Below are 57671 nucleotides of genomic sequence, written 5' to 3'. Positions count from 1 at the left end.
TTTCTTGAACAGCTGGCCCAGGTAAACCGGGTTTAGCTGAAATTGCTCTGCAACCGTTTGCAATTGCAGCTTTTCATTGTAATGCTTATTGACATAGTGAATAAGCTGCGGCATTTTATTGCCTGCGTTCGTCCGGCGCCACTCCTGCACATGCAGCGCGGAATAGCCGCAAAGCTCAAGCACTTGGCGCTCAAGCTGCGGCATGCTTTCCAAACGCTCGCGACTGCCCAGGGACAGCAGCTCCGGACCAAACACATGAATGTCGGCAGTCATATCCGACACCATGTTCATCAGCTCCAGCTTCAGGTTCTCTACGAACAGCTTCACCGTTTCCATGGACGTCCGCCTTTCGCCGAACTTCACAAAAAGCTCGCGAACCCGGCAGCGGATTTCTTCTGTCCGGCCATTATCGATGTCCTGAAGCAGCGGCTTCAAGTCCGAATCGCTGATGTCGACATCGCGCTCCTTGCTTTGCGCTCCTGAAGCCTGTTCATACACATCTTGGATAAACTCGATGCCGTGCCGGCTCTCGCTTGCATAAACGGCAATCGGGCTTCCCGAAAAAAGAGACGATTGGTTGGACAGAAGACCGGCGGCCACCTGCTGCGATCCCGCTTTGCCGCGGACGATCAGCGCAAGCTGCCCGATACCGTCCGCAAATAGGCAGAGCAATTGCCCCGGAAAATGGGCCGCAAGCCAAGCTTGAACGTTATGTTTCAAGGCGCGCAGCTCACTGTCCCCGGCTTTGCTCCCCGTCTGCTTCACCACAATACAAGCAATTTCCTCCCGGTCTCCGACGCCGAGCAAACGTTTGACGCAGCTGAGGGTCCTCGCATCAGGCTTTCCTCCCAGCATGCGCTGAATAGCGCGGTTCAACCAGAGCTCCCGCCCCCGCGAAATCCCCTCCGTCCGTTTCATCTCATCGGCAATTTCCATATGAAGCTTCAAAAGGACCTTATCGATCTCTTCTTCGTCGATCGGTTTCAAAATATAGTTGCTCACGCTGTGGCGCATGGCTATTTGAGCGAAATTAAAATCTTCGTGGCCGCTAAGAATAATAAACTTGCGAGGGGCATTCCGGAGTTGTTTGGATTGTTCGATGAGCTGCAGCCCGCCCAGGCCAGGCATTTGAATATCCGTCACGACGACATGCGGACAGCGCTTGCGGATGAAAGCCAGCGCTTCTTCGCCGTCCGTCGCTTCCCCGCAAACGCGAAATCCGCGCTTTTCCCAATCCACCATCAATTTCAGACCTTCAAGTACAAGCGGCTCATCATCAACCAGCAAAACGTCAAGCAGCGGAACCCGAACCGTCATCTTCACATTTTCCACCTTTTCGTAAAATTCCCATATTTAATCTTGCAACATACATTATAGCACAGTGCATCCGCTGCTTGACATGTGATGGATTTGCTATTTTTCGGGTTATTTGATGATGAATTTGTGATGATTTCCTCCTACCCTTTCACTGCGCCTGCGGTCATCCCGTCGATGAGAAAACGCTGCATAAATATAAACAAAATGACTATCGGGATCACTGACAACACGGACGCCGCCATAATACTGCCCCAGTCTGTCGTGTACAGCCCTTTAAAAAGGGTAATTCCCGGCGTGAGCGTCCTGTGCGCTTCATCGTTAATGAACACAAAGCCGAACAAAAACTCGTTCCAGGCGTTCACGAAGGCGAACAGTGCGGTTGCAATCAGGCTCGGGATCGATACCGGAAGGATGATGCGAAATATGATGTTCATCATAAGCAGATACAGAGGAATGAGCAGCAGCACGCCCGGAACCATCTGCGACAACAGTATGGTCACGCTGACCGCCTTGACCCCGCGATAAGAGCTGAAGCGGCTTAGGGCATACCCGGCAAAAATCAAATCATAAGCGACAAAACCGTTGTTGTTGCAGCCACATACAAACTGTTGCTAAAAAAAGTTACAAATTTGGATTCCAGCAGGACGCGGGAAAAATTGCCGAAGGTCGGGTGATTGATCGCAAACGTCGGTTGGCCGGTCCGCACTTCATTCAGCGGTTTCAATGCCGTATCCGCCATCCACAAAAACGGAAACAAACAGTATGCCGCAAGGATGACCAGTACCGTATAGTCAACGCTTGAAGCCAAAGCTTTTGACTCTTGCTCATCAGCATGCCGAAACTCTCCTCCTATCTATACGGCTCTCTTTTTCTTGACTGAAAGGCTGTAATAAGCAAGGAACGCGACCATCCGTCCCCTTAGTTATACATAGTGATGAGTTACAGACTCGGCTTGCCGCCACGGCTTCGATGCTGTCTGCCACATCGACAAAAAGAGCAAGTCCAGAGAACGACTAGCCGGCGATTGCCGTCGTTCGCCCTCCAAAGCACTATCGTCGAGCAGATGGTTCCTCATAGCTTTGCAAGCCGGCGTCGCGCAAAGTTCTTCCGACATAGCCCAACTCTCGACGTGCAGCGGCATCGTTGACTGTGAACTCACGCCCGATCATGCGTATCATCGAGCGTGAGATCGGCGGATCGCCGTCTTTCCGCGTGACGGCCCAGATAGTGTCGAGCAGCCGGCCAATGGCAGAGGCAAGCCAGTAGGGCATCGAACGCAGCTTATCGATGGACAGGCCCTGCAAGTTCGCGAGCGAGGAGACGAACTCACGGAAAGTCTGCCCTTCCTGGTCTTTGATGAAGAAGGCATGACCGCCTTCTCCGCGTTCAAGAGCGCATTGTATGGCTTCGACCACATTGTCCACGTGGCAGGTTGCAAAAGCGTAGTCGCCGCGGTCGATGAAGGCGAACTGTCCAGATCTGACTGCTTCGGGAAGCGCTCGACTAAACGGATCACCAGGCCCCCAGATAGCCGGTGGGCGGAGCGCGATGGTGCGAAAGCCGGGTTTGTTGGCTGCCAGAACCAATGGCTCGGCCCATGCCTTGCTCGCCAAGTAGGCGGAGAAGTGGTTCGAGAAAGTTGGCGCGCTTTCATCGGCGTCGCGGATGGGCGTACCGCCATTATCCATGAGGATCCCCGCCGCGCTGATGTAGACGAATGTCTTCGCACCGGCGGACTCAGCTGCCTTCAACAAGGCTACGGTGCCATCGACGTTGGTACGGAAGAAGGGTTCGCGAGGCCCTGAGAAGCGGAACAGGGCGGCCGCGTGCACAACCGTATCAATCACCGGCAATATGAGTGGCGTGTTGCTTTCGAGATCGGCATCGACTGGCGTCGCACCCATGGACTTGAGTTTGGCGTGAGATGATGTGGAGCGTGTGAGAGCGAAAATCTCGTGACCGTCCTCCACGAGCTTCGTGATCAGGCGGCCGCCGAGCAGACCGGTGCCTCCCGTGACGAGAATTTTCATTGTGTTCGTCCTTTCTGTTCGGGATTTAGGATGGACCGTATGGCGCCCTCGCGGATTTGCTCCAGGACCTCAGAAGTGGGTGGCACCACCTTGCGTAGCCGAGCTGTGACGTGAAGTAGGGATGCAGCATTCGCAGACGCCCACATGAGATCGGCAGCCACCTCCACCGTCGGCCTGAGCCGGCCCTCAGCGGCGATGGCCGCGATGCGTTGGATCAGGAACGCAAAGGCCTGCTCGGCGGCGGGAATTTCAGCGTCGTCGAGAACGCGGCTCATCATCACCGCGTAGAGCCGTGGACGAGCCGCCGCGAAGCGCACGTAATCGTCCCAGCCCTCGCGTAGCGCCATCACCGGATCGGAGGATTGGGTGGTAGTCCTTTTGCTTTCGAGAAACTGTGCAAATGCTTCCGTAATGGCGGCGCTCAGAAGCCCGTCGGCGCTGCCGAAGTGATGGTACAGCGTCGGTGCGGTCACCTTCGCAATTGCGCAGACGGAGCGTGTCGAGAACTGTGCCTTGCCCTCTTCCTCGAGAACTTGTAAAGCCGCATTGAGCAGAGTGTCGTGTGTATTCATGTGGCCAATATAGCACAGCTATATTGGTTTGTCTATAGCGATGCTATATTGGTGCCGATACCCTCCTGACATCCGATAAAACCCCAGTTCCCGACGCGACTGCATCCGTTTCCCGCACGGACGCTGAAAATTCCTCTAGATTCAGATGGTTATGGCAAACACAGAGTGCTCATTTTTGTCGAGCGCTCCCGCCGTCAAAGTCTGGCACAGTATGGCATGCCGAAGGTGGTTGGCCCGTAGAAGCGGCGTTCTCTATGCGGCATGCTGGTGGCCGACATCTTCCTGCAGCGGTGAAATAATCGTTGCCACGATTTTCCCACCTATACCGGGAATGGATTCGATAATCTGATACTCTTCAATCTCAACAGCGAGTGCAGCTATCTCACTTTCGATGGCGGATAGATGCTCTTTGTATTGAAGAAGCATCTGAATATAGGGCTTTATTGACGTGCCTGTCGAAAAGGATTCCGTATAGCAGCCGCAATGAGTTTCTTCGCTCTGTCTACAGTCTAGTTCCTCGAACGACTCGGACACAGTAATTCAAATCTGTTTGCCAAGTCAGCTTCATACACGTCAAGAACAGCTTGTGCTGTCGGGAATTCAGATAAGAGTTTCAGCGATAGGAACGTCAAATAGGCCCCACCTAGCAGCCAGATGGGAGCCCGTGTATGATGGATGAAGATTATGGCGTGCGGCAAGTGACCGGAAGTGATAAAGACCACGGCATAAACGGTTCCAAGGCCTGCGGTGCTTGGAGATCGGGAAGTTGCGGCAATTGTTCGAACAGATCGCTCTCCAACCGTCCGTCCTTCTGGAATGCCGTCAGCTTGTCCCACTGGTTCAGGCTGTACGCTATCGCCTGACCGATCAGACTTTTGGGCATAATCCGGGACTTCTGTTGACGCAGCCATGTCTGGTACGCTTCTAGCACCGGACGGCTGCTTTCTTCCCGGGCCTTGTATCGTTCCTCTGGCGTCGATTCCTTCAACTCTCGTTCAATTGCAAAGAGCTGGTTGCAATACGCCAGCCCTTGGGCCGCAACGGTTTCCGGATTGCCGTTGGCTTCGGGAGCGGCTTTGAGCGCTTCGTCATACTTGCGCCGGGCATGTGCCCAGCAGCCAACTAGCGTCACACCCTATGGTTTTCGGTTGATTGTGAGGACTTAGACGTACCGGATCGGTAAAGTTCCATTTCCAAGATCAAATTCGGAACTACGTTCAAATCCTTGGTGTTACAGCATTCGATTATACCCAGTTCTATTCCGATGTGCCAGTTCACCACAGTTTAACTGGTCTTTAAGCAGCATTGCTGCAAATAGGACGAGAAGATTGTTATATTCATTAGCATGTGCTTGTTATCCCCATCCAACTTGCTTAACAAAATGCCTCCCTCCAACAAAGAAAATGCAAATGAAGCAAGCGCATCCGAATCCAGATCTTCCTTAAACTCCCCAGCTTTAATCCCGTCACGAATAATAATTTTCATCATATCCAAAACGTTATTCAGCCCTTGCCTTGCTTGATCACAAAGCTCCGAATGAGTATCGTCACTTTCTACAGCCGTATTTTGCATGGGGCATCCGCCAATAAATGGTGGATTGTTGACAACATCTTCATAGACACGAAAAAAAGCAATCAACCGACCTGACGCGGACTGCTCTTGATCGACCGCCTCAGAAAATTTTCTGGTGACCAAACTGGCAGCGTAATTGTATGCTTCAAGCGCAATCTCGTCTTTACTGGCAAAATGTCGATATATGCCCCCCTTCTTGATTCCGGTATCGGCAATAATATCATTTAGCGATGTACCGGCATATCCTCTCTGGTTAAAAATTTCAGCCGATTTCATAATGATATGTTCCCGTGTTCTGTCCCCTTTTTTCATGAGCTCCTCCGTATGAACCTTATTCTAACCATTTATTATAAACAAATTATACACAATTCCGACCTTGCCATTCACTAGAATTATGCTAATATAAAAGATACCGATCGGTACCTTTTATATTAAAACAAGACGGTCCAGAATGAAATAGCGTCGAGCCCATTTTGATTTCATGACAGGCATTCGCCTGTTTGGAATAAATAAAACTTATAGGGGGATTTTTCAATGACAGTAAAAGTAGGCATTAACGGTTTTGGACGGATCGGACGACTCGCTTTTCGCCGAATTCAAGATGTGGAAGGCGTCGAGGTTGTAGCAATTAACGACCTTACGAACGCTAAAATGTTGGCTCATCTGCTCAAATATGATACAACGCAAGGCACTTTTCACGGTGACATTGAAGTCCATGACGGAACCTTCAAAGTAAACGGGAAAGAGGTTAAGGTTCTGGCTACGCGGAATCCTGAAGAACTTCCATGGGGAGAGCTTGGGGTTGACATCGTTCTCGAATGTACAGGCTTCTTCACCACGAAAGAAAAAGCCGAGCTTCACCTGAAAGGGGGAGCGAAGAAAGTCGTCATTTCCGCCCCTGCTACAGGCGATATGAAAACGATCGTATACAACGTTAACCACGACACGCTGGACGGAACGGAAACGGTTATTTCCGGTGCTTCCTGCACAACGAACTGCCTAGCCCCTATGGCTAAAGCTTTGCACGATAAGTTCGGTATCCAATCTGGGCTAATGACGACAGTTCACGCTTATACGAGCAACCAAAACACGCTTGACGCTCCGAATCCAAAAGGCGACTTCCGTGCTGCGCGCGCCTCTGCGGAGAACATCGTTCCCTACTCCACCGGTGCCGCAAAAGCCATTGGTCTGGTTCTTCCGGAACTGAAGGGTAAACTAGATGGTGCATCCCAACGTGTACCTGTACCAACAGGTTCCGTGACTGAGCTCGTTGCCGTTTTAAATACCACGGTAACGGTCGAGGAAATTAACACCGCTATGAAAGAAGCGTCCGATCCGGAAACATACGGATACACGGAAGACGAGATTGTATCTTCCGATGTTAAGGGGATGACATTCGGATCACTTTTTGATGCCACTCAAACAAAAGTTCTGACGGTAGGGGACCAGCAACTGGTGAAAACCGTAGCCTGGTACGATAATGAAATGTCTTACACGGCTCAATTGGTTCGCACTCTGGAGCACTTCGCTAAGATCGCTAAGTAAATAACTTTCCAAAATCAAAAGATGAAAGAAGGAAAATTCCATGAAGGACGCACTCCACAACACGAAGGTCGAGAAAAACGAAGTGCTCCTTCTTTCCCATGAAGGCGTCCTAATTACGTTGCTTTGCATTACCGTTGTGTTGGTCACTATGAATACGTCCATGTTTAATTTGGCGTTAAACGATTTAAACCATTCTTTTAACTTACCATCATCCATCGTTTCGTTGACGGTCACCGGCTATTCTATCATGTTCGCCATCTCCTCGATCACCTACAGCCGGTTGTCTGATTTTGTTCCGTTGAAGAGGTTGTTCGCCATTAGTCTGGTTTTGACAGGAGGCGCGTCGGTTGGGGCGATGCTGAGCAACCATTTCTGGGTGCTGCTTGCGGCCCGCGTTGTGCAAGCTGCCGGTGCCGGTGCGGCGCTCTCCTTGTCCATCGTGCTTCTGACCCGTTATGTACCGTTGGCGCGTCGGGGAAAATCGATGACGTTCATCATGTCCTCAGTATCACTGGGGTTTGGACTTGGTCCTGTGATTGGTGGCTTGGTGGTGCAATATCTGGGTTGGAAATATCTTTTTGCAATTACATCCTTGCTGTTGTGCATTGCCCCACTGCTTGTGCGGTATATTCCAAAAGAGTCGCTTCCCAAACGCCCTTTTGATTTACTGGGGGCATTGACTTTGAGCGCCGGTACGGCGGGTTTGTTGCTATTTTTGACCAACTATCATCCCATTGCCTTGTTGATCGGAATCTCGGGACTGCTCTTCTTTTCTCTGCATATCCGCCGAGCGAAGCACCCGTTTGTGCTTCCGTCGTTATTGGCTAACAGAAGCTATCTTGTGCTTGCCTTAATCGGGGTCTTGTCCTATTTATGCAACTTTGCCACGCTGTTTTTGTTGCCGCAAATGCTATTGAAACATTTTGATTTGAGCGCAAGTCAGGCCGGTTTTGTTATTTTTCCGGGGGCTATTTTGTCCACACTGCTATCAAGAATGATCGGGGCAATGATCGACAAGCGGGGAAACAGCAGTATGTTGCGCACGACTCCTATACTCGTACTATTGGCGGCCGTATTGTTTGCAGGAGTGGGTACCCAATTTGGGGTAGCGAATGTGTTCGTGTACATGCTGATGAGCTTAGGCTTTGCTATCATCAGCAGTAGCGTTTCAAACGAAATTTCGTGCATATTGCCCTCTTCTCAAATTGGCTCAGGCACGGGATTGTTTCAACTGATGCAGTTTATCAGCGGCGCATTCAGCATTGCCATTTTGTCTAGCGCAATGGAATGGCAAGAGCATCTTCCGCCTAGCCATGCGTATGCAAACCTATTCTGGGGACTAGCCGTGGTAGCGGTTTTGGCCAATTTATGTGCTTTTCTGTACGTGAGACGACTAGCCCAAAGTGCCGTGTAGCTTTCTTCATCTCATGCAAGGTGAGCTGAAACGTTATCGGTTTCATCAAGTTGTCAGAAAGAATTGATCCTTTCTTGAACGAATATGGGAGAAGATGTGACCGCGATTGAACTGCTGGAGGACAGAGATATAATCAACTCAAATAACAAATCGCTTTGGAAGGGAGGCAGTAAGGAATGGGAATTGATACGGTACTATGGAGCAAGCTGGTGACAGGAATGACACTAGGGTTCCATATGATATTCGCGACGATTGGTGTCGGTATCCCTCTCATGATCGCGATTGCTGAGCTCATCGGCATCCGCAAGCAAGATTCTCACTACACACTAATGGCTAAGAGGTGGGCGCAGGGGTTTGTTATATCCGTCGCAGTCGGTGTCGTAACAGGCACGGCAATCTCACTGCAACTGGCATTGGTGTGGCCGAATTTTATGAAGTTGGCGGGGAACGTTATTGCGCTTCCGTTATTCATGGAGGTATTTGCATTCTTTTTTGAAGCTATCTTTCTAGGCATTTATCTGTATACGTGGGATCGGTTCAACAACCCATATATTCATTGGCTGCTCACAATCCCCATTGTCGCAGGGGCAGGCATGTCTGCTGTTTTTATCACGACTGTGAATGGTTTTATGAACCAACCTGGGGGATTTACCATGCAAGGTGGACAATTTACAGCCGTTAACCCGGTGCAAGCGATGCTGAATCCGGCGACGTTCTCCAAAGTGTTCCATGGATTAAGCTCGGCCTATCTCACAGGAGCAGCTCTGCTAGCAGGAATAGCAGCCTTTACGATGCTTAGAAAGGGCGTTACGGGATATCACAAAAAAGCACTGAAGCTTATGATGACTGTTGTCCTGTTGTTCGGCGCGCTAAACACGTTTGCTGGAGATGTGTCCGCCAAATTTTTGGCCGAACACCAACCAGAAAAACTGGCTGCTGGGGAATGGCATTTTGAGACCGAGAGCGGTGCGGATTTGATTTTATTAGGATGGCTTAATGCCGAACATAAAATTATAGGCGCACTTCACCTGCCGAAGATTCTCAGCTTCCTGGCTTTTGGAAACTTCAACGCGAAAGTAACAGGTCTGAATGAATTTCCTCCGGATGAACAACCTCCGCTCCTTGTACATTACTTTTTTGACTTGATGGCTGGCATCGGGTTTGCATTGTTGGGCATATCCGTTCTGTATTTCCTATTTACACTCTGGAAAAAACGCAATGAGCACAATAAATGGATGCTCCGCATTATTGCTTTAGGTGCGCCGCTCGCATTTTTGGGAGTCGAGCTGGGCTGGTTTTACGCTGAGTTGGGGCGGCAGCCGTGGATTTTACGAGGATATATGCGTGTAGAAGAAGCGGCGACGACATCGCCAAGCGTGAAAATTCTTTTTTTCCTCTTCCTTCTTCTTTACATCGTATTAGGCGTGGTTAGTGTTCTTGTTCTTCGGCGTTTATTCAACAATAATCCGGCAGAAACTGAGATGGAGAAGTGGGCGCAGCATGCGGGCGACAAGAGGACAGGGAAGGAAGCGCATGCCTGATGAGTTACGATTTGATTGGGATTTCGGTACTTTGGCTGTTTTTGTACGGGTATCTTATTATAGCCTCCATCGACTTTGGAGCCGGTTTCTTTGCCTTTTATGCCCGCCTGACCAAGCAGGACCACCTCATTAATCGTCTGATTTCTCGTTATTTGTCACCCGTATGGGAGATCACAAATGTATTTTTTGTCTTTTTCTACATCGGCATGATCGGATTTTTTCCGGATACAGCCTATTACTATGGCTCGGCGCTGCTTGTTCCGGGGAGTATTGCAATCGTGCTGCTTGCTATTCGCGGTTCGTTCTATGCATTTGAAAACTATGGTTCCAAAAATAATATCGTCTATCTGTTTTTGTACGGCGCATCGGGTTTGCTGATCCCGGCTTCGTTGTCCGTGGCGCTGGCCCTGTCTGAAGGCGGCTTTATCTTGAAGCAGGATCAGACGGTTTCTCTGGATTACTGGGCTTTATTTACCAATCCATTGTCGTGGAGCATCGTTGGATTGGCGATTGTGTCTGTCTTGTTTATTAGCGCCTGTTTTCTGGCGTTTTACGCTTCACGGGCAGAGGATCAAGCTGCGCTAAAGCTTATGCGGACCTACGCGCTGTTCTGGAGCACACCGACGATTATTATCGCCCTGACGGCCTTTATCTATTTGGGGCAACACAATGAGCGACATTATCAAAATATGATGGATTTATGGTGGCTGCTTGCACTTTCTGTTGCCTTTTTCATGATTGCGATGTGGCTGTTATACCGCGGCCGCCGCTATGGGTTAGCATTTGTTTGCATCATGCTGCAATTTTTCTGTGCCTTTTTCGCTTACGGGATCGGGCAGTATCCCTATATTCTTGATCCCTACATTACGATTCAGAGCAGCGTCACCTCATCCTCAATGGGCTTCGCGCTGGTTGTCGTATTTATCGGGGGCATGTGTCTGTTGATTCCTTCCCTTATTTTGGTTTTCAAGCTGTTCCTGTTCGATGCAGATTACGTGAAAGGGAAAAAGTAGGCTGATTACTCGCAGGCTATTACCATAAAGGAGTTGAGTTTGGTGAAAGGGAAAAGAAGCATGATCGCTATACAGATGACCGCCCAACGCAAACGTCTCATTTACCTGACATTCATCTCACTCGCACTAGGCGCCGCTATTGTAAGTCAGGCTGCGTTGCTGGCTGAAGCCGTCCAGCGGATCTTTGTGGAGAAAGCATCTTTTTCATCGGTTGCCCTACTGCTCGGCATCCTACTGGTCGTGATGGCGATACGTACACTGTTGTCATATGGGAACGGGACAGTTGGTTTGCAAATGGCAGCAACCGCAAAAAAAAATATGCGAGCAGCCGTGCTTCAGAATTTTACGCATGCTTCCATGCCTTCCTCTCTTCGAGGGCAAACGGGGGGAAAGGTCAGTATGGTGCTGGATGCTGTGGATGAGGCGGATAGTTATTTCAGTCGATACATGCCGCGTATGGTGGAAACGGTCATTATCCCCGTTCTGATTTTAGTCGTTACGTTTACCCAACATGCCAATTCAGGGATCATCATGCTGGTTACGGCTCCGTTTATCCCGATTTTTATGATTTTGGTGGGGCTGAAAACGAAAAATAAATCAGAAGAAAAGTATGCGCAGTTGGCCGAGTTTGCCGGTACATTTCTAGATTCCCTTCAAGGGCTCGTTACGTTAAAAATATTCGGACGGGCCCGCCGTCAGCAGCAAGAAATCGAACGCAGCAGCTTAAGATACCGTGATGCCACAATGGATATTTTGAAGATTGCGTTTACGAATACCCTCATGCTGGAATCGATTGTGATGCTGAGCATCGGGATTGTTGCTCTCGAACTGGCTATTCAGATGCTTGTCTTCAAATCGATGTCGTTTCACACGGCCTTTTTTGTTTTGTTGCTCGTGCCCGAGTTTTACAGCTTACTAAAGAGTTCGGGCACAGCTTTTCACAATGGACGAACCAGTATGGGGGCGATTAGCAAGGTTGAAACCATGCTCACGGACACGAACGATAGAAACGATCTGAAAGATCAGCCGGTAGGGCTCCTGACATTCCCGAAGAAGCTGTTTCCAATGCCGACCTCCATTGAACTGGACAATGTCCGGTTTCAGTATGCACCTGACTCATTTGAGCTGAATACAGGTTCGATCACAATTGGACCAGGAGATCATATTGCCCTTGTTGGTCATAGTGGATCCGGCAAAACAACCTTGCTCCATCTTATTGCTGGATTACTAAAACCGGCGTCGGGGACCATTTTAGTGAATGGAAACCCGCTTACTCAACAGAATGAGACGATATGGTTCGAACATATTAGCTACATTACGCAGCATCCTTACATTTTTGCAGGTACCTTCGCCGATAATATCGCGATCGGTGCCGGGCGGAAGGTCTCCAGGGCTGAAATTGAGGTGGCGGCTGCGGACGCGGGTCTTTCGAAGGTTGTATCCCAACTGGAGCAGGGATTTGATACCCCCGTCGGTGAAGGCGGTAGAGGACTTTCCGGTGGGGAAAAGCAACGACTTGCCGTAGCGCGGGCTTTTTTGAAGCGACCCTCCATTATTTTGTTCGATGAGCCGACCGTCGGACTCGATCTTCATACCGAGGGCATCCTGCAACGTTCGATTGCAACCTTGGCAAAATCGGCGACGATGATTACGGTGGCTCACCGATTGTATACCATTCGACATGCGGACAACATTTTGTTTATGGACCATGGCGTCCTAGTGGGCTCGGGACATCACGACGAGCTTATGAAACGCCTGCCTGCGTATGCAGAGATGGTCGATGTCCAACGCAAAGGGGTGCCGGGATGAACGAGTTGGCTATTTTGTCTCAAGCTATGATTCGGGAGCGCAAGGATATTATTCTTTCAATTTTAGGCGGATTTGTCGCCGGCATCGCTGGTGTGGTCCTCTTTTCTGCGAGCGGATATCTGATTTCGCAAACGGTGTTTGCACCTCCGCTTTATACGCTGATCGTACTTACTTCGTTGGTCAAGCTGCTTGGCTTACTTCGAGCGGTGAGTCGTTATGGCGAGCGCTTATATTCCCACCGAGCGACATTCTCTATGCTTAGCCGTTTGCGATCATCCTTTTTTGCCAAGCTCATTCCTTTAACGCCAGGCATTTTAAATAAAAACCGAAGCGGGGATCTGCTTGCGCGAATCGTTGGGGATGTAGAGAGTTTGCAGCACTATTTTTTACGCGTCGCGTATCCGCCGATCATTGTTGTCATGGTGTTCTTGACGACAATGCTGGCTACCGCCTCCTTTTCTTTCTGGATGGCTTGCTTGATGCTACTCGGTATGCTGGGAACCGTATTGGTCGTGCCGGGAATCGTATTGCTAGGATATCGGAAAATCAATGGGCATGTTCGCAAGCAGCGGGCGCTGTTGTCCTCGGAAGTAACAGAGGTGTTGTATGGTTTCCGGGATCTTAAAGTTTATGGGCAGCTTACGCAGCGGGAACAGCAACTCCGCCAAGCATCTGCTGCATTGGCAGCCGAGCAGCAGCGAGCGGCCGGACAACTGCTACGTGGACAATCGATGCATGCCTTTGTCACATATCTGATTTCCTGGGGGGTGTTGGCACTTGGTGCTTATCTGATATCGGATGGAACGCTAGCTGGCGTATATCTGGCTATGCTTGTCATGGCCTCATTAACTGTATTTGAAGAAGCAGCGGCTATGGCCACGTTGCCAGCATATAAGCAAGATAGCGAACATGCAGCCAAGCGGCTGACGGAAGCAGTATTAACTCCTACCATGCAGCCGGTGCAGCCAAGTCGCGCGTTGAATACCAACCATGCCGTTTCTATTGAGTTATCCGGCGTTTCCTTTCAATATGAAGGGGAGTGGAGGCCGGCGTTGAAGAACTTTTCGTTGCAAATTCCACCAGGATCCAAAACGGCGATTGTTGGACCTAGCGGTTCAGGAAAGTCCACGCTGATTGAGTTGTTGCTCAAGCTGCGTACGCCGACGGCCGGGGATTTGCGACTGAACGGCATATCGGTACAAGAGCTGGAGGAGTCGAGCATTTGGAAAACGGCTAATGTCGTGCTGCAGCAAAGCCATTTTTTCCGAGGAACGATCCGAGATAACTTGCTCATGGATGCTGAGGACCATTCTGACAGCGACCTGTTGGATATCCTAGCTAATGTGCAATTGCCGACCACTTCATTAACCGACCCCGTGTACGAAAAAGGAGAAAATCTATCAGATGGCGAAAAACAGCGATTGGCCTTGGCGCGGGCCATGCTTCGCAATGGAAAGCTATGGCTGCTGGATGAGCCGACCTCTTCGCTGGACTATGTGACAGAGCAACGTGTTTTGGCACACTTATACGAACAAGCATCCGAAAATACGCTTCTACTGATTTGTCACCGGCTTAACGGTTTGGAAGGAATGGACAGAATCGTCGTTATGGAGCAAGGAAGGGTGATCGAAACGGGTTCGTATTCCGAGTTGATGGAGCAAAACGGCTATTTTTATAAGATGAAACAAATTGAGTTACAATTAATCGGCGAAACGGGGGACTAAGCATTTAATTTCTGATTTTTTATTGAATACGGAACACGTAATAACGCTCGATCCGCTATATTCGCCAATAATGTCAATAATTTATTACGGCGAACCAATTAAATATGTCTTAAAAAGATCTATAATATGTCATTGACACTGAATGGTCATATTTTTCGAGGAAAATAACTACTTCGGGCCATTCGACTAAACACATAAAACGCGATAATAGCAACAGGAATAGGGTTTAAGGTTCCATAAAGGGGTTGAGGAGCGGTGAGCCAAATCAACAGAGTGTTGCTTGCAGAACCATCGCAAGAGCATAGAGAGCGGATCAAGTACCTGCTGGAGCTGGATCCGCTATTTGAGGTCGTAGCGGAAACTGACTGCGGAAGGGATGCGATATCACTCGCCGATTCATTAAAGCCGGAGGTTGCGCTTGTAGCGGTTGAATTACACGATATGAAGGCTACACAGACCATTCAAGAAATGAAAAAGATGAATCCCCAAATGTTAGTCGTATTGCAAGCGGAAAGCGCTGACGTTGAGTATTTTTTTGAAGCTCTGAAAAGCGGGGCGCAAGGTTACTTGCTCAAGTCGCTGCATCCAGCTTCCTTTCACGAGTATCTGAGATCGCTCGTGATCGAGGATGCGACTCTGCCGAGAGTGCTTGGATATCAAATTTTAAAGCAATTTGTTACCGAGAATATCCCACATTGCGTACAGCCCCTTCTTAGTAATGGAGACGGCAGTATTAAGAAATCTGTGTAGAGGATTCAACATCGAAGAAATCGCCGATCGGTTAGTAATACCGGAAAATAGGTACTGCCTGCAGAAGGAGCGTTTGGATCAAATGAACTCAAATGATCAACCAGCCAATAATAAAAATTATACGATTCCTATAATTGTAACGTCCTTGATTGTAAATTTTGTTATACTTCTTTTGTTTTTTTCACCGATAGGATACAAAGGAAGTATCAAATTTGATTTAGTCATCTTCCCGAGAATAAATGGAGTTTTAAATAGCTTTACGTTTATATTTTTGGTATCGAGCTTAATTGCAATTTTGAGAAAAAACATTGAGGTGCACAAAGGTTTCATTCTTGCTTCCTTTACCTCGACATTATTATTTCTGGTTTCTTATTTAACATTTCACTACATGTCATCAGAAACAGCGACATTTGGCGGTCAAGGTATTGTCAGACCCATTTATTTTTTTATTTTAATTTCACACAGCATCCTTGCCGCAATAATCGTACCGCTAGCCCTATTCACACTTGTTTGGGGATGGACGAATCAAATTCAAAAGCATCGGCGCATTGCTCGATGGACAATGCCTATTTGGCTATATGTCAGTTTTACTGGAGTAGTAGTGTTTTTAATGATGGAACCATATTACTGAACAAACTCGCTCATTGATTCTTACAATGCTCAACATTAAAATAATACGTGTTAACCTGATTGGCTCCAACACCTTTCTTGTCGTTACGTGCTCTACGAATCGCCATATAGCCCGCTTTACATACGTACATGCCCGCATCTTTGTTGAACCTAAATTTCGAAAGCGCGTAACAGTGGTGAATCAATAGAAAAGATGAGTGGAATTACCTGCAATAAAATGGATAAATTCCCATCTTAAAAAGCGCTAATTCTAAAATAAGGGTGGTCTTCCCCCTTCCCCACGGCCAGTAGTTTGATGAGCAGATCGATTTCGTTCGCGGTAAAGTCGCCGGTAGCGATCCGGTCGATCGAGAACCCGCGTTTGGCTTATTTGATGTAATTTTCCATGCAACAACCAGTCTGCTCGAGGATAAAGGTCGGCGTCCTATATGGCTGGTAGTAGACCGGCGACTGGGGCGCCTATCTTCCGTGCGAGTCAGCCATTGTGAGCTACGATCGCGCCTTCCTGGAACTGACCAACGAGGGAAATGAGCAACTAAAGCCCGCTTGGTAATTTTTGGTTGCATGCAGATTGGCTTCATGATAAAATGAGTTCATAGAATTTACGCCCTTGTTCGCATTTGTGCGAGTAAAAGACCCTATGGGTTGGATTTTATGTGCAAGTTTTTTTGCGCATGGAGTCTGCCTGTGGGGTCTTTTTTCGCATTCTCTGAGAAAAATTCGGAGGAGGGAGAATGAGCATGACCCAGCTCACCGAAAATCAAAAAAATGTTCAAAGAGTCAGCGATGGAACCATACAAGAATTACGAGGGCTGAACTTGAAGGAGTTTGCTGAGGCTATGGGCGATGAACTTATCCGTTCAGGTCTATGGTATATGACCTAACGAGATTCGAGGGCTCTCCGTCAAGGAAATTGATGCTCGCGGGTATCGTAGCATCTCGGACAAGGGCCCGCTCCCGAGGGCCGTCTCGTTCCGAACTTCCGCAGGCGCACACTGCCGCGTTGTCTCCGGAAATGACGATTCCTCCGCTCCGCTTTCTCGACGGATTGCCCCTTCCTCAGCCGAAAAGACGGTGCAGCCGTATGTTGCTTAGGGGGGCTTGGCAGCGCAAAAGCCTGCGAAAACCCCCATGACGCCGTGGACATCACCCCACACAAGTGCGCCTGAAACGGCCCGTTTGGAGGGATTGCTGCAATTGTGCAGGAACTTCCAATCATATCGGGGCGGAACTGCCGGCCACACGAAGAAAACCTGCAAAAATACATGAATTTGCGTCCTTGATCGCTGGTCGCGAACAATTCCTGCAATTGTGCAGGTTTTTTAGCAGGGACATGGGCCCAGGGTCACTTTCAGCGAAAATTCCTGCACTTTTGCAGGCTTTTTGCCAAAATGGGCCAATTTCAGCTGAAAAACCTGCACTTTCGCAGGCTTTTTCCCTACCACGATGCGCCTAAACACGCGGATGGCGGCCCCAGCCCGCCGGCACGGGACAAAGCGCAGGCCGCCTTCGACTGCGTGCGCTTGCGCCTATAAGAAACCGCTGAAAACCATAAGGGCATTAATCATCATATGCCATATCACTGTGGGAACGATGCTTTTCGACTTGATCGTAATTCCTCCGAAAAATAGCCCGCCAAAAGCAAATGCGAGGCAAGCGCCCCAGGGAAATCCAAGCGAATAATGCTGCAGTCCAAATCCTGCGCTGGTTATCAGAATGGCCCATTTGTCGCCTAATTGCTCCGAAAACCGGCTTAGCAGAGTGCCTCTCCAAATGATCTCCTCAAGCACAGCGTTTGTAATTGAAAAAATAATGGCGAACAACCACTCTTCATGGATGTAAACCCATCCGTTACGGATCATAAACGGCAAAAAAGCCGAAAAATTGATTGTTAACGCGATAAGCAGAAAATATTTTACTTTGGTTCGGCGGAAATCCGACCATGCAAACGGGATGCCGATCAGCTCGTTCCACTGCGGTTTCTTCCAAACATGCATGAAAGGAGTTTTATCAATAAGAGATAAAGCAATCAACGGAATCACAATTAAAATCAACGACAACCGGTTGGCAATAATATGCCATTCCCTGGGATTCAAATCAATCAGCCATCGCGAGTTCACTTTTAAATACAGAAAAAATCCGATTCCAAAACATATCGTTGTCAAAACAAAATTTCTCATAGGCTTGTAAATGGAAAGCCCCCCGGCGCATACTGCCCAAAAAATCGTCAGCAGGTAATGGTTCGTTTCCAGTAAGGCCACAAGTGACGCAAACAAGAACAGGGACGCCATATTCCGGAGCAATGTGTAATTCATCATGTATCACCTGCTTCACTTGGTTACGTTTCGGTTAGTGCCATGCGGCAGAGGGGCCGGGTTCTTTCCTCCATATACTTATGTGCCGATTCGTGCCTGCGGAATGGACAGCAGCGGAATTGCTCCGAACAATGTGCATGTACCCATAATATCGGGGCAACCCATACATATACTGAATTATTGCGAAAGGCAGCGATTGACGGCAAACCTCTAACAACCGGAACTTTCCAGAAGGAGGAGAATCGAAGTGAGCACGAAAAAAATGGGAGTCGCTGACAGGGCGATATTCATTCTTGGAATCACGTTAGCCGGTGTGATTACATTTGTTCTTATAGCGGGCGTAATTATCGCAGTGCTGAAATTTTATATGGACAGCAAAAAGCATTCCGCTCGGATTCATTCCGTTCCGATGCCGGACGATGAGCCGGATGCGGCGTTGACTGAAGCCCCTTTGAACGATGCCCCGCCTGAGCAAAAGCTGGCCGAAGCTGCCGGCGATCAGGCTCCCTAGAGGCGCAATAGGACGTAATGCAAGCGCGCAAACTGTCACGCAGTGACCGGCTGTCGAGAGGAGGTGAAGCAATTGTCATCGGAACATCAGGATTTCTCAAGGATTGCCGGCAGGATCAGGCGGGAATTTCTAAATTTCGCCAACAGTTACGCCAAGGCTGTAAAAGGCGGTGCGAGTGTGGCCGGGAAACAAATAATAGAAGCCGAAGAACAAGCGGGTCAAGCAACCGATATTCCTGCAGGCAAGCTAGTATCGGCTGTTAAAAGCGGCATCCAGCATGCCGGTGAACATATGATAAACTCGGGAGTGGAGTTCGTTAAACAAATGAAAAAGAAAAAATAAATGTATGGCTGACTCTCAGGGTAATATGGATCCCCTAATGGTCGATAACGCAAAAAGGTCATTTATTAAAATGAGCTTGCGTTGTTGACCGAAGGGGATTTTGGATAAAAACCGAACGGCCGCTCCCTGGTTGAATGCAAGGAAGCAGCCGCTGCATGAAGGTCTTTTACTTTACCGTTGACTGTTTGATAGGAGTGCGACCAGGGTTATTGTGCAGCTACATCATTATTTTTCTCCTTTTTGGCTTTGTTTCCCTCCTTCTTTGCCTTTTTTTCTTCCTTTCTTGCTTTCTTTTCTTCCTCTTTTTCTTCCTTCCCTTTCTCCTTTTTCGCCTTTTTTTCTTCCTTCTTGGCTTGTTTTTCTTTCTTCTTAGCTTGTTTTTCTTCCTTTTGCGCTTGTTTCTCCAGGCGCTGCTGCTCTTGTTCTTTTTCTTTTTCCTCTTTCCTTACTTGCTTTTCCGCTTGCTTCCGCTCTTTTTTCGTTGTTTCGTCACTCATGATTTATCCCTCCGATTTTATTATTGAAAACTTGTTTCAAACGATGTCTGACGATGTCAGGATTAAAATATTCAAGCATCTGAATTCCCGGTGCAAGTCCGAAATAAATCGCGTATTTCTTGTACGGGACTTTATTGCGCAGGTCGGGAAACCGAAGCTGAAGCGAATTTTGGAACAAATCGACCGCTTCTTCCTCGCTTTTAAGCCCGGAGTCAACTATCTTTCTGAACGTTTGCAGACCAATAGAGCTGATTGATTTTCCAATCCCCTCCTGCCGGTGCGCTATCTTCTCAAACAAAGTAGGCGGCACATGCTTCGAATCTACAAGAGCAATATTGTGAGATACAATAAAATGGCTCTTATCGCTTATCAGAATAGATTCCCTTATATAATACGGAGCGCCGGAGGACTCGCCCTGAGGATCGGCATGCTCTTCATTCATTTGCTCTTGCCGAATCACAGAGACGAGCATTTTTTCATTCAACAAAGTTTCCAGCATATCCGTCGTCCGTCCGTCCGTTTCCAGTAAAATATCGAATATCAATCCTTGCAAAAAATCCAATGCATACTGCGAGTCCTTGTCGATATTATTAATGTCTGTCATACACTCTCCCCCGTTGATTTCCCATCAATGATACAAGCCCGAATCGCGAAGCCCTTTCCAGAATGTGTTAAACTCGTCAATGTTAATTTGCTGCTTCGCATCTGAGAGCGCGACTTGCGGATTCGGATGCACCTCGACCATAATCCCGTCGGCACCCGCAGCAAGAGAAGCCTTCGCGCAAGAAAGCAGAATATCTTTGCGGCCGCTGGAATGGCTGACATCCACAAGCACCGGAAGATGTGTCTCCTGTTTCAATATCGGAACCGCGGAAATATCGAGCGTATTCCGGGTCCATTTTTCAAAGGTACGTATACCGCGCTCAATCAGCATGACCCGGTCATTACCGTTAAACAGGATATATTCCGCCGCAAAAATAAACTCCTCCAATGTAGCGGAGAGGCCGCGCTTCAGCAGTACGGGCTGTTTGGTTTGGCCGACGGCTTTCAGCAGTTCGAAGTTCTGCATGTTGCGGGCGCCAATCTGAATAATGTCGATATAGCGGGCCGCCGTATCGATTTGCGAAGGACTCATAATTTCGCTGATCGTCACCATTCCGGTTTCATCAGCCACTTCCTTCATAATTTTCAAGCCTTCTTCGCCCAGCCCTTGAAAGTCGTACGGAGATGTTCTCGGTTTGAACGCACCTCCGCGCAACAACGTAACGCCGGCTTTCTTCAATGCGGCCGCAACCGTCAATAGCTGGTCTTTGGATTCGATGGAGCAGGGACCGGCGACAACAACGTGCGAGGAGCCTCCGATTTCGGCACCCTTGACACGGATGATCGTATCCTCGCTCTTATGACGGCGACTAACGAGCAGCTTGCGGCCGGTCTCAGCATCCTTGTTCCCTTTCGGAATTGCCAGGTTATGGCCCGCGAGCTCGTTCAGCAATTGTTGGTCGCCAATCGGTTCCGCGTCCGACATGCCCTGGTTTTTCTTTTCTTGAACGATTTCACTGGACATGTGAGCCCGTTCGCTCAGCAAATGGAGCAATTGTCGGTTAATCCCGTCGTATTGAGATATTAATTGTTGCAATTTTTCGCTCATGACGAACACTCCCTCCTTTTCCTCCAATGACTGTAACCTTTTCCGCCCGCCGGACTCCTAGCCTTGTGCGGATGTACCGCCAACGAGCTTTTGGATGTATACCGGCTTTGTCGACGGAGCGTTATTTACAAGCCCGACACGATCGAGCAGCGTTGAGTCGGCAATAATTTCTGCGGTGACAGGCACCTGCAGCTTGCAAGATAATCGGGAACGGATCTCTTCTTCCGGCCATTGTCCGGAATCATGCGAATCTAGAAGAACATGCAGCCCTTTTTCTTGCTCCAACACCTTCCAAGCATCAGGAGCAGGAGACAGCGAGTACACGGCTTCTTGGATATCCAGGGCGTCCAGAATGGTACCGCCGAAACGGATTCGATCCTTGCTTCTGCCGTAATGCACCAGCTTGCCCGCCGTTCGGCCGCATGCACACAAGGAAGGCTCGACAGAGATAATGTCTTCATTAAAGTATCGCAGCAGAGGAGAACCCTGATGGGAAAGCGTTGTAATCGCCGCAAACCCTCTCTCTCCCTGAGCGGCAGGCCCTGAGCCGTCTTCACGCAGCACTTCCACGAAAAAATCCTGTTCCGCGATATGCATTGTGCCGTGTTCGCACATGACGGCAATATTGCCGGTTTCGGTCGAGCCATACATATTATATACAGGCACGCCCCACAGCTTTTCTATATGCTCCCTGCGCTTGCCGCTCATCAATTCGCCTGCGACGCAAATGGCCCGCAGCGCCGGGAAATCTTGGTTCGAAGCCGAACCGCTCAGACGCGCTGTCTCGGCCAGCAGTTCCATCTCGCGCGGGAGCCCCGCCAACACAGTGACGCGAAGACGCTTCATCAGATTCAGCACTCTGGGGTACGGCGTGACGACGGTACGTCCGCTCGCGGGAACGACGCCCGCTCCGCACTGCCATGCCGCCTGCTGCATTAAGAACGCGGGCAGTGCCAACGCGTACGGAAAACGAATCAGCACGAGATCCTCCGCTGTCAGGCGGACACCGCATTTTTTCAACTGTCTTCCGCCGATTCTCAGATCCTCCCGAGTGAACCAGGAAGCGGAGGGCTCTCCGGTCGTACCGGTTGATTCGTGGTATTGCGCAACCTCTTTCATGTCGACGGCAAGATGACCGAAAGTGCCGGCTTTCCGGAGATCTTCTTTTGTCGTCAACGGCAGTGTATGAATGCGGCTCAATCCAATGTTATTGAGGTTATATCCCGATAATTTTTCCTTGTACAGCGGGGACTTACCAAGGCGCACTAATAAATCCTTGAATTTTCCCTCCCACTCCCTATGGTTGCAGGTCATAACGGCACCTCCTCTCGGCTTGACACGGCGCATCCGGACTGCCGGAGCGAATCCGGAACCGCTTGTTCCCGGCCGTTTGTCCGGTCTAGTTGAATATTCGGGTCGCTTTGCCGAATGTACGAGGGATGTCGTGCCTGATTTCCACTTCGCAATCGATCCCGATCCGATCGGCCATATGCTTTCGGATTTTCGCAGCCAACTGCTCGTCGCTTAATTGGGTCCGAAACGGCTCGGCTTCAATCTTAAACACTCCTTGATTCAGCTTGAAGTGATACCACATGCCCACATCGGGGATTTCCAGCAGGAATTGTTCGAGCAGGAACGGCGAATAGTCATCATCACCCAGATGCAGCATGCTTTCCATTCTGCCTCTCAGGTGCAGGACGTCCATGGTGATGCCGCAAGCGCACTTGGATTTTTGCAAAAAGCCGATATCCCCGGAGCGGTAGCGCACCATCGGCATTCCTTCGCGCAGCAGCGTCGTCACGATGATTTCTCCGGTTTTGCCATAAGGAAGCCGTTCTTCCGTAACCGGATCGATGATCTCCACTTTTACATGTCCTTCCATCACGTGATATCCTTTGTGCTCACTGCATTCAACAGCGACGCCCCCGCATTCGGTCGAGCCGTAGAAGAACGATACTTCGCATCCCCACCATTTTTCCAGCCGTTCGCGGAAGGTGTAGGAGCAGCCTTCGCCGGTAAGCAAAATTTTCTTCAATCGGATGTCTTCGCCTATTTTTATACCGAACCGCTCGCTTTCTTCCGCCAAAAGCGCCGCATAGGAAGGGGTCGTAGCGAGAACCGTAGCTTGGTATTCCTTCATCAATTCCAGCGACTTATCGACGGGAGCCATGTATCCGCCTTTGCCGAGCGACAGTACCGCCGTTCCAAACGCAAATTGAAACAACCGCTGAAATCCAAGACCGGGCAGGGCAAACTCATACGGCAGCGCGATTGCCGCCACATCCACGTCAGACTCTTTATACAGTTCCAAATATTTCGGCAGCAAGTCGTATACATACTGGTCGGCTAACGTGTAGGAGGTATAAATCGGTTTCCCCGAAGTTCCGCTTGTGAGGTGAACCTGACCGATTTCTTTCGGATCAACGCACAGGATCTTCCGCTTATCTCCCCGTATAACGTCTTTCTTCAACAGCGGCACAGAAGTTAATTGCTCCAGATTGTCGATTTTCGGTTCCGTGAAGCCCGCTTCCTCCAGCTTCGAGCGGTAATACTCATTCCGGTTCCAGATATGGGCAAGCGTAGCGTTAATGGCTTTCAGTTGATAATCTTCTATCCGCTGCCGAGGCAGCTTTTCAATGGTTTTTCCTTCATCATCCAATTGCTTGTAAAAATGTTTGAATTGCTCCAAATGGGATGAATGCTCGTCAATGGAAACCGACATCTTATGGGATTGCAATTTCATAAAATTCCTCCTGTCCATTTTCACTGGAGACCTCCGGCATCGCCATTCGGCCTTGCCGGCTGGAAATCAGTACCGCATGCACGACTTGTACTTAATGGTAGACTACCAACAAATTCACAACAATCACCAGAAGCCTAATAACCTTACATAATGAGAAAATCGTTACAGATGGCGGTATGCGCCAGTCGATTGATCATTCCGGGCTCTCTTTGTACAGATAGTTATGGCATTTTAAAAAATCCAGAATCTGAGCAACGGATTCGCTTACCGTTTGCCTATCCGATTCTATGACGATCTCCTGCCGGACCGGAGGTTCATATGGTGCGGAAATGCCGGTAAACTGCAGAATTTCACCTGCTCTCGCTTTTTTGTACAGTCCCTTCGGATCGCGCCTTTCGCATTCGTCAAGCGAGCACTTGACATAAATCTCTATAAAATCTCCTTCGCGAAAAATTGACCGCGCCATGTCGCGATCCGCTCGATAAGGCGAAATGAGCGCTGTAACGGCCACAATTCCCGCATCTGCAAAAAGACGTGCCACTTCCGCGATTCGGCGAATATTCTCTTTGCGGTCTTCCGGGCTGAAACCGAGGTCTTTGTTCAAACCGTGACGAATGTTGTCGCCGTCCAGAACATAAGCAGGACAATTCAGACGATAAAGCGCCTTTTCAATTGCATAGGCTAAAGTTGATTTTCCCGACCCGGATAGTCCGGTCAACCACAACACACAGCTTTTGTGCCCATTCAGCCGGCAGCGGTCATCTTTTGCGATATGGGATGGGTGCCACGAAATGTTTCTTTCCGACAAGTTCTCGCCCTCCCCCACACTCCTTTTTCCCGATCACTCTATTTATGAAATGCAAGAAATACAGATTTGACTCAGACAAGTGTATATTCTTTATAAAATAAGCATTTCATCCAATCGCCGTCCGAAGATCCTACATATCGTAACAAATATGAAACTATCGGAATCATGAGGGAGGGACCATACTTGTGCTGCTATACGGATTGGAGAAAGATCAAGATTTTCAATATCTCGATACGAAGCTCCTGGTAAGCTGCCCGGCCAGCGGTCCGGATGAAGGAGGATTATTTTTACTTGATTTTAAACAGAATTGTTTGAAAAAGCTGTACACCGCCAACTGTATAGGAATGGCATGGGTAAATGACCGGCTCGTCGTTACGACCGGCGACAACCGGATCATTGCTTTTGACCGACAGTTTCAAATCATAGCCAAAACGAAACACCGGAAACTCGACTTTCATGGCGTCGCGAAGCTGAATGATAAGGTCGTACTTGTCGTGGAAACGGCGATCAATGCAATCGGCTGCTATGAGGTCGATACATTCATGCGAATAGGAGAAATTCGATTCAATCCGGCAGACAAAGATATTCATCATATCAACGACATTTGGTTGGAAGGAAATACTTTATACGTTTCGATGTTTTCTCCCTATGACAGATGGTACCTGGACCCGGTAAAAAAAACCGGCGGGATCGTCGCTATCGACTTGACCGGCTTTCACCTCCAAGAACGTACCGACGTAGACCCGGCGAATCATGTCGCCGTCAGCGGTCTGTATATGCCGCATACGGTTATGGTGCACAAAGGCCAACTTGCTTATTGCGACTCCATGTCGTTTTGCGCCGTTGCCGGAAACAAGACGAAGATTCAAGTGTCGGGCTTTACGCGCGGGCTTGCAATAACGGACGATACGGTCTTCATCGGACAGAGCAGAATGAGGCATGTTCTGCGAATACCGCATGAGTTCTCCAATTGCTGCCTGGACGGCGGAATCTATGTATACAGTCCCGAATTTAGAATCTCCCGTTTTGTATCGCTGCCTGCGCAACAGGTATACCAGATTCTCGTAATTCATCAGGACTTTCCATTGGGAGGCTAAGAGAAATGTCAAATGACAGCAAACTTAAGAAGGAATTCAAGGAAGCCAAAAAACTCCATAATAAAGGTGTAGACGGAGACAAAAAAGCGGTGAAACATGCAAACGAGGGGCTTACCAAGCTCCGCAAGGCAGATCCCGACAATGCGTTAATTGAAGCCTATTACGGCAGCTCTATGGCTCTATTGGCACGGGATGCCTCTAAACCTTTGGACAAAGCGGACAAAGCGCAAGAAGGACTGGATGCACTGAATCGGGCCGTTGACTTGGATCCGGACCACAAAGAAATTCGGCTGTTACGCGCGAACGTCTGTATGCGGCTGCCCGAATCTTTTTTTCATTGCTCGGAAACGGCGATCGAGGACTTCTCCTTCCTTCTTGACCGCTACAAAGAAGATTCCGACTATCTTGCCCCAAAGCTTGCTCGGGAAATACTGCAAAATCTGAGCACTGCCTACAAAAATGCCGGAAAACCGGACGAAGCGAATGCGGTCTCGCAGCAGCTCGCCCAAATGAAATTTAGAGAAAAATGACGGATAAAAATCACAACGCGCAGAAAGGAAGGAAACCATTGACAAACCTGGACCCAAAGAACATGGAAGTACCAACCGTGAGTGTGAGTGCTACATTGCCCGGTCAAAGGCCCGTTGATTCCGCCACATTCGCCGATAGGCTCGACCAGATCATCCTGACTTACAAGGAAGGCGTGGATGGCAGTGCAGCCGCCGTTCAGGAAGCCAATCGGCTGCTGGAGCAGCTGCGGCTGGATCATCCGGCCCAGCCTCTTGCCGACGCTTACCACGGCAGCACAATGATTTTAATCGCCCGGGATAAAACGAAGCCGCTGGAGAAGCTGAAATGGTCGAATAAAGGCTTGAAGCTTCTCGACAAAGCGGTAGCCGACGCTCCGCGGGACAGCCTGATCCGGCTGCTTCGCGGCAAGGCCTCGTACAATCTTCCGGAGAAGTTTTTCCACCGGACGAAGACGGCGATTGAAGATTATACTTTCGTTATCGATCAGGAGATAGGCCAAGAGGGCGTGCTTGAGGACGAAGGGGTATCACAACTACTCTATGAGCTCGGCGAAGCGTACTGCAGGATCGGCCGAAACCAGGACGCGGCGAAGTGCTGGAGAAGATTGGAGAATCAAACGCAAGATCCGGAAATGCAGCGGCTTGTTAAGCAAAAGCTGCAGTCTCTGGAAGGCAAACCGGCGGTTGAAAACATCAAAGCCACCGACAACTCCACATCGATAATGATATTCGCCACCCAAGTTGTCGGAACCGCACTCCAAGGCTGGGCGGAAAAGGAGCAGGAAAAAGAAGCTCGCCGGGAACGACACAGGAGGAGAAAGGAGCAGGAAAAGAAGAAAAAAAGTCGGCACTAGGAATCTGTCCGATGAAAGGAGGTGAGATCCATGTCCAGTTCTCGAAAACATCGCCACAGTCAACTTAGGCAGCAGACCAAACATCTATTCAAAACTGCTCTGACAAGCGGTGCTAACAATATCGGCAAAGAACTTCTGGAAGCGGTGAACGATGTAAATCAACCGTCCGATATTGTTTACGAAAAACTCTTCACTGCCCTGAAAACCGGCGCCTTTGCGGCCGGCCTAGAGCTTGTGAGGGAAGGATTTCGATCGCGTTGAAGAGATCAATTCGCCTGACATGGGCATATAGAAAGGCCTTAAGCCTGTTGAAGGCTTAGGGCCTTTTCGCGTCATCCTTATTCTATTCCCCGCTGCTTTCACCTTTTACACGCTGCAGCAATTCCGCCGCTTTTTCATTAAGCGGCTCGCGGGAGAGCGCCTCGTTCAACGCATCCACAGCCATGGCCGGATCATCCGTCTTCATGTAACATTCGGCGAGGGATACCCATACTTCAGCCTCGTCCATCCCTTGACCGATGCAGTAACGGAATTCATCGATCGCATCAAGAGCGCTTCCTCCAAGCATATCCGGCGTATTTAACAATCTGGCGCCGTTCATTCTTCTGGCGAGCGGCAGTGCCGGATCGATTTCGAGGGCCGCCGTAATCTCGTTTTCCAATGCCGAGAGCAGCTTGATTTTGTCCGTCATGCTCCAAACGGCTTCGATCAGACGTCCATATGCCGCAGCCAGCCAAGCGTGCGCTTCCGCGCTGCGGGGACCCAGCGCCACCGCCTCTTCGAACAATTTTCGCGATTCCTCGTACATGCACAGCTTAAACTTGGAGTACCCGCGATTAATCAAGTCGCGCAGCAGAATGGCGCTGATTGCTTCGGGACCGGCGGTTTCGGTTTCGCGCTTGCATATATAGACCGGATTGTTTTCCGATGCGTGGCGAGTGAGTTCATCCCGGTTTAGGAGCGCACCGACAGCGATCTCAACGGTTACCGGTACCTTGAGCATTTCGGACAGTGAAGCCTGAATCCCTTCCGCCGACCTTTCGGCATAATGCCGCGAATCAAAAACCATATGAAATCCGTTCTCCCGCTGAATCGCTTTCCAAGCTTCAGGCACGGGGGTCAACGAGTATATGGCGTCCTGGACGTCCTTTTCGTCCAACACGGCCTCTCCGAATTTAGTTCTATTCTCCAGCCGGCCGTAATGGACGAGCTTGCTTCCGGTTCGGCCGCAAGTGCACAAGCTGCGCTCGACGGAAATAACGTCTTCATTGAGATAGCGTAATAACGGCGAAGCTTGATGAGACAATGTCGTGACCGCAGCGATCCCTCTCACACCCGGCGCAGCGGGACCTGAGCCATCCTCCCTCAGCACTTCAACCGCAAAATCTTGCTCTGCGACGTGCATCACGCCATGCTCGCACATAGCGGCCATATTCGCAATCTCGGCGGAACCGTATATATGGAATACGGGTACCCCCCATTGCCGCTCTAAATGCTCCTTCCGCCGTTCGCCCAATAATTCTCCGGTTACGCAGATTGCCCGAAGAGACGGGAAATCCCCGCTTGGTTCCATGCCAAGCAAGCGCGCCGTCTCGGCCAACAATTCCATTTCCCGCGGGATTCCGGCCAGGACAGTGACGCCCAGGTGCTTTATGAGTTCAAGCACCCTGGAATAAGGCGCATTCGTGCTGCGCTCGCCCGCGGGAACGATTGTCGAACCCGCTTGATAGCAGGCTTGATGCATCAGGAATGCAGGGGCCGACAATCCATACGGAAACCGGATCAGCACAACGTCTTCCGCGTTCAAGCCGACGCCGCACTCTCTCATCCGTCTTCCGCCGGTTTCCAGATCCGCCTTCGTAAACCAAGCGGCTGACGGCTCACCGGTTGCGCCGAACGATTCGTGATATTGCGCCGCTTCTTTCCGGTCAACGGCAAGACAGCCGAAAGCGCCCGCCTTCCGGAGCTCGGCTTTTACAGTAATCGGCAATTCGCCGATCCGGTCCAATCCGACGTCCATCGTGCTCCATTCCGCCAATTTTTGCTTATACAAAGGCGAGTTCATTAAACGAACCAGTAATTCGCCAAATCTCCGCTCCCGCTCCTGCTTGTCGTTGGACATAAAAAACTCTCCCTTCATCCAATCCTGATGCTATGACGTTTTGCCGAACGTACAAAGCAATTCGCCGTGCTTGATTCCACATTTTATTCTGGAAAAAGTAAAAAAGTGTCCGCATATACCACTCTGTAGCCTCTTACTAACTAGCCGCGAACTGCTATGCAGGACATTCACTATGAAATTTAAAGCAAAGGACAAACAAAAGGAGCCTGAACTAGTCAGACCCCTTTGTTAAAACTACTGCTTTATTTGACTAAGCAATCTGTAAAGAACTACCGCCGCTTGCGCTCTTGATGTTTCTGCTTTAGGTACAAAATTACTTTCACTGGCTCCATTCATTAGATTTAGCCCAGATGCTATTTTAACATAAGGCTTGGCCCAGTCGCTGATACTTCCTTCGTCGGTATATGCTTCAAATGCGGCATAGACAGAATCCTTGTACCAGGAACCTGTGGTCTAACTTCTTTGTTTCCTCTAGCCCAGTTTCGCTAATCTCTTAAGCGCGTTCAACTCGGGTAAGCTGTGTACTCATGAATCAATCCCTTGAAAGTGCGAGACAATGTTAATAATACGTCACAACATTGACAGATGCCTATAGTTGTTTTATTATTTTTAATATCAATATTTGATTAGTCAAATATTATTTGTATCAAATAATTAAATGGGAAGGATGTAACCAATGGAACTACCAATCGAAGAAAATCGTGATCGACTCACGTACTGGCTATTTTTTGCTACTCGTTATGTAACGTCAATTTATGCGGAAGTGCTGCGAGCGCATTGTGAGACGCTCGGTAAGACCTATGTTGTTACACCGCCGCAATGGGGGGCATTGTCGCTTTTGCTTGTTCAAGATGGAGTAGCTATTGGGACTATGAGTCAGAATCGTGGTGTTGATGCATCGGCTGTAACAGGAATAGTTACAAGACTTGAACAAATGGGGCTGGTAGAGCGCCGTATGAATAAAGAAGACCGCCGTGTAATCAAAGTACATCTTACTGAGGAGGGGCTTGAGGTCTCAAAAGCTTTAGCAATAGTGGTAGAGCGATTTGAACATAATCTAAGAAATGGTTTTTTGGATGGAGAGATGGAGCGTTTTCTTGCTCACCTCCAGCAACTGATTACAAATGCTACTGAAATTAGTAAAGAATTGATATGACGTTGGATTAAGATTGGACGAATTAGCTCATTTTAAAATCATTATGAAATGAAGGGTGCCAAAGAGATGACACTTATGACCATTTTTGAACTTGTGAATGTATTTTTCGCAGGGATGCTGGCTGGAACTGAATTTATCATACATCACGGGGTACGAGGACCCTCGGAAGCATTGGACGATCATGCACAACTCCAGCTGCGTAAAGCACTTGTGCTAAAACTGCGTGTACTAGCTCCTGCTTTCTTTTTGCCTTCGTTTGCTTTAGGGATTGTCTTGACATGTTTAAACACGAATGAACCTGGTTTTGTGCTCCGCTGCGTCGCGGTTGCTGCTTTGCTTCTTTGGATCATAATAAGGGGGGTTGGAACTGTTCCAATCAATAGCGCTACACTTGATTGGAAACTCAGTGCCCCTCCAAAGGATTGGAAGGTTCAAGTTCAGCGAGCAGAGCGCTTTCATATTGCCGGGGTTTGGGCGTCAGTTTTAGCCTTTGCTTTGTTTCTGGTTACATTGGTACTCCGTCTAAATGGTTAAATCATCATAAGTCACGATTCGAACTGGGTAGTAAATATTGCTTACAGGCAGGGGGGAGGATAATTAATGACAATAGGAGCTATATCTTGTCATGAGATGGTTATGCGAACCTTCGCATCTGTCGAGGTGAAGGATCTGGAAGGATTAATAGAGGGGTTTACAGATGACGCAGTTGTTATTGACCCGCATTTTCCTATTCAAAAGATGATTGGAAAGCAAGCCATTAAGAAAGGATTCCAAGGAGCAATGAACAGTATGCGCTCTTTCGGATATACAGTTGTAAATTATTGCACGTCTGAGGATGGACAATGTGTGGCGGTAGAAACGTCAACGCACCATGTATTGAAACACGGAAAGAAACTAGATTTCTCCCAGGTCTTTATTTTTCAAATGGAAAACGGCTACATCAAGAGATTGCAAGCATATGAGCCTTATGGTCCGCATGGTTTAGTAGGAATGTTCTTATGGTTGGTCCGCCTTATCAAATGGTCTGCTTCCAGGGCCTGAGCTGCATTACGTGAAGGTGAGCTTGTAGAGATTACTTTGCTGAATAAGGACATTGAAGATGGTGTTACGATACACTGGCATGGCTTGGATGTACCAAATGCGGAGGATAGACTTGCAATAAAAGTATAAAATTTTCACAATTTTTTTATCCGCCCACCTTTGGTTCTAGGACAAAACGACTACTCTATGATGCTTCTCTACCTTAGCCCAAGTATTTCTTCCCAGAAAAAAAGAAAAACGTTCACCCAAGGGAGTGAACGTTTCAGCGGCGGCATTGTAAAAGTACTTACTTTTCTTGAATTTTGTTTAGGGTTTCCGAAGTTCTGTACTCCTTACTTGTTAATTTACCGCACCTGCCTCATGCTCTCAATCGTCACACAAATAACAAGCCAGCCTTTCTCCCGGATCAGCTGCGCGCCGCCAAAGATCGTTTCATCATCGGGATGCGCAACGACCATTAATTTATCGTAGCTCACTTTCCGCTCATCTCCCGCAGCTTTTGCTTATATATTCCGCTAATTTTATTAGCTACTATAGAAATCCCCATATTTCGTGCGATAATGTTTCTCAAGTCCTTGCGCCAAGACACTCTTTGACCTTTGGAGTGCAGACCGTTAAGAATCGCCTTGGTGATATGCTTTTCATCCATAGGCAAGTAACCTTACACCTTGATCCTTCAATATTTTCCTCCCCTTCGCCTGAATGGAGCCAAACAGACTAAATTCCTTCATTATTAATAAAGGATGAATGGAAGGGCCGGAAAGAAACGGCCTATGACCATGCTCTTGCAAAATGTACATTGATCCGCGGCCGCTGCTACCGCAGCCTATGTCGAGAGAATGCTTCGATTCCTGCGCAGCCGGCATTCGAAAACAAAACCGCACCCTTGGATTAGGGTACGGTCTTGGGAAAGCTGCCTTGCATAATTATCCGTTTGTTTCATCGCGCTTATTTGTTAATGGCAGCCAGGCCAGCACATCCTGGATCGTTTTATCCCAGAATGCCCAATCATGCTTGCCCGGCTCTTCCGCATATGTAAAATCCAGAGCGGATTGGCCGAACGCTTGTTTCAATTCGACATTATGATCATAAAGAAAATCTTCCGTCCCGCAAACCTGATAAAACTTAGGCCGTGCACCTTCCATTTTCTCGCACTGCCCGATTAAATGATACAGGTCATTTTCCGTTCCTTCCTGCGAACCTTCCCCGAAAATGAGCTTGAAGAGCTGCTCCCGGTGCATCGTTTCCCGAAATTTCGCAGTCGAGAAATTAGCGGTGGACAGCCCGGCGGCGGCGGCGAATTGATCGGGCTTGCTAAGCGCCCATTTGAACGCCCCGTATCCTCCCATGGATAGGCCGGCTACAAAATTATCTTCTCTCGCTTCGGACAAGGGGAAGAAAGAGCGGGCAATCACAGGCAGCTCCTCCATAAGGAAGGTGCTATACTGCCCTCCATAAACCATATTGGAGTAGAAGCTTAAATGAACCTGAGGCATCACGACGGCGAGTCCGAGCTCGGAAACGTACCGCTCGATCGAAGTGCGGCGCAGCCAGATGGTATCGTCGTCGGAGGCGCCGTGAAGCAGCCATAGTGTAGGGTGTTTATCCCTGTTCACGACGCCGTTCATGCCGATTTGCCCCCGGGTTTGCTGAGGCAGAATGACAGTCATCGAAGTGCTTAAACCAAGAACTTCCGAGAAAAAATTACATTGCAATAATGCCATTTGCATTTGCCACCTTTCGCTTAAATGTGGTGAACCTTTGTAAGCCCCTATAGCGAGACCTCTTACAAAATACTTCCGGAAAAACGGTTGGAGATTCATGACCAGTATAAATCCAACTACCGATTGATACAAGCCGGCGGCCGAGGACATGCCGATATCTCCAAGGGTCGATGGAGTCTCCTTGCAAACGGCAGTAAAGTTCGCTAATCTGGTAATAAAACGGATGAAGTCCATGTTCTTACACATGGGAAAAAGAGGAGTAACAATCATGAACCGATTCTATTTGGTTGAATACGCGGCCGGCGCCAAAGGATGCCCTTACTACTTAAGTGGGCGCTTCAATATCGAAGAATACGAGTGGGATATTCACGATCCCGGTTCATATGATGGCGAGATCAAGCAGCAATATATTTTTGACGTTACCGACGGTTTGCTGGACGAGGTATGTTTCGACCTATATGACCCTGGCAACACTCCTCATGTTTCGGAAGCGTTTATCGAGCTGTGCGAAAGCTTCCGAGTGAAATTCCGTACGATCCCGCTCACAATACGGCTCCGGGGTTCGGAATCGGCAAAAAAGAAGTACAGTTTATTCTTGCCGTATCAGCATGAAAGCTTGCTATGTCGAGAACAATCTGAATTTTGTGAAGAAACCGATTTGGAAACAGGCGGCACGATGATCAACTGTTACTTTCCCGAGCATCCCATGTACGCCTGGATCAAGCAATTCTCGGTTAGACCGACAGAGGCCCATCTGTTCAGGTGCATTGAACTGCATCAGCTCGTCGCAAGCGAAGCGTTTCGGGATGAGGCGTTGCGCAGAAATCTTCAGGGCATCCGGTTCACCCCGATCGATGATAAGTTCATTTACGACCCATGGGGAGATCTTGGAGCGTAATTCAATGTAATGGCGTCGACCCGACTGCAAATAAATCGGAACTCATCTTCGAGAAAAGACATCGTGATCACATCACGAAACTTTCCATACACTTTACTGCCTCTTGATACTTTCAAGATCCTGCCAAGTTACGCTTCGGTATTTCCTTTTCTTGAGTACCGACAGCGTTCCGTTCAGCTCCAGTACCGCGAACTCGACCTGCTCGAGTTCGAAAATTCCCTTCCCTCTCAATCCTTGCCTTAATGCTTCCATCGAGTATTTGTACTTCTTCATCTCCTCCTGCAACAGTACGCCGTCCTTAATAATCACGATCGGCTCTCCGGAAATAGCGGCGTCTGCCTTCTTATTGTGCAGCGATATTCTCATCAGCGCATACCCAATTACACTGATGACGAACAAGCACAAGATGAAATTCAACAAACTGATCTTGATATTGAATGCCATATTACCGCCGATCGTCCCGATCAACATCGTAAGCACGAACAAGTGGTACGAGCTCTGCGCAATCAGGCGCATGCCGATCAACTTCGTGTACAACCATAGCCATAAATAAGCAAGGATCGTTCTTATTATAATCTCTAGGGATTCGTTCAAGTTGTGACCAGGGCCCCTTCGTTCTTCGAGTTGAGAGTTGATGATTCGCAAAAATCCACCTTTTACCACTATTATTGCTAGGGAGATGTTGCTTTATCCATAAGCCGGATGACTTTGTCATAATTGTCGGCTCGCCGTGGCCAAACATGCTATGGGATGGTAATCAAGCACCTGATGATGTTTTAACCGGTCAAGTGATTGACTCTTATCAAGCAGAGTTTAGCTTAATTTTGTTTTGAGGCGATAACAATACAATATGTTGCCGTTACTTACGGTACGGTTCTCCGAACTGTCTGAAACGGCAAGTTTTTCTTTAAATAACCACCTACTGATTTTTGACTACCGGTACCCATCATTCATCAATTGTTGGCAAATAAGCAAGATCATATGAATAAGCGGGTACCCACTCCGTGTAGAATCGTTTCCATATGTCCCAAGCTGAAATTGGCTGCGCATCCACTTTCTCATACTTTCTCTCTTTCCCTTATCCCCCTAGGTAGAACAGCGCTGCACCGGTGAAAACTTCAAACTGCTCATTCCGATATAGCCGAATTAATTAAAAAAAGGTGACTATTTACCATGAAATTTCCAAATACGATGATGCTTAAGGCCCTTCTGAGATTCATGTATCACGTCTTCTATCGATAATTAAAGGTAAAATTTGTATTTATGTAGAATTATGTTGAAATAGAGTTCGGACACATCAATGATGCCGCTTACTTATGAACTTGATAACAACTAAATAAGAAATATGGAGTGTGTATAATGTCTGAAACAAGCGTGGAAAACGAAACAAACAAAACGATAATGGAAGCAGGGTCAAAACCGGAGGCAAAAAAATCGAAAATGAAGCTTATCATTATCCTTGGCTCGCTTCTTGTTATTCTGGCAGTGGGCTGCGGAATCGCCTATAACCTCGTGAAAAACTCGAAGCACAAATCGTTGGTCGATGAATAAAATAAAAATTTTGAATCGATCGAGACGGCTAGCTCTGCGTTCAAAAAGCAAGTGGAGACGCCTCCTGCCGACAAAAAAACACTTCAGGAAATTATTGCCTTTTACAAAGACTCTAAATTAACGACCAATTTTGAAGCCCAAGTGAAAGAATTGAACAGCAACCCCAAGTACGCTTTGTTGACAACGGAAAAGAAGGACTACTCTAGTCTTGACGTGGAGAAGGCAATCACAGAGTATAATGATCGGTCGAAGGATATCAACAAACTCCAGAGTGTCATACAGCGGAGTGATAACATGGATTCGGAAATTAAACAATTAGCGAAACCCGATGAGGATTTCTATCTCTTTGATAATAAAATCAATGATCTCATCAATAAAAACAATACCCTGAAGGATGAAGTGCTGAGCGTGGTTTTAGCGGCAAAATTAAAGGATGTCCAATCCAAGTTCGTCGATGCCTTAACCTATCGCGGCAAATACCTGACGGAATTACTAGCCGCCAATGAGGCTGAGGACTCTTTAAAATATTTGGTAAAGGCTTACGAGCGCAATATCTCAGAAATGAACAAAAACAAACAACTGGCACAAGTGAATACGTATTCTTATTCATATATCAATGAAGCCTACAAGGCAGCCGACAACGCAGAATCCAGCAGAAACTTTTTAATAAAAAGGGAAAAAGCGCAAAAAAGTCATGCAACCGAAGCGGCTAACATGCTGGCTAAATATATAGAACTAATGGGTACCCAATCAGCAGATCTGTCCAAAGGAGCAGCAAATCCCAACCCACTTCCAGATAGCCCGCCTCGATCATCCGGCGATGAGTTAAAAGCAAAAATGATCGTCGAGATTTATTTAGCAAAAAGCATGTGGGCACTCAAAACAAACAATTTCTCCGCCGTCAGTTCGTTTTTAAGCGATTCGAAATACAAAGAACAAAGTGAATACATGAACTACCTGAACAACAAAGGGATTAAAGAAACAATGACTCTCGCAGAGGCTAAATCTGCCGAAAAATTGGACGATTCCAGCTTCAAAGTCACTACATCGGAGAAGTATAACATCACCTATGATGATGGAAGCCGTAAAACAAAGAGCTTTACTTCCAAATATAAAGTTCTGAAAACTTACGATAACGTATTCCTAATCGAGGAATTACTCGAAGCTAAAGAAACGGAAAGTATCGACAACTAAGCAACTAAAGGGAACCATCACTGGATGTGGGCGCTTTTACCTTCTGATTGAGCAAAAAAGGCAGAATCCTCTTTACTTAAGGGTTCTGCCGTTCTCAACAATCAGATTAGTTCTCCAGAGGAACAATAAGGGATGCAATGATACCCAAAAGAACCTTCTCTAATGCTTTACAATAGAGCCTCCTCCCGCCGTTCTCGTTTGGATGCCCCTTTTTCCTTTATACCTTTGGAGTTAAAGAAAACAATTTTTATGACAATACAAGCAAGAGCCAACACAATAAAAAGCAAGCCGCTCCATAGGGTCCCTTTCACGCCTGCAAAATCAATAAACATCCCGCCTGCTGCCGAACCGATGAACACGCCAAGATTGATGAAAGAAATATACAGTCCGGTAGCAAATTCAGGCGCTTCGGGAGCCTCGGATGTTAACCATATCTGCGTTATAATGAGCCCGCTGGTATGAACCGCTCCCCACAAAACCATGATCAAAATAATAGGTACTATAGACGACGTTTCTCCTAAGTAAAGCAAAAAGTAAGAGAGCGCTAATACAATCGGTTGGAACACAGTCGTTCTTGCCATATTGATTCCAATCAGTCTCCCCGCGAGCAAGTTGCCGGCCACCCCTCCAACGCCGAATACGACAAGCATCACACTGACGGTCTCTCCGTTCATACCCATCACTTGCTCCAAATATTCGGCAGAATAACTATAGACTGAAAACATGGCCGCGAATATAAAAGTTGCAGCGCCGATATTGATCCAAAGGGGGATTTTACGCAATATACCGAGCTGCTTCCCATAAGTTACTTTCTCCGCTTTCGGCGTTTTCGGAAGCATAATGGCGATCCCGATACCAGCAGCGATGTTGACAAGGGTACAGAATAGAAAAGCGGCCTCGAATGAGAATTGATGCTGGATATAGGTTGTTACCGGAATTCCAAGTACCATGCCCATACTGGTCCCGACAAATGCTTTGGCGGAAGCTTGCGTCGCTTTTTCCTTAGCATACAGTGAAATAGCCGTGACAAAAGCCAAAGAAAAATAGACGGGATGGAACAAAGCCGGAATCATGCGAAGCGCCAGCAAAACATAAAAATTCGGAGCGTAAGCTGACAATAAACTGCTCCCGGCAAAAATGAACAAACATGTCATCAACACATTTTTGCGGTTAAGTTTGGAAAGCAGCAGTACCATAAAGGGACCAAACAACGCGATGACAATCGCAAACGCGCCAACGAGCATCCCGGCCTGAGATGTACTGATGCCGTAGCGTTCAATGATTGCCGGCAGTATCCCGACAACGCCAAATTCAATGGTGTATACGCCAAATAAACCCAGTGCAATGAAAAATATAGGGTTAATGGTCTTTTGAACAGAACTGAATTGAACCAACCTCTCCACTCCCTTGTATAAAAGAGCCTGGTCCGGATCATACCGTACTAGGCTCTTGAACGCATTCTTTATTGCTTGATTCCGTCGTAAACGGCTTTGCAGAGATCGACGGTAAACTGGCCTGACATGCCTTCCAACGCGGTATTGGTAAATGCCACAACGCTGAGCTTCCGCTCAGGATCAACGAACCACGAATGGCCGTAGGTCCCGCCCATCCGCCAGGTGCCCGGCGATTCCGGCGTGCCTGCGGCGGCAGGATCCTTAAGCAGCGTAAATCCAAGACCGAAGCCTCTGCCAGGCCAATAAGCCATCGGCAGATCGCCGATCTGGTTTGTCGTCATTTCACGAACCAACCGCTCAGGCAGCAGCGGCGTTCCTCCCTTGCGCAATGTCTCCAGCAGCCGTAAAAAGTCTCGGGCGCTTCCGACCATGCCGGCTCCGCCGGAAGGAAAAGCCGATTCGTCGAACGCCCGGCTAGGGGCAAGCCTGAAGCCCGCCGTGCCTTCCACGAATGCCACGCTGTCGGGATCATACATAGGCCGCGGCACAGGAACATCATTCGCATAAGCAGTGGTCAGCCGCTCCGGGTCAACGGCAGTAAACCCGGTGTCATTCATGCCAAGCGGTTTCAGCACCAAGGAATGAACGGCTTCTTGAAGCGGCATTTCAGCAACCTTGGCGATAACGGCACCCAGCACATCGGTCGCGATCGAATATTTCCACTGAGTGCCTGGCGTATAAAGGAGCGGAACGGAGGCAATACGGCGCAGGTTCTCTTCCAATGTGATGCCGGCCTGGTCCATCCCATCCGACACCCCTGCACGGTGATAGGGACCCTTCTCCTCCTGAAAGAAACGGTAAGTCAGCCCCGCCGTGTGAGTCATTAAATGCCGAATCGTGAGCTCCGCGATTTCGCCGTTTTGCAAACGCGGCTGAAAGTATGGAAGCCATCGGTCTACGCGGTCGTCTAGCTGGAGCCGGCCTTGCGATACGAGTACCAAGGCAGCCGTTGAAACGATCGGTTTCGATACGGAGGCAAGCCTGAACAAGGCATTTTCTTGCATCGGATTGTTCCTCTCACGGTCGGCAAAACCGGCAGCACCGTTATAAACCGGCACTCCGTCTACCGCCACCTTAACAACAGCGCCAACCAGCCGATTATCGGCAAGAGTACGCTCGATAACTTCATCTATGCTTGTATCCAAATTCTTACTCAACTTGCATCATCCTTTCTCAATAGTTAAAGCCTTGATTACTTTACTATTGTAAGTTTATTATAATTATTAAGTTCAGTGATTTACATAAAGCATTCAAGTTATATCTACCCTAAAACAAAGAAAAACGAGTTAGTTGATGAGAAAATCCTTAAATTTAAAGGAGCGATTTCGATGGACCCTATTGATAAACAAATCCTATATTATCTTCAAAGCCAGGCAAGAATTTCAATGACGGAATTAGGCAAGTGTGTCGGGTTATCGCAACCCGCACAACTATTTATTGAAAGTAATGACTGAGTCCACACGATCACTCGAAGATTTTGGAAATCAATGCGATAAATACGGGACCTACACAATCCTCATCGTAATGTCATCGCCAATCGAAACTAAGTTTCTTATCCCTTCGCTGGAAGAGGCAAGCGTACTTGCCGAGTTAGAATAATGCGGCTCGGCACCATAAACATGCACTGAAGGCCGCCGAAGTAATCGGCGGCTTGGTTATATGCCATTCAACTATCGTTCCGTTAGCTAGTATCTTGTCGTTAAATCTCTCTTCCGACATTCATGACCGTTCTATACATTTTTTCTGCTTCAATTGGACTTTCTTTTGCCGTCATATGGTGCGGAATAACACGGCAAACTTGAACCGGTCCGCCGAACACAGCCGACCTATACTTGTCCACATGCTGCTTCGACAAGGGGCGGTTATAATAGCCGGGTACGTATTTATTGATCATTTCCTGAAGTACATGGGTGGCTTCATCCAAATCTGTGATTGGCTCTGCTTGTCCAAATATTATTACGCTCATATAAGCCGTATCCGTTTTGGCAGGAATCGGATCCGTGATGGTTCCGTATTCCTCACATACTGTAAAACATACCTCTGGATTTTCACTCATGACATGATTACGTCTTCCATCTCCAGCCCCATGAAAATAGAGCTTACCCTCAGTCCATACATAATTAAGCGGTACAACATAGGGGAGGTTTCCATCAACCAACCCAAGATACCCAATTCTCGCTTGGTGAAGGAAACTTTCAATTTTCTCTTGATCCCGGCATTCCCTGTTCTTGTAACGAACCGAATCCATTTCGAAATCTCTCCTTTCACTCATAAGATATTCATCCCACTCCAATTGTCTTAACTCCGATAGTGTTCTAGAGTGTGTCAACGACCAGATTGCAAATACCAGCGTTATTACGGTAGTATATCAATGAATGGATTGTGTTAAAACATCCAAACATCTCAATAATGAACAATCCATAATGATTGGAGCCTATTTGGAGGTGTGTACGATGATGAAAGTAATTCGCAATGATAAGAGACCGATCTGGCAGCAATTGCTTGATCAAGCGATTCATAATATTACTAGCGGAATCTGGGCGCCAGGAGAATTGCTGATTCCTTCCCGCGAACTTGCTCACATGATAGGTGTCTCTCGCTCAACGGTACAAATCGTCTATGAGGAATTGCTAAGCCGAGGCTATACGGTTACATCTCGCCGAGGAGGAACGCGGGTTAGTAAATGGACGCAAATCACAGAGTCAACGAAGAAAATAATAACAGATGGCCCCCTCCCCCCTTCACTTCCCTTGTTGAACTCGGCTGTCGATCATTTACATGACTGGTTCATAGGCAAAGAACAGCGAGAAGTGGATATTGATTTTAGTCCCCATGAACCCTATTTGGATGAAAAATTTCAAAAGAACTGGCGACAATCGCTTTTCCACGCATCCGCTGAAATGGATTTATCAAGTTGGGCTTACGGTAATCCCTATGGTTTCACACCATTGCGTGAGCAAATCCAGCGTTATTTATCACTTGAACGAGGCATCCATATCCAAACAAATCAGATTCTGTTGACCTCCGGAGCTCAGCATAGCATTGACTTAATCGCACAATCGCTTTTATCTGATGGGGACACTGTCTCTGTAGAAGATCCCGGTTTTCCAGCTGCCTGGATGGCGATGAAATATCGGCGTATGAATGTGGTACCCGTTCCCGTTGATGAGTATGGCCTAGTGGTTGAGCAAATTCACCCACAATCCAAACTAATCTTTGCGACCCCTTCGCACCAGTGCGCGGTCGGGGTCGTTATGTCGGAGCCGCGTAGGCAACAATTGCTGCATAAGGCTGCTCAAGAACAATTCTGGATCATTGAAGACGATTATGATAGTGAATTTCGATATCGTGGGGAGCCGCTTCCCACGCTGTTTAGTCAGGAACCTAATAATACCTTGTACCTCATGAGTTTTTCTAAAATGATTGCTCCGGGCATTCGTATTTCGGCTATCGTTGGATCTGTCGAGGCAATTGCTCAACTAGCCAAGGTACAGGAGTTGACTTACCGTCATCTTCCGATTATGGATCAGCTAACACTAACCCACTTCATCAAGAAAGGGCATTTTATGCGCCATATGAGAAGAGTCAGGAATGTGTACCGACGAAGACACGAAGCCATGACAAAGGCTATTATGGCTAGCGGTTTAGGGGAGCGATTCACACTAAGCGGAGTAGAAACGGGATTGCATGTGTTACTTGAAGCTGAAGAATCATATGACGAAGAAACCGTGACTAAGCTTGCTCTACAACAGAGAATACGCGTATACCCTCTTGGACCCTATTGTTTGGAAAGCAAACGAAAGGGATGGGTGTTGGGGTTTGCAAAAGTAGATGAAGCATCTATTGAGCAGGGGATTCATCGTCTTGCGGAGTTGATCTTATAGGGTCATCTTCAACAAGCAAGAGTACTCTTAAGTGTACTTAAAATTCGCCGTAATTGGTTAAAGGAGGCCCATATGTATGAAATCTCATACCTCTGACCGCATTAAAATCCCGCCGGGATTTTGGGCAGGATTACGTCAACTAGGGATTGCCGCTCACGACGTAGTTCGCAAAGCACGACTGCCGCTCACCATTATTACAGAACCAGTTGCTACCACCGTCCAATATTTCGCAATCTGGCAGGCTTATTCCGATCTCATTGGCGACCCTGCCAAAGGAATCATCCAGCTTACCACCGCCTTTGAAACAGCGAAATACCCACCGACCGTCTTAGCGACTTACCATGCTCGTGACTATCGCGACGCTCTTAACCGAATGGCCCGGTACAAACAACTGTGCCCCCCGGAAAGCTTACGAATCACCGAGGAGGGCGAGCACTGTACAATCGAATTGGAATGGCTGCATACCGAGCAGCCCGGTCCGCCAATGCTGGTTGGTATCACATTGGCATCTCTCCTAGAGCTTGGGCGCCGGGGCACAGGTCAACCTTTGACGGCGCGATCCGTCGAATTTTCGCATGCAATGGGCGATGTACAGGCACTTGAAGCTTACTTCGGGTGCCGTATCCGGATTGGCGCAACATGTAACCGGTTGACGCTGCATCGAAGAGATCTGGACCGCCCCTTTGTCTCGTACAACGAAGAGCTGCTGGAGATCCTGACTCCCGCACTGGACCGCTCATTGGATGAACAGCAACGCAGCCGTTCAATCACCGAGACGGTCAAGTGGATCATGAAACGCAGCCTAACAGGAGGGCGACCCGACGTTCAGGCTATCGCGAGCGAGTTGGGAATGAGCGATCGTACCTTGCAGCGCCGGCTTACCGACGAAGGCACGAGCTTCAAGCATCTGTTGACACAAGCTCGGCATGAGCAGGCACGGGAGTACTTGGCAGACCCCTCGCTCGATATTAAAGAAGTGGCTTTCTTGATTGGATATGCGGACCAGAACTCGTTTTACCGCGCCTTCCGCTTTTGGGAAGGTGATACTCCTTCAAATTGGCGTTCTGAACATTTCGGAAGGACGGCTATGAATGCCTAACCAATTCTACAGAGAGCTAATATTTACTGAGTTTCATCATTTGGCGGGTTATACAAGAACTTTGGCGCAGTACGCTAGTTACTGAATCATCCAGACAAGGTAATATAATCTCTATCCGGAGTAATTTAAAAGGAGAAATGTTTTATGGATATGGGATTAAGCAATAAAACAGCTTTAGTTACAGGATCAACGAAGGGGATTGGTAAAGCAATTGCCATTGAACTTGCCAAAGAAGGTGTTCATGTACTAATTAATGGACGAGATTACGAAGAGGTAGAACGAACTGTAAATGAAATGAAGTCGGATTTCCCGGCTACCTCTCCTCAAAATGCCACAGCCGATATTGTGGATATTGGGCAAAGAGAAGCTTTATTTGAAAAATACCCCAACATTGATATCTTGGTTAACAATATGGGTATTTATGAAATTATGCAATACGAGGACGTTGACGACGAAATATGGGAAAAATACTTCCGTACTAATGTTCTCGCCGCAAACGGATTATCTAAATTTTATTTACCTAAAATGTTGAAAAATGATTATGGCCGCATGATCTTTATTGCGAGTGAAGAAGCAATTATGCCTTCAGGACAAATGCCTCAATATTGTATGACAAAATCAATGCTGTTATCATTGTCAAAAAGCTTATCTAAATTAACAATAGGAACAGAAGTAACAGTCAATACGATCATGCCAGGACCAACACTCTCCGAAAATGTGCATCAAATCATTGAGGGTTTGTACCCTAATGAAGATATGACTTTTTCAGAAAAAGAGAAAAAATTTATGACTACAAACCTGCCTCAATCTGAAATACAGCGATTTATCAAGCCTATTGAAATAGGTAGACTAGCTGCATTTGTATGTAGTCCTTATGCATCCGCATTTAAAGGTTCTCCAATCCGTATGGACGGGGGAATGGTACCGACTATTTATTAACATTTTTCTATTTCCAATCTGACTGCTGCGGGAGAGTCAGGGACAGGATTTACATGAAAAAGCCCGGGATCCCGCGAAATATTTTCGCGCAGATCGACCGGGCTTTGCTTTTGCGTGCAGAATCATTTCAAGTTCATTTACTTTACTTGCTCTTGTAGGCCAACATGTTTAGCAGAACCGTTACAGCCTCTGCTCTTGTCGTTTTATCCGCAGGAACAAATTCGTTCGTACCTTTGCCTTTTATAATGCCAAGTTTTTTCATTGCTGCCACTGCGCCTTTCGCCCACGCCGGAATGTCCTTGTCGTCCGCGAAGCCTGTTGCCGTACTCTCTTCGATAGACTGGCCCAAAGCGTTTGCGATCATCGCTGCCATCTCAGGGCGTGTAATTTCAGCGTCCGGACGGAAAGAGCCGTCCTCATAGCCTTTAATAATGCCTGCTTGTACCGCTTGCGTGACCGCTTTCTGCGCCCAAGTACCGATCTTCGCGGTATCGGAGAACGTCAGCGCCGCTCCTTCTCCTTGCCGCTTCAACGCATTCATCAGCATGACCGCAAATTCCGTGCGTGTCACGGTATGATCCGGCTTAAACGTGCCGTCCGGATAACCGCTGACGACTCCGGTGCTTACCGCTTGCTTGATGCCCGCTTCCGCCCAATGTCCGGATATATCGCTGAAGGTAATCGTTGGCGGCGTATCTGCTGCCGCTTGTCCTACAGCGAATACCGCATACTTCGTAAAGTGATCGACCTTTACGGTGATAGTATTGCCGTTCACCTCGCCGCCAACCTCCACCCAGGACTGCTTCGCTTCGTCATAATAGAAGACGGAGGGCTTCTGATGACCCTTCAAGCTTTTCGGATCGAAGGTAAAGGTCAGCGTGACCGGCTTGCTGAAGTTCTCCGAGAAATTTTTCAAAATTTCGAAAACTGGGCTGGCCAGAACGTCTTTATTCGTTAGAAGCTTTTGAATGTCCGACAATTTTTCTATCGTTAATTTCAGTTCTTTGCCCGAAGCATCGGCAGGAATATAGATCGTAACCGCATCGTCCAAACTAACCTCGCCTATTTTACCTGCGGGAAGCGTTAATTTACCATCCTTTGAGGTAACTTTGTCGCTGCTTTGGGTCGTTGAACCGCCGCTGACGCCGCCACCACCGCCACCGCCACCAATGCCGCCTCCTGCCGGTGCGACGCGGTTCACCGCAACCGTATATGGCTTCTTCGATGTGCCGTCCTGCGCTGTCACTACGATGTTGATGAGGTTGATTCCTACGTTCAGATTGATCGCGCCGCTTGCAACCGCTGCACCGTTTATTGTCATCGCAGCGTTGCTATCGGACACGCTGGCCGCTACGGTTATGCTGGATACAGCGTTATCCACACTAGCACTGTAGGAAGTTTTGTCGGGTGCGAACGCAGGAGTCAGCGTACCGCTCGACAGCGTCAGAGCGCTCAAATCCGCATTGCTGCTCAGTGGTGTCGTCGGTGTCGTCGGTGTCGTCGGTGTCTGTGCTATTACATCAAACTGTTTAGTATCCACCTGACCCGCTTGTCCGGCAATAACGGTATAGGTACCTGCCGGCTCATTGCTTCCCAATGTAAAAGAGTCTGAAAATTGTCCGCTCGTTACCTTGGCGATATCATAAAACACCGTGCTGTTGCCGGGACGAAGCACCTGAATAATGACTTCGCTTAAAGTGGTTGTGCCTGATATCGTCACTGAACCGCCCGGTTGCATCGATGAAATGGGATTCACGGAAATCGAAGCGCTGGCTGAAGCAGCGATTGGCACTAACCCCAAGCAAAGACTGAGTATTAAAAGCAAACTAAATGTTCGAAGCTTCATTTTCTCGCCCCTAGTCATTGTCATTGATATAGTCAATCAGTTTTAGATCATATTCGGTTCGCGTCACTTCTGTAGCCAAATTCAAGCCAACATTCGTCGGGTCATTATTAAATTTATTCACCACGAATGCCCGGACGGTATAATTAGGATTCGTTGCAGCGTCTGTTACATTGAAATTGGCTGAATACATTCCTGTATTAACCTGTAAATTAGAAGCTACAATACTAACCGGCGTCGTTCCGTTCATTAATTCGAAAACAACCGATTGCGTTCCTGTGGTAGAATTAGTACCCACATTATTTAATATATTTACCTTGGCCGTAATTCCGTTGTCCGTAGTTACCGCCGGCGCAGTCATATAAAATAGTTCAGACGATTTACTGGCTCGGCCACTAAAATATTTAGTGCTATAGCCATCCGCATTGATCAGAATTTGGTAATTACCTCCTTCTTGAAAAACACCTTTGTTAATCGTAAGCCTGCCTGCAGCCAGAATATATTCTGAACTTTGAAGTGGTCTGGCAGCTCCGCTGTTGGAAATAATTATGTCTCTAACATTGCTTCTCCATTCAGCGTTATCATTGAACAAAAATTCACTTGCTATATCGCTTAAGAAATATCCTGTAATACCAGGCGTGTTATAAGCAATCACTTGGTTAATCGCTGCGTTCCGTGCATTATCGCCCAAATCGCTTAATGCGTTCGCGGCAACTTTTACCCGAACGGTGCCGCTCTTTTTCGCGTCATGAAAGAAAATGCCGATGCCAGTCCCTTGGATAGTCACAACATCCTGCGCGTCCAAAGGAGAGCCGTCAATCGTAATTTGATCTTTTAAGTGCGATACCCCATTAACAATGGTTCGATCCACTAAACCGCCAACCTGCCAGTTCATGCCCATCCTCAACCAACGGCCATCATACGAAATGCTCCCATTTTCGAATATTAACGCTTGACCAGGGTAAAAGTAACCCGCGTTAACATTATTCTTGAGAATGTTCCCGGATGCATCTTTAAAAGAATTCGCATTAAATTGAAACATATATTGATAACCAGTTATCAATGGCGCTGCAAAATGAATGGTTGCCGTTTTACCCGAGAATGTCACAGTTGCATCTGAAGAAATGCTTCTCCACTGCCAGTAGGTAACATTGCCAATATACTGTATTCCTGCTATAAAACTCGCAGCATCGCTTCGGGCATTCAGCACATCTTTATTAAAAACCAGAGTTAAATCCTGATAACTATTGGTTAAATAGCTGCTTAACAATTTAAGCGCCATCGTATCTTCGGTTATTGCGCCTCCTTGAAGCATAGGGGTTACCGCATTGTCATTAAGAACATTTCCGTCAGTGTCCTTAAGAGCGCCGCCAATTATTTTAATTTGGTTAGTCGCTCCTGAGAGGGCCGTTGCAAAAACGATGACCAGCTTTCCGGAAACAATGGACACCTTATCGTCTGTGGTCAATTCTGTCTCAGTATTCGTATTGGCGCCATCTTTCAACAAGCGAATGTAATTCTTTAAGTTAGAGATTCCCCCGGAATTGGTATTATCAATAACATCTTCATGAAAGCCAATCGTCACTTCGTGATAGTCGCTGCTAATTACTGCGGTTTGGATGACCGGAGGGGTGACATGCAGAGTCAACACATCATTAAGGTTTCCTGCCGCATCCTTCAGCGTGCCGCCGGCGATTTTAATCAGCGTTTTCGTACCTAGTATGACTTTCACTTCATTTTGGGCAACCAAGTAAATTTGAGTTTGACCGGCAGGGCCCGTACCCGGAGGTGATACAACAATCAGTTCCGATAGCGGTACAAAGTTTACTCCGTCAATCGCTATACTCATGTTCTTTTTCAAATAAACAGCATCAGTCACAGTGCTATCAGTCAAAGCATCTGTATTATTAATTGAAATAGCTTCATTAAAGTTCAAATATACATTATTTCCGTTATTAGAAGTAGAACCGATATAAGCAGGCGGGGTAAGATCAGGATTCGGCTGGGCAGATGCAGGTGAAGAAAACGAAGCTAATACCATCAATCCCAGCAATAAATGAATGGAAACCTTTTTCAGCAGCACCGTATTGACCCTGGCCGCTCTGTTTAAATGCTTCATGATACTTGTTATACGCATAGTGCTTCTTTCACTCCTCTTAGTCATATAGGCCTTCTTACAGTTGACGATAAATATCTAAATTTCCGCTCCTTTTTGTCAACTTTTGTCGTTCATGTCTAACTTTAAAACTATTTCAACAATAAAAAAATCCCCCATTCGGGGGAGAAAGGCAAAAAATGTGGGACTTCGCTCACACAGGTGCCTTAATTCTTTGGCACGCTGCAGTGCCGTTTAACATCGACAACAGCCGGATATCAAAAGAATTGCCAATGCAGCCCGCTAAACGCAGTACTTGACGGGACTCTTCCGGAAATTCAAATTTTTTTGTTGACTTAAACCATGGTTTAAGTCGTATCATATTCCTGTCGGCAATGAAACATAAATTTTGGAGGCCTCCAAATGAAGTATTGTTCAATTAGCGAAGCTGCGGCCAAATTCAATATTCCAGAATCAACGTTACGCTATTATGAAAAAAAAGGACTGTTACCGCTCATCGAGCGTGATGAAGCCGGCAGGCGGTTATTTTCAGAAGATCAACTTACGCTCCTTAAAATCGTTATTTATTTAAAAAACACGCATATGCCAATAAGTGGTATCAAACAATACGTTGATTGGGTAGTAAAAGGAGATAGCACCATTGAACTCCGACTTGAAATGATGAAAAATCACAAACAAGCTGTGCTAGCTGAAATTTCGACGATGACAGAATCCTTAAAAGGAATTGACGTAAAAATTACACGTTATACAAAACGCATTCAGGAAAGAAAAGAAGAATGATGGAATGGTAAAATAATGGAAAAGAGGAATTGTAATGAAACTTTCAGGAAATACAATACTTATTACAGGCGGAAGTGCCGGAATAGGATTAGCTTTTGCAGAGCGTTTTATAAAAGCTGGAAATAAAGTAATTATTTGCGGACGACGCGAAAATGTACTTCAAAATGCAAAAGAAAAATTCCCTAGCCTTATTACTCGTGTAAGTGATTTGGATATGGAATCCGAGCGTACAGCATTATTTGATTGGGTAACAGCGAACTATCCGGAAGTGAACGTGCTAGTTAACAATGCAGGGATCCAACAACGCTTTAATGTGTTAAAAGCGGATGCGAAGAACAATTGGAGTTATTTCAGCAAAGAAATCACAACCAACATGGAAGCACCTTTCCATCTCGCTATGCTATTCGCTCCATTTTTTGCAACAAAAGAAGAGGCGGCTATCATTAACGTGACATCCGGGTTAGCTTTTACACCGTTTGCGATCGCTCCGATTTATTCAGCAACAAAAGCGGCGCTTCATTCATTTACAATGAGTCTAAGACACCAACTTTCCGATACGCCTGTAGAAGTAATCGAAGTTGCTCCTCCGGCGGTGAATACAGACTTAGGTGGAGCCGGGTTGCATACGCAAGGAGAACCGTTAGATGCCTTCGCAGATGGAATTTTCAAAGAACTGGAAAAGGGTAGTAAAAAGGAAATCGGCTATGGTACTTCTGCGGATCGCTTACGCATGTCACGGGATGAAGTCGACGAATACACAGAAAAGATGTACAAAGCCACGAAAAACACAATTGAGTAACTACGCTTACGAAAAAATCTTGAAGAGCTAGCGGGTACGATAATTGAATGACTAAAAAAAGCAGGCCAAGACTGTATTGTTCCAGTTTTGGCCTGCTTTTTGTGATGCTCGTGAAACGGGTTTATTCAGCGAGGGGAAACCAGCCGGGAACATGCAGGATCATTTGCCACAACGGTGCGGGAACGACCAGCTTTTGTTGATCGCCTTTCGTCATCGTCGTGGCGATTTCGGCTTCCCGTCCTTCCATCGTTTTTTCCGCCCAGTCCGGATCTACGACAAGCTCGCGGCCAATCGCAACAAGCGATACACCTGTTTGCAACGCCTTCGCGGCTTCTTCGGGGGTTCGGATGGCGCCGACACCCATGACAGGGACTTTATCACCAACTCGTTCCTGTATAATTTCCATTCGCGAACGGGTATCCTCCGTCCCGCGTCTCGGAACCGACCAGAAATCGTTCAGGGAAACGTGAAGGTAATCCAGGCCTTTATCCGCCAGCGCATCGATTAATACGAACGTTTCCGCCATCGTAATGCCCGACGTTTCCGGTTCTTCCGGAGAAAAGCGGTATCCGACAAGGAACGGCTCTTTGGCATGCGCCCGTACCGCTTGCAGGACCTCGTCCACAATCGCCATCGGGAAACGCAACCGATTCTCCACGCTCCCTCCCCAGCGGTCTTCGCGGCGGTTCGTATACGGCGAGAAAAATTGTTGGAGCAAATAGCCGTTGGCTCCGTGAATTTCGACCCCGTCGAAGCCGGCCTCGACGGCTCTTCTCGTCGCCTCGCCGAAATCGCGGATAATCCCTTCGATCTCTTCATTCGAAAGCGGCCGCGGCGTTTTCATCGTCCCGAGACCCAAGCCTTCTGCAGGAGGAACCTCGCTTGCGCCCACGACATCCCCGTCCGGCACGAATTCCGCCGGACACATCCGGCCGCCGTGAAAAATTTGCAGTACAGCTTTTGCACCTTTTTCCTTAATTGCCGCCGCAAGGCGTTTCAAGCCTGGAATGAATGTATCGTCATGCACGGAAATCTCACCGGGGAACCCCTTGCCGCTCGAAGAGACATAAGCGCATGCGGTGATGACCATGCCGACTCCCCCAGACCTTCGGGCATAATAACGGATTTCCGCATCCGAGACGCTGTCGTCCGGATTGGCGGACATCGTCGTCATCGGCGCCATCGCCAGACGATTTTTTAGCTTGACACCACTTCTCAGAGTCAAATCCTCGAATAACGGTTGATAATCAGGTCTCATATTTGTTCATTCCCCTTTGTATCGATAATAAACTAACATAGTTAAAGCTGCCAAATCCATGTCGCTATGCACTTTCGCCTTCATTTAAGTGACCGGCACGGCTAATCTTCGTCTTCAAATATTTTTCGTTATACTCAGACATATCCCCCCAATAGGTGAGGGTCTGCCGAAAATCTGTCCTCTCCTCCATTAGTTATTACTAATAAATATATTACTAAAAGTAAGTATTGGCTTAAAAAAATAAACTTGATTAATCTTCCCATTCCCAATACTTACTTTATGTAACATAACTATATAACAGTAATTTAGTTATTTCAAGTAACTTTTGTGTTATACTAATAATAAACTTAATCAGATTAGAGGGATGATCCGTTATGCAAAAACCGAGAACATGCATCGTCACCCAAGCAATGGATATATTAGGCAAAAAATGGGCGATTACCATTTTGCTTCAGTTGCTTTCCGGACCGAAACGTTTCTGCCAACTTGAAGAAGATACAGATGTCAGCGGCCGTCTTCTCTCGGAGCGGTTAAAAGAACTCGAAGCCGCTGGCATGGTCACCCGAACGATTTATCCCGAAGTTCCGCCAAGAGTAGAATACCAATTAACGGAAAAGGGAAAAGATGTGGGGCCGATTATTTCGGATATCTACGGTTGGGCGTCAAAATGGCTGCATTGATGCCTTGTTCGACAACCACATATTGAACCAAGCTTGATCGTCTCGTCTTGCCTCATAACCAAGCGAAGGGCGATCTTCTTTACGTACTGCATGGCTGCTTTCAGATAGTGAAACTAATCCCCTCTTCAGGATTTCGACATGAGCAGCTGCCGCGGCCTGCTGCTCCATTCTTGTGTAACATGCCTCCGGTCTGCTGCGATCATCCTTATGCCGTTTTTATAAATTTTCGGTAAAGTACAATATACTGTCCCCCTACTTTACTTATCGAGAAATCCCTCCTTACCATTTTCGAACTGAATTCACCTAACATCCGTATCCGTTGTGGGTATTTCAGGAGGAAATTTATATCTTTCACAAGTCTGTTTGCATGGAGAGATATCATGGAACCATGGTCACCAAAATTATAACTTTTCATCCTAGCAATGGAATTGGGTCCAACGATCCCGCAATATCCAGACACTCCAGCTGCGACAACCGGTCTGGCGCATGCCATTGCTTCAAGCGCGACACGACCAGTTCCTACGACGATATCTGCTGCATAATAAGCATTTTGAATCGAAGTCAGTGGTCCCTTAACAAATAACTCTTCGTCCAAGACGTTGGTTCACTTTCTGGGCCAACTGTGAAAGCTGTCGTCGAAAAGGACCTGGACCATATAACACTACCGCAAATTTTTTGTTGCTTCGCGCAACCTTTTCAGCAGCCAAGATGACTTTTTGGGCTATCGGATATTTATCCCTTTCGAACCTTGCGGCATAGACTAAAAGCTGAGCATCTTGTGGCAAGCCGAGGGCTTTTCTCCATCTTTTTTTAGGCTGATTGGCCTGAAACTGCTTAGTATTGATTCCGTTCGGAATAAGTTGAATTTTATACGCAGGGATTCCACTCTTCCGTAACCATTGTGACAGCCCCGGAGAAACCGAAACAATTTTTTTGGAGGAAACGACTGAAGCTCTTAGATCGTTCTTCGGTTCATAGGTACTATGCACTGTAACTATAAGGGGAATGCCAGGATGCGCGCGTTGAAAACGATTGGCCAATCTAAGCCTAGTATTAGCATGAATAATGCCGTACTTGTTTCGGTTAACAATCTTGTATAAGCCTTGTATCTGGTTCATCAACTTTTCTTTTTGCATGGGTAGTATATGCACGGATATCCCCATTTTTCGTGCAGCAGAGGTTAGCGGGCCTCCTTTTGTTGCAATCCCGACCCGATTACCTTTAATAAGCAAAAATTTAGATAAGGACAATACATGTGTCTCGGTCCCACCGGTTTTAAGGCGATCAATTAACATCAAGACCTTCACTTCTTCAAACGCCCCCTTCCGCGATTTTCAGTTCTGCTTGCATAGCTTATGCTTTCGGAAACCGATATGACCGGACAAATGATGATTCATATTTATTTTGGTTAAAATGTTACACACAAAGACGATTGACGAATACGATTATCATGAATAGCTTACCACTATTTTGATGAAGGAGACGATTCGTAGCCTATGACGCCTATTACGTTTAAGGATTTGCGGGGTCCCATTTTGATTGTTGCACCACATCCCGATGATGATGTTCTATCCTCCGGAGGAGTCATTCAAAAAGCCATCCGATCCGGCAAACCAGTCCACATTGTTTATTTAACCAATGGCGATGCAAACACAGATTCCATCCGAAATTTCCTTCATGCACCACCTATTCCGGCCTCTTTTTTCTTGTTCTTATGATCATTGCTATTAATAGCAGTATATTAAATATTAGAAATGAGTTGATCCCATAATACAAGTAAGTTAATTTCATTCTCTCGAGCCATTCACTCACCAAATAACCGGAAACGGCATTTTTCTTTACATGTGCTTCTAATTGAGTGTATGAATCAAACTTTGTAGTATTTATTAGTGGAACTTCTATCCCATTTGTTATAGCAAGAGGCGGATAAAATTCAACCCAAACTTTATTAGTCCAACGATCTGTTTTGTATTTCATGTCACCTTCATAGTTGTTGTAATTCCATCGGAAGCTTGCAAACACATTTAGCAAAACAATACAAATAATAAGGATAAACAACGTTAGCTTTCTTTTATCCAAATTATCCCCTCCTAATTGCATGCACAATGACATCGGTATCCAAATTATTATTTCAGCGAAGCAATCGAATCGACTTCGAGCTTAACGTTTGCGTAGTGTTTCAAACTTCCGGAGATGACACATTCGAATGTAAAAGGCGTCCCTTTACCGGGATTAGCAGCATCGGTAATCAGTTCAAGCGGCACCGTCCCCATCAATTGACCCTTCTGATCCGTGAAGGTGATTCGTCCTTTCACTTGATTCGCTCCCTTCGCATCAAGCTCATACTGCCCATTGACGATGCTGAATTCTCCGTCCTGTCTCACACTTACATTTCCAATCCGTAATTTCGGCTGCGCAGGATCGGCGATGTCCATCACCGTAGAAGCATCAAGTTCAGGGTCTTTTTTATCGGACATTCTAGTGATCTGTATCGTTGCGTAAACATACCCTTGATTCAAGCTGCCATCCACCAATATATCCACTGATTTCGAATCAGCGCCGTTTAGCTCAGCACCACCTGTTCTGGAGGTAGCAACTCGCTCTCCCTTTTCATTATAAAAATTGATCTTGAAATCGACGCTCATAGCTTCCTTCACCGTACGCCACTTCGGTCCAAGCTTTATGTCTACAGTCATATGTGTCAGCTTAGGATCTTTTTCATCTATGTGCCTGTAACCAAAGTTGACTTCAAGATTGTGGTGCGCATCCACCGCATCCGCCTCGTACAGCTTAAACCAGACAGGCCCTAGCCAGGAATCGATTCGATGCCACTCGCGCCATACTTCTTTGACCTCTACAGTTTGCGCTGATAGACTGGAGCCTGTTTCCAAACCGTAAGGATATCGCATCAGCGGCGTGAGATTCAACAGTTCCACTTCCTCCTGAACCTCTCTTACCCCTTCTAAAAAAGGATACGTAGGACGAACCCATTTGTCCCCGGACCTTGTTTCGATCAAATAATGTTCATCCCATTTCGCTTTCGTTGTTACAATTTGAGGCGCCAATTGCCCGCCGGTTGGCTCTGACAGCAAAGGATCGTTATAGAGCCGTTCGACCCGGCTGAGATCTAGTTTCGTCGCCAACGGCTGCGGATTCCCCAGCAAAGCCCGGTTGGGAGCAATCCACCGATCGCCAAGCCATGTGGAGATTAAGTAAATGGGTCTTCTGTAGCCTTCGCCATGCCCCCATCGAACCTCCCTCGTCTTAAGAATTTTCACCGTCTGTGGCCCTAGCAGTCCTATCTCTTTCCGTTGATCATCATATAAGGGGCTATCTTCCAGTATAGTAATCGTATCCTCACCTGGATGAGGAAGATCTAAGACGGTGGATTCCGCATAGGCAACGTTCGCCCTCCATTCGCCACTCGTACACAGAAAACAGCTGATTGTTAAAGCTAACGCCAATTTTTTTCGCATCGTTTGCTGCACCTCCGTTACTTGCTATCAGATCATCTGCTTAAAATCTGTGGCATACCCCTAATGATTGCTGGCTACACAATATATACCCCAATAAATGGGAAAAGTTTTATAATACTTATAGTAACTTTCGCACTTCGGACAATATGGCGCATGAGTCATCCAAGCACCTACTTAGCAGCGTAGAGAGAATCACCCGTTATAGGAGCACGATTGCCTGGCTGCGTGGAGAAAGCCTGCAAAAATACATCTTTTTGCTCTGTAAGGCGCTTGCAAAGTAAAATTCCTGCAATTGTGCAGGCTTTTCGGTGTCCAGATGAGCCTAGGCCCGTTTGAGTCGAAAATTCCTGCACATTTGCAGGCTTTTCTCAAAAACGGACCGCTTTTTCCGAAAAAGCCTGCACTTTCGCAGGTTTTTTGTTTAGCCAAGCCGCTTCATGATCGGCTGCACACTTTTGAGCAGTTCGATTCGCTGGGCACGCAACATGTCTCTAAAAATTATTCTGTTTCGTCGACGAGCTTAGCATTGATCAGTTGTAAGCGCTTAAAAAGGTCCGCTTAACTGCTTTAATTTTTTGTCATCTCGAGTTTATCTACAATCCAACCTAAATCATCTATTAAATAGAAATTATATCTTTGGATACCTCTGTCCTCTTCGTTTTTAAAATTACAATCGCATTCAACCAAATAGATGCGATTTCTAAAATTTCTTTCTTTTAAATTAACACTTATAATCTTATATTCATTGGTTTTGGATCTCAAATATTGTTCAATTGAAGCTTCCGGACTAGAATCAATATGACTTGTATCTTTGAATAATTTTATAATGTTCACAGAATAAGCAATGGAAATAATCATGAAAAAACTAAGGAGTGCTAATTTAATCTTTGTTGACTTCATAATTACCACCTTATGATAACCTGATCTGACTTCCAAAGAACCCCACAATATCTTATGCCCACAACAATGTCGTTTGTTACGCTATGCTACCCGTTAGTATTCATCTACTAAGCTCTAAACAATTGTAGCACAGTATCCTGTTTTCTTACCTTTTTCAATTGCCTCGATATAGCCATCAAAATAATATGATATCTCATCTTCTTTACCATTCTTAATTCTGCATCTTACTTTATCGAATGCAAATATTGAGATTGAATATTCCGGCTCGCCAGTAACTAAAACAGGTTGGTCTCTATCTTGTGCCCAAAAGTACTGGCCGCCATAATTCCTTCTTGCCACTTCGAAAATGTAACTTCCAGCCATAGAAGAAACTGAATCCAGTTCATCATTATCTAATTTATACTCACGTAACTCTTCTAGAATATCGTCTATTTTTCGTAGACTTTGCACACTAAAATCAAAATGTCCTTTATCAGAAAAATTATTTGTAAAGCTTTCTGCCGTTGATATTATGTCTTGTTCTAATCGACTTTTCATAAATTCTAAGCTCCTTAATAGGCTGCCTATCTTGCTGGCAACCTGCAGTGATTGTACTATAGTATCCGTTAGTCACAATGGAGATGCTTAATGGAAATTGGGGTCAATCCTCTACGTTTCCTATCGTTATTTGACCAGTTCCCTTCACCATAAAGTCGGAATGCAAGATCTCGGAATATTTCTGCCACCTCATTGAATCCGTCATGTCGGTATGCGTAAAAACTTCCCTAAATCTTGTATTGCGGTGCCCAAAGTGAAGAAATAGCTTCGTTTTCAACAACTGATTATCATCGTTGTATTGACTAACTGTAATTAAATAGTCTCCATGAAAATATGTAATTCTTAAACGACAGGTTTCATTCTTAAAGGGTATTTCTTTATCTAAAAGAGCAGGTAACAAGCTATCATCCCCTGAGTTGAAGTTACTATATTTCCATACTACATGTGAATTGCATTAAACTCCCATTACTTCAATTAAAAAAGGAGCTCCATCACTATCGTATTCGTTAGAGTTTTCAGGATATGAGGTTAATCAAAAAGCCCACCTATGGTCGGGAGGCAAGCATTCATCACATAGTAATTTATTATTGTGAACCGCTCCGCTGTCTAATCCAAAAATTGAATTGTTTTTTTCCATGTCTGTTGTCCAACAACCACAATTCGCGCATCTACCGCAATTCATAATATCTGGATTCAAAACCTTGAATGAAGATTGGTTCCATTTTAGGAACACTTTCTCGCCAGCAGACTCTAATGTTCGATTCTCGCACAATTGATTTTCGATTCCTTTGGAAAGTTCATATACATCTTCATCTATTTCGACATAGTAACTGACATTAACTAAAAGAGTTTGGCTCTTCGCTCTACTGGATGGGTAAAGCCACATAAAATAGGGTCATAGTTACCCCAGCAATTAAGAGTTTCCTAAAAAAATGGTATAAAGGGTGACGGGTTA

At 47.0% G+C, this 57671-nt stretch carries 58 protein-coding genes and 4 pseudogenes (1 of these 62 running past the window's edge); 30 read left to right on the top strand and 32 right to left on the bottom strand.

Going from position 1 to position 57671, the window contains the following annotated elements; genetic code table 11:
• The 8 genes and pseudogenes from AC6RNO_RS22750 to AC6RNO_RS22715 all read right to left on the bottom strand — a co-directional run.
• Positions 1–1317, bottom strand: the 5' portion of a protein-coding gene (locus AC6RNO_RS22750) for a response regulator (protein WP_497106894.1). It extends 240 nt beyond the left edge of the window; the window shows 1317 of its 1557 coding nt (coding positions 1–1317); the start codon lies at positions 1315–1317; its stop codon lies beyond the left edge, outside the window.
• A 140-nt stretch (positions 1318–1457) separates the two neighbouring features.
• The gene (locus AC6RNO_RS22745; protein ID WP_488435708.1) at positions 1458–1817 is read right to left on the bottom strand and encodes an ABC transporter permease subunit; all 360 of its coding nucleotides are present in this window, start codon (positions 1815–1817) and stop codon (positions 1458–1460) included.
• 59 nt (positions 1818–1876) lie between these two features.
• Entirely contained in the window at positions 1877–2125 is a 249-nt protein-coding gene (locus AC6RNO_RS22740; protein ID WP_497106856.1) for a hypothetical protein, read from the bottom strand.
• A gap of 241 nt (positions 2126–2366) precedes the next feature.
• Entirely contained in the window at positions 2367–3347 is a 981-nt protein-coding gene (locus tag AC6RNO_RS22735) for an NAD-dependent epimerase/dehydratase family protein (protein ID WP_474682881.1), read from the bottom strand.
• On the bottom strand, positions 3344–3919 hold the full coding sequence (locus AC6RNO_RS22730) for a TetR/AcrR family transcriptional regulator (RefSeq protein WP_474682880.1): 576 nt from the start codon (positions 3917–3919) through the stop codon (positions 3344–3346). Before AC6RNO_RS22730 ends, AC6RNO_RS22735 begins: the two co-directional genes overlap by 4 nt.
• A 252-nt stretch (positions 3920–4171) precedes the next feature.
• On the bottom strand, positions 4172–4345 hold the full coding sequence (locus tag AC6RNO_RS22725; protein ID WP_488435710.1) for a hypothetical protein: 174 nt from the start codon (positions 4343–4345) through the stop codon (positions 4172–4174).
• A 256-nt stretch (positions 4346–4601) separates the two neighbouring features.
• Positions 4602–5051 (bottom strand): annotated as a pseudogene (locus tag AC6RNO_RS22720) (IS66 family transposase); the annotation flags it as partial.
• Positions 5052–5203: 152 nt separating this feature from the next.
• Positions 5204–5803: a TetR/AcrR family transcriptional regulator gene (locus AC6RNO_RS22715; RefSeq protein WP_474682878.1), complete on the bottom strand. Its 600-nt coding sequence runs from the start codon at positions 5801–5803 to the stop codon at positions 5204–5206.
• A 222-nt stretch (positions 5804–6025) separates the two neighbouring features.
• Here AC6RNO_RS22715 and gap point away from each other — a divergent pair, with 222 nt between their 5' ends.
• The 9 genes from gap to AC6RNO_RS22670 all read left to right on the top strand — a co-directional run bounded on the left by gap (position 6026) and on the right by AC6RNO_RS22670 (position 16801).
• Positions 6026–7036 (top strand): type I glyceraldehyde-3-phosphate dehydrogenase, encoded by a 1011-nt coding sequence (gap, locus tag AC6RNO_RS22710; protein WP_474682877.1) that lies wholly within the window; start codon positions 6026–6028, stop codon positions 7034–7036.
• Between the two features lie 40 nt (positions 7037–7076).
• Positions 7077–8450, top strand: a complete 1374-nt coding sequence (locus tag AC6RNO_RS22705; RefSeq protein ID WP_488435712.1) for an MFS transporter — start codon at positions 7077–7079, stop codon at positions 8448–8450.
• Between the two features lie 176 nt (positions 8451–8626).
• Positions 8627–9991 carry a cytochrome ubiquinol oxidase subunit I gene (locus AC6RNO_RS22700; RefSeq protein WP_488435713.1) on the top strand — a complete coding sequence of 455 codons (1365 nt, stop codon included), beginning with the start codon at positions 8627–8629 and terminating at the stop codon, positions 9989–9991.
• Positions 9991–11004, top strand: a complete 1014-nt coding sequence (locus tag AC6RNO_RS22695; RefSeq protein ID WP_488435714.1) for a cytochrome d ubiquinol oxidase subunit II — start codon at positions 9991–9993, stop codon at positions 11002–11004. The genes AC6RNO_RS22700 and AC6RNO_RS22695 overlap by 1 nt, the downstream gene beginning before the upstream one ends.
• Positions 11005–11064: 60 nt before the next feature.
• The gene (gene cydD / locus AC6RNO_RS22690) at positions 11065–12813 is read left to right on the top strand and encodes a thiol reductant ABC exporter subunit CydD (RefSeq protein WP_497106893.1); all 1749 of its coding nucleotides are present in this window, start codon (positions 11065–11067) and stop codon (positions 12811–12813) included.
• Positions 12810–14537: a thiol reductant ABC exporter subunit CydC gene (cydC, locus tag AC6RNO_RS22685; protein WP_497106855.1), complete on the top strand. Its 1728-nt coding sequence runs from the start codon at positions 12810–12812 to the stop codon at positions 14535–14537. Before cydD ends, cydC begins: the two co-directional genes overlap by 4 nt.
• A 255-nt stretch (positions 14538–14792) precedes the next feature.
• The gene (locus AC6RNO_RS22680; RefSeq protein ID WP_474682872.1) at positions 14793–15287 is read left to right on the top strand and encodes a response regulator; all 495 of its coding nucleotides are present in this window, start codon (positions 14793–14795) and stop codon (positions 15285–15287) included.
• Between the two features lie 82 nt (positions 15288–15369).
• Positions 15370–15918, top strand: a complete 549-nt coding sequence (locus AC6RNO_RS22675; RefSeq protein WP_488435716.1) for a DUF420 domain-containing protein — start codon at positions 15370–15372, stop codon at positions 15916–15918.
• A 733-nt stretch (positions 15919–16651) separates the two neighbouring features.
• Positions 16652–16801, top strand: coding sequence for a hypothetical protein (locus tag AC6RNO_RS22670; protein ID WP_474682870.1), 150 nt, complete (start codon positions 16652–16654; stop codon positions 16799–16801).
• 645 nt (positions 16802–17446) lie between these two features.
• Here AC6RNO_RS22670 and AC6RNO_RS22665 read toward each other — a convergent pair.
• On the bottom strand, positions 17447–18235 hold the full coding sequence (locus tag AC6RNO_RS22665) for a CPBP family glutamic-type intramembrane protease (RefSeq protein ID WP_497106854.1): 789 nt from the start codon (positions 18233–18235) through the stop codon (positions 17447–17449).
• A gap of 244 nt (positions 18236–18479) precedes the next feature.
• On the opposite strand from AC6RNO_RS22665, the gene AC6RNO_RS22660 reads away from it, so the two are divergent.
• On the top strand, positions 18480–18743 hold the full coding sequence (locus AC6RNO_RS22660) for a hypothetical protein (protein ID WP_497106853.1): 264 nt from the start codon (positions 18480–18482) through the stop codon (positions 18741–18743).
• A 72-nt stretch (positions 18744–18815) separates the two neighbouring features.
• Positions 18816–19085, top strand: a complete 270-nt coding sequence (locus tag AC6RNO_RS22655) for a hypothetical protein (protein ID WP_474682867.1) — start codon at positions 18816–18818, stop codon at positions 19083–19085.
• Positions 19086–19291: 206 nt separating this feature from the next.
• Here AC6RNO_RS22655 and AC6RNO_RS22650 read toward each other — a convergent pair whose 3' ends face one another.
• From AC6RNO_RS22650 to cysC, 6 genes are all read right to left on the bottom strand, one after another.
• On the bottom strand, positions 19292–19582 hold the full coding sequence (locus tag AC6RNO_RS22650; RefSeq protein ID WP_474682866.1) for a hypothetical protein: 291 nt from the start codon (positions 19580–19582) through the stop codon (positions 19292–19294).
• Entirely contained in the window at positions 19575–20186 is a 612-nt protein-coding gene (locus AC6RNO_RS22645; RefSeq protein WP_488435720.1) for a chorismate pyruvate-lyase family protein, read from the bottom strand. The genes AC6RNO_RS22650 and AC6RNO_RS22645 overlap by 8 nt, the downstream gene beginning before the upstream one ends.
• 24 nt (positions 20187–20210) lie before the next feature.
• Positions 20211–21233: a bifunctional 3-deoxy-7-phosphoheptulonate synthase/chorismate mutase gene (locus AC6RNO_RS22640; protein ID WP_497106852.1), complete on the bottom strand. Its 1023-nt coding sequence runs from the start codon at positions 21231–21233 to the stop codon at positions 20211–20213.
• Between the two features lie 57 nt (positions 21234–21290).
• Positions 21291–22547 (bottom strand): AMP-binding protein, encoded by a 1257-nt coding sequence (locus AC6RNO_RS22635; RefSeq protein WP_497106851.1) that lies wholly within the window; start codon positions 22545–22547, stop codon positions 21291–21293.
• 85 nt (positions 22548–22632) lie between these two features.
• A complete protein-coding gene (locus AC6RNO_RS22630) occupies positions 22633–23976 on the bottom strand; it encodes a phenylacetate--CoA ligase family protein (RefSeq protein WP_488435723.1) in 1344 nt (447 codons plus the stop codon).
• Positions 23977–24169: 193 nt separating this feature from the next.
• Complete coding sequence (gene cysC, locus AC6RNO_RS22625) at positions 24170–24784, bottom strand: adenylyl-sulfate kinase (RefSeq protein ID WP_474682861.1); 615 nt, start codon at positions 24782–24784, stop codon at positions 24170–24172.
• Positions 24785–24969: 185 nt separating this feature from the next.
• Here cysC and AC6RNO_RS22620 point away from each other — a divergent pair, with 185 nt between their 5' ends.
• The 4 genes from AC6RNO_RS22620 to AC6RNO_RS22605 all read left to right on the top strand — a co-directional run bounded on the left by AC6RNO_RS22620 (position 24970) and on the right by AC6RNO_RS22605 (position 27526).
• Entirely contained in the window at positions 24970–25881 is a 912-nt protein-coding gene (locus tag AC6RNO_RS22620; protein ID WP_474682860.1) for a DUF4915 domain-containing protein, read from the top strand.
• A gap of 5 nt (positions 25882–25886) precedes the next feature.
• A complete protein-coding gene (locus tag AC6RNO_RS22615) occupies positions 25887–26411 on the top strand; it encodes a hypothetical protein (protein WP_497106850.1) in 525 nt (174 codons plus the stop codon).
• A 77-nt stretch (positions 26412–26488) separates the two neighbouring features.
• Entirely contained in the window at positions 26489–27265 is a 777-nt protein-coding gene (locus AC6RNO_RS22610; RefSeq protein ID WP_497106849.1) for a hypothetical protein, read from the top strand.
• A 30-nt stretch (positions 27266–27295) separates the two neighbouring features.
• On the top strand, positions 27296–27526 hold the full coding sequence (locus tag AC6RNO_RS22605) for a hypothetical protein (protein WP_497106848.1): 231 nt from the start codon (positions 27296–27298) through the stop codon (positions 27524–27526).
• Between the two features lie 82 nt (positions 27527–27608).
• On the opposite strand, the gene AC6RNO_RS22600 is transcribed toward AC6RNO_RS22605, so the two are convergent.
• Both AC6RNO_RS22600 and AC6RNO_RS22595 read right to left on the bottom strand, forming a co-directional pair.
• The gene (locus tag AC6RNO_RS22600) at positions 27609–29387 is read right to left on the bottom strand and encodes an AMP-binding protein (protein WP_497106847.1); all 1779 of its coding nucleotides are present in this window, start codon (positions 29385–29387) and stop codon (positions 27609–27611) included.
• A gap of 234 nt (positions 29388–29621) precedes the next feature.
• A pseudogene (locus tag AC6RNO_RS22595) lies at positions 29622–29780 on the bottom strand (S-layer homology domain-containing protein); the annotation flags it as partial.
• A 283-nt stretch (positions 29781–30063) separates the two neighbouring features.
• On the opposite strand from AC6RNO_RS22595, the gene AC6RNO_RS22590 reads away from it, so the two are divergent.
• From AC6RNO_RS22590 to AC6RNO_RS22575, 4 genes and pseudogenes are all read left to right on the top strand, one after another.
• Positions 30064–30543: a MarR family transcriptional regulator gene (locus AC6RNO_RS22590; RefSeq protein ID WP_497106846.1), complete on the top strand. Its 480-nt coding sequence runs from the start codon at positions 30064–30066 to the stop codon at positions 30541–30543.
• Positions 30544–30618: 75 nt separating this feature from the next.
• The gene (locus AC6RNO_RS22585) at positions 30619–31077 is read left to right on the top strand and encodes a hypothetical protein (RefSeq protein ID WP_497106845.1); all 459 of its coding nucleotides are present in this window, start codon (positions 30619–30621) and stop codon (positions 31075–31077) included.
• 66 nt (positions 31078–31143) lie between these two features.
• Positions 31144–31584: a nuclear transport factor 2 family protein gene (locus AC6RNO_RS22580; RefSeq protein WP_497106844.1), complete on the top strand. Its 441-nt coding sequence runs from the start codon at positions 31144–31146 to the stop codon at positions 31582–31584.
• Positions 31562–31701, top strand: a pseudogene (locus AC6RNO_RS22575) (multicopper oxidase domain-containing protein); the annotation flags it as partial. The gene AC6RNO_RS22580 and the pseudogene AC6RNO_RS22575, both read left to right, overlap by 23 nt.
• Before the next feature lie 227 nt (positions 31702–31928).
• Here the strand turns inward: AC6RNO_RS22575 and AC6RNO_RS22570 are convergent.
• Both AC6RNO_RS22570 and AC6RNO_RS22565 read right to left on the bottom strand, forming a co-directional pair.
• Entirely contained in the window at positions 31929–32060 is a 132-nt protein-coding gene (locus tag AC6RNO_RS22570; RefSeq protein WP_497106843.1) for a hypothetical protein, read from the bottom strand.
• Between the two features lie 450 nt (positions 32061–32510).
• Positions 32511–33308: an alpha/beta hydrolase-fold protein gene (locus AC6RNO_RS22565; protein ID WP_497106842.1), complete on the bottom strand. Its 798-nt coding sequence runs from the start codon at positions 33306–33308 to the stop codon at positions 32511–32513.
• Between the two features lie 268 nt (positions 33309–33576).
• Here AC6RNO_RS22565 and AC6RNO_RS22560 point away from each other — a divergent pair, with 268 nt between their 5' ends.
• Positions 33577–34206: a hypothetical protein gene (locus AC6RNO_RS22560; RefSeq protein WP_497106841.1), complete on the top strand. Its 630-nt coding sequence runs from the start codon at positions 33577–33579 to the stop codon at positions 34204–34206.
• Positions 34207–34299: 93 nt separating this feature from the next.
• Here AC6RNO_RS22560 and AC6RNO_RS22555 read toward each other — a convergent pair whose 3' ends face one another.
• On the bottom strand, positions 34300–34800 hold the full coding sequence (locus AC6RNO_RS22555; RefSeq protein ID WP_488435729.1) for a DUF421 domain-containing protein: 501 nt from the start codon (positions 34798–34800) through the stop codon (positions 34300–34302).
• Positions 34801–35565: 765 nt separating this feature from the next.
• Between AC6RNO_RS22555 and AC6RNO_RS22550 the strand changes: the two genes are divergently transcribed.
• Positions 35566–35757, top strand: coding sequence for a hypothetical protein (locus AC6RNO_RS22550; protein ID WP_497106840.1), 192 nt, complete (start codon positions 35566–35568; stop codon positions 35755–35757).
• 294 nt (positions 35758–36051) lie between these two features.
• The gene (locus AC6RNO_RS22545) at positions 36052–36951 is read left to right on the top strand and encodes a TcaA NTF2-like domain-containing protein (RefSeq protein ID WP_497106839.1); all 900 of its coding nucleotides are present in this window, start codon (positions 36052–36054) and stop codon (positions 36949–36951) included.
• Between the two features lie 167 nt (positions 36952–37118).
• Here the strand turns inward: AC6RNO_RS22545 and AC6RNO_RS22540 are convergent, their stop codons facing one another.
• Together AC6RNO_RS22540 and AC6RNO_RS22535 are read right to left on the bottom strand one after the other, a co-directional pair.
• Complete coding sequence (locus AC6RNO_RS22540) at positions 37119–38345, bottom strand: MFS transporter (RefSeq protein WP_497106838.1); 1227 nt, start codon at positions 38343–38345, stop codon at positions 37119–37121.
• A gap of 68 nt (positions 38346–38413) precedes the next feature.
• Positions 38414–39562, bottom strand: coding sequence for a serine hydrolase (locus AC6RNO_RS22535; protein ID WP_497106837.1), 1149 nt, complete (start codon positions 39560–39562; stop codon positions 38414–38416).
• A gap of 171 nt (positions 39563–39733) precedes the next feature.
• Between AC6RNO_RS22535 and AC6RNO_RS22530 the strand changes: the two are divergent.
• Positions 39734–40004: pseudogene (locus AC6RNO_RS22530) on the top strand (Lrp/AsnC family transcriptional regulator).
• 100 nt (positions 40005–40104) lie between these two features.
• On the opposite strand, the gene AC6RNO_RS22525 reads toward AC6RNO_RS22530, so the two are convergent.
• The gene (locus AC6RNO_RS22525) at positions 40105–40653 is read right to left on the bottom strand and encodes a pyridoxamine 5'-phosphate oxidase family protein (RefSeq protein WP_474683028.1); all 549 of its coding nucleotides are present in this window, start codon (positions 40651–40653) and stop codon (positions 40105–40107) included.
• Between the two features lie 205 nt (positions 40654–40858).
• On the opposite strand from AC6RNO_RS22525, the gene pdxR reads away from it, so the two are divergent.
• The 3 genes from pdxR to AC6RNO_RS22510 all read left to right on the top strand — a co-directional run bounded on the left by pdxR (position 40859) and on the right by AC6RNO_RS22510 (position 44327).
• Positions 40859–42289 (top strand): MocR-like pyridoxine biosynthesis transcription factor PdxR, encoded by a 1431-nt coding sequence (pdxR, locus tag AC6RNO_RS22520; RefSeq protein ID WP_497106836.1) that lies wholly within the window; start codon positions 40859–40861, stop codon positions 42287–42289.
• Between the two features lie 76 nt (positions 42290–42365).
• Positions 42366–43388, top strand: a complete 1023-nt coding sequence (locus tag AC6RNO_RS22515; protein ID WP_497106835.1) for an AraC family transcriptional regulator ligand-binding domain-containing protein — start codon at positions 42366–42368, stop codon at positions 43386–43388.
• 144 nt (positions 43389–43532) lie between these two features.
• The gene (locus AC6RNO_RS22510) at positions 43533–44327 is read left to right on the top strand and encodes an SDR family NAD(P)-dependent oxidoreductase (RefSeq protein WP_497106834.1); all 795 of its coding nucleotides are present in this window, start codon (positions 43533–43535) and stop codon (positions 44325–44327) included.
• Between the two features lie 142 nt (positions 44328–44469).
• Here the strand turns inward: AC6RNO_RS22510 and AC6RNO_RS22505 are convergent, their stop codons facing one another.
• Positions 44470–46047, bottom strand: coding sequence for an S-layer homology domain-containing protein (locus AC6RNO_RS22505; protein ID WP_497106833.1), 1578 nt, complete (start codon positions 46045–46047; stop codon positions 44470–44472).
• A 136-nt stretch (positions 46048–46183) separates the two neighbouring features.
• The gene (locus AC6RNO_RS22500) at positions 46184–48307 is read right to left on the bottom strand and encodes a hemoblobin-interacting domain-containing protein (RefSeq protein ID WP_497106832.1); all 2124 of its coding nucleotides are present in this window, start codon (positions 48305–48307) and stop codon (positions 46184–46186) included.
• 381 nt (positions 48308–48688) lie between these two features.
• Between AC6RNO_RS22500 and AC6RNO_RS22495 the strand changes: the two genes are divergently transcribed.
• A complete protein-coding gene (locus tag AC6RNO_RS22495) occupies positions 48689–49066 on the top strand; it encodes a MerR family transcriptional regulator (RefSeq protein WP_474682842.1) in 378 nt (125 codons plus the stop codon).
• A gap of 34 nt (positions 49067–49100) precedes the next feature.
• Positions 49101–49865, top strand: a complete 765-nt coding sequence (locus AC6RNO_RS22490; RefSeq protein WP_488435737.1) for an SDR family oxidoreductase — start codon at positions 49101–49103, stop codon at positions 49863–49865.
• Positions 49866–49986: 121 nt separating this feature from the next.
• On the opposite strand, the gene AC6RNO_RS22485 is transcribed toward AC6RNO_RS22490, so the two are convergent.
• Positions 49987–51123: an oxidoreductase gene (locus tag AC6RNO_RS22485; protein WP_497106831.1), complete on the bottom strand. Its 1137-nt coding sequence runs from the start codon at positions 51121–51123 to the stop codon at positions 49987–49989.
• Positions 51124–51497: 374 nt separating this feature from the next.
• Here AC6RNO_RS22485 and AC6RNO_RS22480 point away from each other — a divergent pair, with 374 nt between their 5' ends.
• Positions 51498–51803, top strand: coding sequence for a winged helix-turn-helix transcriptional regulator (locus AC6RNO_RS22480; RefSeq protein WP_474682839.1), 306 nt, complete (start codon positions 51498–51500; stop codon positions 51801–51803).
• Between the two features lie 205 nt (positions 51804–52008).
• On the opposite strand, the gene AC6RNO_RS22475 is transcribed toward AC6RNO_RS22480, so the two are convergent.
• Together AC6RNO_RS22475 and AC6RNO_RS22470 are read right to left on the bottom strand one after the other, a co-directional pair.
• Entirely contained in the window at positions 52009–52398 is a 390-nt protein-coding gene (locus tag AC6RNO_RS22475) for a glycosyltransferase (protein WP_497106830.1), read from the bottom strand.
• Positions 52376–53110, bottom strand: a complete 735-nt coding sequence (locus tag AC6RNO_RS22470; protein ID WP_497106829.1) for a glycosyltransferase — start codon at positions 53108–53110, stop codon at positions 52376–52378. The genes AC6RNO_RS22475 and AC6RNO_RS22470 overlap by 23 nt, the downstream gene beginning before the upstream one ends.
• A 189-nt stretch (positions 53111–53299) precedes the next feature.
• Between AC6RNO_RS22470 and AC6RNO_RS22465 the strand changes: the two genes are divergently transcribed.
• Positions 53300–53521, top strand: coding sequence for a PIG-L family deacetylase (locus tag AC6RNO_RS22465; protein ID WP_497106828.1), 222 nt, complete (start codon positions 53300–53302; stop codon positions 53519–53521).
• On the opposite strand, the gene AC6RNO_RS22460 is transcribed toward AC6RNO_RS22465, so the two are convergent.
• The 4 genes from AC6RNO_RS22460 to AC6RNO_RS22445 all read right to left on the bottom strand — a co-directional run bounded on the left by AC6RNO_RS22460 (position 53490) and on the right by AC6RNO_RS22445 (position 56716).
• On the bottom strand, positions 53490–53882 hold the full coding sequence (locus AC6RNO_RS22460) for a hypothetical protein (RefSeq protein WP_497106827.1): 393 nt from the start codon (positions 53880–53882) through the stop codon (positions 53490–53492). The genes AC6RNO_RS22465 and AC6RNO_RS22460 overlap by 32 nt on opposite strands.
• 47 nt (positions 53883–53929) lie before the next feature.
• Complete coding sequence (locus tag AC6RNO_RS22455) at positions 53930–55279, bottom strand: hypothetical protein (protein WP_497106826.1); 1350 nt, start codon at positions 55277–55279, stop codon at positions 53930–53932.
• A gap of 567 nt (positions 55280–55846) precedes the next feature.
• Positions 55847–56179, bottom strand: coding sequence for a hypothetical protein (locus tag AC6RNO_RS22450; protein WP_497106825.1), 333 nt, complete (start codon positions 56177–56179; stop codon positions 55847–55849).
• A 114-nt stretch (positions 56180–56293) separates the two neighbouring features.
• Positions 56294–56716, bottom strand: coding sequence for a hypothetical protein (locus AC6RNO_RS22445; protein WP_474682833.1), 423 nt, complete (start codon positions 56714–56716; stop codon positions 56294–56296).
• Positions 56717–57671: the final 955 nt, after the last annotated feature.

The sequence above is a fragment of the Paenibacillus sp. sgz302190 genome, from assembly GCF_059820445.1.
Note: the sequence above shows the minus strand (reverse complement) of the source record. Positions and strands in the feature narration are given on the sequence as shown.

Coding starts and splice junctions, on each gene's coding strand:
- AC6RNO_RS22515 (WP_497106835.1), top strand. CDS start 42,366: ATGAAATCTCATACCTCTGACCGCATTAAAATCCCGCCGGGATTTTGG.
- AC6RNO_RS22615 (WP_497106850.1), top strand. CDS start 25,887: ATGTCAAATGACAGCAAACTTAAGAAGGAATTCAAGGAAGCCAAAAAA.
- AC6RNO_RS22510 (WP_497106834.1), top strand. CDS start 43,533: ATGGATATGGGATTAAGCAATAAAACAGCTTTAGTTACAGGATCAACG.
- AC6RNO_RS22590 (WP_497106846.1), top strand. CDS start 30,064: ATGGAACTACCAATCGAAGAAAATCGTGATCGACTCACGTACTGGCTA.
- AC6RNO_RS22585 (WP_497106845.1), top strand. CDS start 30,619: ATGACCATTTTTGAACTTGTGAATGTATTTTTCGCAGGGATGCTGGCT.
- AC6RNO_RS22695 (WP_488435714.1), top strand. CDS start 9,991: ATGAGTTACGATTTGATTGGGATTTCGGTACTTTGGCTGTTTTTGTAC.
- AC6RNO_RS22545 (WP_497106839.1), top strand. CDS start 36,052: ATGGATTCGGAAATTAAACAATTAGCGAAACCCGATGAGGATTTCTAT.
- AC6RNO_RS22560 (WP_497106841.1), top strand. CDS start 33,577: ATGAACCGATTCTATTTGGTTGAATACGCGGCCGGCGCCAAAGGATGC.
- AC6RNO_RS22730 (WP_474682880.1), bottom strand. CDS start 3,919: ATGAATACACACGACACTCTGCTCAATGCGGCTTTACAAGTTCTCGAG.
- cydC (WP_497106855.1), top strand. CDS start 12,810: ATGAACGAGTTGGCTATTTTGTCTCAAGCTATGATTCGGGAGCGCAAG.
- AC6RNO_RS22480 (WP_474682839.1), top strand. CDS start 51,498: ATGCAAAAACCGAGAACATGCATCGTCACCCAAGCAATGGATATATTA.
- gap (WP_474682877.1), top strand. CDS start 6,026: ATGACAGTAAAAGTAGGCATTAACGGTTTTGGACGGATCGGACGACTC.
- AC6RNO_RS22645 (WP_488435720.1), bottom strand. CDS start 20,186: ATGACAGACATTAATAATATCGACAAGGACTCGCAGTATGCATTGGAT.
- AC6RNO_RS22465 (WP_497106828.1), top strand. CDS start 53,300: ATGACGCCTATTACGTTTAAGGATTTGCGGGGTCCCATTTTGATTGTT.
- AC6RNO_RS22650 (WP_474682866.1), bottom strand. CDS start 19,582: ATGAGTGACGAAACAACGAAAAAAGAGCGGAAGCAAGCGGAAAAGCAA.
- AC6RNO_RS22490 (WP_488435737.1), top strand. CDS start 49,101: ATGAAACTTTCAGGAAATACAATACTTATTACAGGCGGAAGTGCCGGA.
- AC6RNO_RS22630 (WP_488435723.1), bottom strand. CDS start 23,976: ATGAAATTGCAATCCCATAAGATGTCGGTTTCCATTGACGAGCATTCA.
- AC6RNO_RS22700 (WP_488435713.1), top strand. CDS start 8,627: ATGGGAATTGATACGGTACTATGGAGCAAGCTGGTGACAGGAATGACA.
- AC6RNO_RS22725 (WP_488435710.1), bottom strand. CDS start 4,345: ATGCTTCTTCAATACAAAGAGCATCTATCCGCCATCGAAAGTGAGATA.
- AC6RNO_RS22605 (WP_497106848.1), top strand. CDS start 27,296: ATGTCCAGTTCTCGAAAACATCGCCACAGTCAACTTAGGCAGCAGACC.
- AC6RNO_RS22525 (WP_474683028.1), bottom strand. CDS start 40,653: ATGGATTCGGTTCGTTACAAGAACAGGGAATGCCGGGATCAAGAGAAA.
- AC6RNO_RS22640 (WP_497106852.1), bottom strand. CDS start 21,233: ATGAGCGAAAAATTGCAACAATTAATATCTCAATACGACGGGATTAAC.
- AC6RNO_RS22500 (WP_497106832.1), bottom strand. CDS start 48,307: ATGCGTATAACAAGTATCATGAAGCATTTAAACAGAGCGGCCAGGGTC.
- AC6RNO_RS22495 (WP_474682842.1), top strand. CDS start 48,689: ATGAAGTATTGTTCAATTAGCGAAGCTGCGGCCAAATTCAATATTCCA.
- AC6RNO_RS22485 (WP_497106831.1), bottom strand. CDS start 51,123: ATGAGACCTGATTATCAACCGTTATTCGAGGATTTGACTCTGAGAAGT.
- AC6RNO_RS22735 (WP_474682881.1), bottom strand. CDS start 3,347: ATGAAAATTCTCGTCACGGGAGGCACCGGTCTGCTCGGCGGCCGCCTG.
- AC6RNO_RS22705 (WP_488435712.1), top strand. CDS start 7,077: ATGAAGGACGCACTCCACAACACGAAGGTCGAGAAAAACGAAGTGCTC.
- AC6RNO_RS22450 (WP_497106825.1), bottom strand. CDS start 56,179: ATGAAGTCAACAAAGATTAAATTAGCACTCCTTAGTTTTTTCATGATT.
- AC6RNO_RS22665 (WP_497106854.1), bottom strand. CDS start 18,235: ATGATGAATTACACATTGCTCCGGAATATGGCGTCCCTGTTCTTGTTT.
- cydD (WP_497106893.1), top strand. CDS start 11,065: ATGATCGCTATACAGATGACCGCCCAACGCAAACGTCTCATTTACCTG.
- AC6RNO_RS22600 (WP_497106847.1), bottom strand. CDS start 29,387: ATGTCCAACGACAAGCAGGAGCGGGAGCGGAGATTTGGCGAATTACTG.
- AC6RNO_RS22670 (WP_474682870.1), top strand. CDS start 16,652: ATGAGCATGACCCAGCTCACCGAAAATCAAAAAAATGTTCAAAGAGTC.
- AC6RNO_RS22715 (WP_474682878.1), bottom strand. CDS start 5,803: ATGAAAAAAGGGGACAGAACACGGGAACATATCATTATGAAATCGGCT.
- AC6RNO_RS22635 (WP_497106851.1), bottom strand. CDS start 22,547: ATGACCTGCAACCATAGGGAGTGGGAGGGAAAATTCAAGGATTTATTA.
- AC6RNO_RS22455 (WP_497106826.1), bottom strand. CDS start 55,279: ATGCGAAAAAAATTGGCGTTAGCTTTAACAATCAGCTGTTTTCTGTGT.
- AC6RNO_RS22550 (WP_497106840.1), top strand. CDS start 35,566: ATGTCTGAAACAAGCGTGGAAAACGAAACAAACAAAACGATAATGGAA.
- AC6RNO_RS22565 (WP_497106842.1), bottom strand. CDS start 33,308: ATGGCATTATTGCAATGTAATTTTTTCTCGGAAGTTCTTGGTTTAAGC.
- AC6RNO_RS22580 (WP_497106844.1), top strand. CDS start 31,144: ATGACAATAGGAGCTATATCTTGTCATGAGATGGTTATGCGAACCTTC.
- pdxR (WP_497106836.1), top strand. CDS start 40,859: ATGATGAAAGTAATTCGCAATGATAAGAGACCGATCTGGCAGCAATTG.
- AC6RNO_RS22445 (WP_474682833.1), bottom strand. CDS start 56,716: ATGAAAAGTCGATTAGAACAAGACATAATATCAACGGCAGAAAGCTTT.
- AC6RNO_RS22675 (WP_488435716.1), top strand. CDS start 15,370: ATGAACTCAAATGATCAACCAGCCAATAATAAAAATTATACGATTCCT.